The organism is Halalkalibacter oceani (genome assembly GCF_023715705.1).
Taxonomy (GTDB): Bacteria; Bacillota; Bacilli; order Bacillales; family Bacillaceae_D; genus Halalkalibacter; species Halalkalibacter oceani_A.
Genome location: NZ_JAMBOS010000020.1, coordinates 1 through 57,382, shown reverse-complemented (window position 1 = coordinate 57,382; position 57,382 = coordinate 1). Strand labels below are relative to the sequence as shown.

General features: G+C 47.2%; 58 protein-coding genes (1 of these 58 cut by a window edge). 16 read left to right on the top strand and 42 right to left on the bottom strand.

Features of this window, described 5'->3' with window-relative positions:
• From M3212_RS15915 to M3212_RS15875, 9 genes are all read right to left on the bottom strand, one after another.
• Positions 1-972 carry the 5' portion of a Ger(x)C family spore germination protein gene (locus M3212_RS15915; RefSeq protein ID WP_251194964.1) on the bottom strand. It extends 273 nt beyond the left edge of the window, so 972 of the gene's 1,245 nt are visible here — the first part of the coding sequence; it begins with the start codon at positions 970-972; its stop codon lies off the left edge, out of view.
• Entirely contained in the window at positions 969-2,057 is a 1,089-nt protein-coding gene (locus M3212_RS15910) for a GerAB/ArcD/ProY family transporter (RefSeq protein ID WP_251194963.1), read from the bottom strand. The genes M3212_RS15915 and M3212_RS15910 overlap by 4 nt, the downstream gene beginning before the upstream one ends.
• 15 nt (positions 2,058-2,072) lie before the next feature.
• Positions 2,073-3,572 (bottom strand): spore germination protein, encoded by a 1,500-nt coding sequence (locus M3212_RS15905; RefSeq protein ID WP_251194962.1) that lies wholly within the window; start codon positions 3,570-3,572, stop codon positions 2,073-2,075.
• Between the two features lie 235 nt (positions 3,573-3,807).
• Positions 3,808-4,680, bottom strand: coding sequence for an NAD(P)-dependent oxidoreductase (locus tag M3212_RS15900; RefSeq protein ID WP_251194980.1), 873 nt, complete (start codon positions 4,678-4,680; stop codon positions 3,808-3,810).
• 165 nt (positions 4,681-4,845) lie between these two features.
• Entirely contained in the window at positions 4,846-6,315 is a 1,470-nt protein-coding gene (locus M3212_RS15895) for an aldehyde dehydrogenase family protein (protein ID WP_251194961.1), read from the bottom strand.
• A gap of 61 nt (positions 6,316-6,376) precedes the next feature.
• Positions 6,377-7,663, bottom strand: a complete 1,287-nt coding sequence (locus M3212_RS15890) for a TRAP transporter large permease (protein WP_251194960.1) — start codon at positions 7,661-7,663, stop codon at positions 6,377-6,379.
• Positions 7,664-7,666: 3 nt separating this feature from the next.
• Entirely contained in the window at positions 7,667-8,206 is a 540-nt protein-coding gene (locus M3212_RS15885; RefSeq protein WP_251194959.1) for a TRAP transporter small permease, read from the bottom strand.
• A gap of 81 nt (positions 8,207-8,287) precedes the next feature.
• Positions 8,288-9,340 carry a TRAP transporter substrate-binding protein gene (locus M3212_RS15880; protein WP_251194958.1) on the bottom strand — a complete coding sequence of 351 codons (1,053 nt, stop codon included), beginning with the start codon at positions 9,338-9,340 and terminating at the stop codon, positions 8,288-8,290.
• 35 nt (positions 9,341-9,375) lie between these two features.
• Positions 9,376-11,217 carry an NAD(P)-dependent oxidoreductase gene (locus M3212_RS15875; protein WP_251194957.1) on the bottom strand — a complete coding sequence of 614 codons (1,842 nt, stop codon included), beginning with the start codon at positions 11,215-11,217 and terminating at the stop codon, positions 9,376-9,378.
• 507 nt (positions 11,218-11,724) lie between these two features.
• Here M3212_RS15875 and M3212_RS15870 point away from each other — a divergent pair.
• Positions 11,725-12,729 carry a LacI family DNA-binding transcriptional regulator gene (locus M3212_RS15870; protein ID WP_251194956.1) on the top strand — a complete coding sequence of 335 codons (1,005 nt, stop codon included), beginning with the start codon at positions 11,725-11,727 and terminating at the stop codon, positions 12,727-12,729.
• Between the two features lie 161 nt (positions 12,730-12,890).
• On the opposite strand, the gene M3212_RS15865 is transcribed toward M3212_RS15870, so the two are convergent.
• From M3212_RS15865 to M3212_RS15830, 8 genes are all read right to left on the bottom strand, one after another.
• Positions 12,891-13,901: a tripartite tricarboxylate transporter substrate binding protein gene (locus M3212_RS15865; protein WP_251194955.1), complete on the bottom strand. Its 1,011-nt coding sequence runs from the start codon at positions 13,899-13,901 to the stop codon at positions 12,891-12,893.
• A gap of 328 nt (positions 13,902-14,229) precedes the next feature.
• Positions 14,230-14,988 carry a fumarylacetoacetate hydrolase family protein gene (locus M3212_RS15860; protein ID WP_251194954.1) on the bottom strand — a complete coding sequence of 253 codons (759 nt, stop codon included), beginning with the start codon at positions 14,986-14,988 and terminating at the stop codon, positions 14,230-14,232.
• A gap of 15 nt (positions 14,989-15,003) precedes the next feature.
• Positions 15,004-16,203, bottom strand: a complete 1,200-nt coding sequence (locus M3212_RS15855; protein WP_251194953.1) for an NAD(P)-dependent malic enzyme — start codon at positions 16,201-16,203, stop codon at positions 15,004-15,006.
• A 39-nt stretch (positions 16,204-16,242) separates the two neighbouring features.
• On the bottom strand, positions 16,243-18,423 hold the full coding sequence (locus M3212_RS15850; protein ID WP_251194952.1) for a malate synthase G: 2,181 nt from the start codon (positions 18,421-18,423) through the stop codon (positions 16,243-16,245).
• A complete protein-coding gene (locus tag M3212_RS15845; RefSeq protein ID WP_251194951.1) occupies positions 18,410-19,798 on the bottom strand; it encodes a (Fe-S)-binding protein in 1,389 nt (462 codons plus the stop codon). The genes M3212_RS15850 and M3212_RS15845 overlap by 14 nt, the downstream gene beginning before the upstream one ends.
• Positions 19,799-19,820: 22 nt before the next feature.
• Complete coding sequence (locus M3212_RS15840; protein ID WP_251194950.1) at positions 19,821-21,257, bottom strand: FAD-binding oxidoreductase; 1,437 nt, start codon at positions 21,255-21,257, stop codon at positions 19,821-19,823.
• A 13-nt stretch (positions 21,258-21,270) separates the two neighbouring features.
• The gene (locus tag M3212_RS15835) at positions 21,271-23,157 is read right to left on the bottom strand and encodes a sigma 54-interacting transcriptional regulator (protein WP_251194949.1); all 1,887 of its coding nucleotides are present in this window, start codon (positions 23,155-23,157) and stop codon (positions 21,271-21,273) included.
• Positions 23,158-23,233: 76 nt separating this feature from the next.
• On the bottom strand, positions 23,234-24,400 hold the full coding sequence (locus M3212_RS15830; protein ID WP_251194948.1) for a pyridoxal-phosphate-dependent aminotransferase family protein: 1,167 nt from the start codon (positions 24,398-24,400) through the stop codon (positions 23,234-23,236).
• Positions 24,401-24,663: 263 nt separating this feature from the next.
• Between M3212_RS15830 and M3212_RS15825 the strand changes: the two genes are divergently transcribed.
• The gene (locus M3212_RS15825) at positions 24,664-25,626 is read left to right on the top strand and encodes an NADPH:quinone reductase (RefSeq protein ID WP_251194947.1); all 963 of its coding nucleotides are present in this window, start codon (positions 24,664-24,666) and stop codon (positions 25,624-25,626) included.
• Between the two features lie 150 nt (positions 25,627-25,776).
• Entirely contained in the window at positions 25,777-26,112 is a 336-nt protein-coding gene (locus M3212_RS15820; RefSeq protein ID WP_251194946.1) for a hypothetical protein, read from the top strand.
• Between the two features lie 370 nt (positions 26,113-26,482).
• Here M3212_RS15820 and M3212_RS15815 read toward each other — a convergent pair whose 3' ends face one another.
• Genes M3212_RS15815 through M3212_RS15805 form a run of 3 tightly spaced genes read right to left on the bottom strand, consistent with a single transcriptional unit; the run spans position 26,483 to position 28,645 of the window.
• Positions 26,483-27,235 carry an SDR family NAD(P)-dependent oxidoreductase gene (locus M3212_RS15815; protein ID WP_251194945.1) on the bottom strand — a complete coding sequence of 251 codons (753 nt, stop codon included), beginning with the start codon at positions 27,233-27,235 and terminating at the stop codon, positions 26,483-26,485.
• Positions 27,236-27,246: 11 nt separating this feature from the next.
• Positions 27,247-28,323 (bottom strand): A/G-specific adenine glycosylase, encoded by a 1,077-nt coding sequence (mutY, locus tag M3212_RS15810; protein ID WP_251194944.1) that lies wholly within the window; start codon positions 28,321-28,323, stop codon positions 27,247-27,249.
• 13 nt (positions 28,324-28,336) lie between these two features.
• Positions 28,337-28,645 (bottom strand): hypothetical protein, encoded by a 309-nt coding sequence (locus M3212_RS15805; RefSeq protein WP_251194943.1) that lies wholly within the window; start codon positions 28,643-28,645, stop codon positions 28,337-28,339.
• Positions 28,646-28,779: 134 nt separating this feature from the next.
• Between M3212_RS15805 and M3212_RS15800 the strand changes: the two genes are divergently transcribed.
• Positions 28,780-29,760, top strand: a complete 981-nt coding sequence (locus M3212_RS15800; protein ID WP_251194942.1) for a metal-dependent hydrolase — start codon at positions 28,780-28,782, stop codon at positions 29,758-29,760.
• A gap of 87 nt (positions 29,761-29,847) precedes the next feature.
• Here the strand turns inward: M3212_RS15800 and M3212_RS15795 are convergent, their stop codons facing one another.
• Entirely contained in the window at positions 29,848-30,114 is a 267-nt protein-coding gene (locus tag M3212_RS15795) for a YfhJ family protein (protein WP_251194941.1), read from the bottom strand.
• A gap of 93 nt (positions 30,115-30,207) precedes the next feature.
• Here M3212_RS15795 and M3212_RS15790 point away from each other — a divergent pair, with 93 nt between their 5' ends.
• Positions 30,208-30,348, top strand: a complete 141-nt coding sequence (locus M3212_RS15790) for a small, acid-soluble spore protein K (protein ID WP_251194940.1) — start codon at positions 30,208-30,210, stop codon at positions 30,346-30,348.
• Positions 30,349-30,373: 25 nt separating this feature from the next.
• Positions 30,374-30,526, top strand: a complete 153-nt coding sequence (locus M3212_RS15785; RefSeq protein ID WP_251194939.1) for a YpzG family protein — start codon at positions 30,374-30,376, stop codon at positions 30,524-30,526.
• 146 nt (positions 30,527-30,672) lie between these two features.
• On the opposite strand, the gene M3212_RS15780 is transcribed toward M3212_RS15785, so the two are convergent.
• Positions 30,673-30,987 (bottom strand): YfhH family protein, encoded by a 315-nt coding sequence (locus M3212_RS15780; protein ID WP_251194938.1) that lies wholly within the window; start codon positions 30,985-30,987, stop codon positions 30,673-30,675.
• Between the two features lie 59 nt (positions 30,988-31,046).
• Complete coding sequence (recX, locus tag M3212_RS15775) at positions 31,047-31,859, bottom strand: recombination regulator RecX (RefSeq protein ID WP_251194937.1); 813 nt, start codon at positions 31,857-31,859, stop codon at positions 31,047-31,049.
• A 95-nt stretch (positions 31,860-31,954) separates the two neighbouring features.
• Here recX and M3212_RS15770 point away from each other — a divergent pair, with 95 nt between their 5' ends.
• The 6 genes from M3212_RS15770 (at position 31,955) to M3212_RS15745 (ending at position 36,616) form a co-directional block, all read left to right on the top strand.
• A complete protein-coding gene (locus M3212_RS15770) occupies positions 31,955-32,866 on the top strand; it encodes a TIGR01777 family oxidoreductase (RefSeq protein ID WP_251194936.1) in 912 nt (303 codons plus the stop codon).
• 288 nt (positions 32,867-33,154) lie between these two features.
• Positions 33,155-33,718, top strand: a complete 564-nt coding sequence (locus M3212_RS15765; RefSeq protein WP_251194935.1) for a GNAT family N-acetyltransferase — start codon at positions 33,155-33,157, stop codon at positions 33,716-33,718.
• A 109-nt stretch (positions 33,719-33,827) separates the two neighbouring features.
• Positions 33,828-33,962 (top strand): YfhE family protein, encoded by a 135-nt coding sequence (locus M3212_RS15760; RefSeq protein WP_251194934.1) that lies wholly within the window; start codon positions 33,828-33,830, stop codon positions 33,960-33,962.
• A 299-nt stretch (positions 33,963-34,261) separates the two neighbouring features.
• Positions 34,262-34,795: a diaminobutyrate acetyltransferase gene (ectA, locus tag M3212_RS15755; RefSeq protein WP_434084055.1), complete on the top strand. Its 534-nt coding sequence runs from the start codon at positions 34,262-34,264 to the stop codon at positions 34,793-34,795.
• A gap of 89 nt (positions 34,796-34,884) precedes the next feature.
• Positions 34,885-36,168 (top strand): diaminobutyrate--2-oxoglutarate transaminase, encoded by a 1,284-nt coding sequence (ectB, locus tag M3212_RS15750; protein WP_251194933.1) that lies wholly within the window; start codon positions 34,885-34,887, stop codon positions 36,166-36,168.
• 58 nt (positions 36,169-36,226) lie between these two features.
• On the top strand, positions 36,227-36,616 hold the full coding sequence (locus tag M3212_RS15745) for an ectoine synthase (RefSeq protein ID WP_251194932.1): 390 nt from the start codon (positions 36,227-36,229) through the stop codon (positions 36,614-36,616).
• Positions 36,617-36,736: 120 nt separating this feature from the next.
• Here the strand turns inward: M3212_RS15745 and M3212_RS15740 are convergent, their stop codons facing one another.
• On the bottom strand, positions 36,737-37,033 hold the full coding sequence (locus tag M3212_RS15740) for a hypothetical protein (protein ID WP_251194931.1): 297 nt from the start codon (positions 37,031-37,033) through the stop codon (positions 36,737-36,739).
• A 144-nt stretch (positions 37,034-37,177) separates the two neighbouring features.
• Between M3212_RS15740 and M3212_RS15735 the strand changes: the two genes are divergently transcribed.
• On the top strand, positions 37,178-37,939 hold the full coding sequence (locus M3212_RS15735) for a (S)-benzoin forming benzil reductase (protein WP_251194930.1): 762 nt from the start codon (positions 37,178-37,180) through the stop codon (positions 37,937-37,939).
• Positions 37,940-38,595: 656 nt separating this feature from the next.
• Here M3212_RS15735 and M3212_RS15730 read toward each other — a convergent pair.
• Positions 38,596-39,453: a LysR family transcriptional regulator gene (locus M3212_RS15730; protein WP_251194929.1), complete on the bottom strand. Its 858-nt coding sequence runs from the start codon at positions 39,451-39,453 to the stop codon at positions 38,596-38,598.
• A gap of 127 nt (positions 39,454-39,580) precedes the next feature.
• Here M3212_RS15730 and M3212_RS15725 point away from each other — a divergent pair, with 127 nt between their 5' ends.
• Entirely contained in the window at positions 39,581-40,501 is a 921-nt protein-coding gene (locus tag M3212_RS15725) for an alpha/beta fold hydrolase (RefSeq protein WP_251194928.1), read from the top strand.
• 2 nt (positions 40,502-40,503) lie between these two features.
• Entirely contained in the window at positions 40,504-41,565 is a 1,062-nt protein-coding gene (locus M3212_RS15720) for a tartrate dehydrogenase (protein ID WP_251194927.1), read from the top strand.
• A gap of 111 nt (positions 41,566-41,676) precedes the next feature.
• On the opposite strand, the gene M3212_RS15715 is transcribed toward M3212_RS15720, so the two are convergent.
• The 14 genes from M3212_RS15715 to phnG all read right to left on the bottom strand — a co-directional run bounded on the left by M3212_RS15715 (position 41,677) and on the right by phnG (position 53,946).
• Positions 41,677-42,579: an aldo/keto reductase gene (locus M3212_RS15715; RefSeq protein WP_251194926.1), complete on the bottom strand. Its 903-nt coding sequence runs from the start codon at positions 42,577-42,579 to the stop codon at positions 41,677-41,679.
• Between the two features lie 2 nt (positions 42,580-42,581).
• The gene (locus M3212_RS15710) at positions 42,582-43,490 is read right to left on the bottom strand and encodes an alpha/beta hydrolase (protein WP_251194925.1); all 909 of its coding nucleotides are present in this window, start codon (positions 43,488-43,490) and stop codon (positions 42,582-42,584) included.
• 263 nt (positions 43,491-43,753) lie between these two features.
• Entirely contained in the window at positions 43,754-44,380 is a 627-nt protein-coding gene (locus tag M3212_RS15705) for a pyridoxamine 5'-phosphate oxidase family protein (protein WP_251194924.1), read from the bottom strand.
• Between the two features lie 162 nt (positions 44,381-44,542).
• A complete protein-coding gene (locus tag M3212_RS15700) occupies positions 44,543-45,397 on the bottom strand; it encodes a PhnE/PtxC family ABC transporter permease (protein WP_251194923.1) in 855 nt (284 codons plus the stop codon).
• Entirely contained in the window at positions 45,397-46,182 is a 786-nt protein-coding gene (locus tag M3212_RS15695) for a PhnE/PtxC family ABC transporter permease (protein ID WP_251194922.1), read from the bottom strand. The genes M3212_RS15700 and M3212_RS15695 overlap by 1 nt, the downstream gene beginning before the upstream one ends.
• Positions 46,172-46,960, bottom strand: a complete 789-nt coding sequence (phnC, locus tag M3212_RS15690) for a phosphonate ABC transporter ATP-binding protein (RefSeq protein WP_251194921.1) — start codon at positions 46,958-46,960, stop codon at positions 46,172-46,174. The genes M3212_RS15695 and phnC overlap by 11 nt, the downstream gene beginning before the upstream one ends.
• 24 nt (positions 46,961-46,984) lie before the next feature.
• Positions 46,985-48,010, bottom strand: coding sequence for a PhnD/SsuA/transferrin family substrate-binding protein (locus M3212_RS15685; RefSeq protein WP_251194920.1), 1,026 nt, complete (start codon positions 48,008-48,010; stop codon positions 46,985-46,987).
• Between the two features lie 84 nt (positions 48,011-48,094).
• Positions 48,095-48,814 (bottom strand): phosphonate C-P lyase system protein PhnL, encoded by a 720-nt coding sequence (locus M3212_RS15680; protein ID WP_251194919.1) that lies wholly within the window; start codon positions 48,812-48,814, stop codon positions 48,095-48,097.
• Positions 48,815-48,876: 62 nt separating this feature from the next.
• A complete protein-coding gene (phnM, locus tag M3212_RS15675; RefSeq protein ID WP_251194918.1) occupies positions 48,877-50,055 on the bottom strand; it encodes a phosphonate metabolism protein PhnM in 1,179 nt (392 codons plus the stop codon).
• Between the two features lie 37 nt (positions 50,056-50,092).
• Positions 50,093-50,938, bottom strand: coding sequence for an ATP-binding cassette domain-containing protein (locus tag M3212_RS15670; protein ID WP_251194917.1), 846 nt, complete (start codon positions 50,936-50,938; stop codon positions 50,093-50,095).
• Positions 50,939-51,784 carry an alpha-D-ribose 1-methylphosphonate 5-phosphate C-P-lyase PhnJ gene (locus M3212_RS15665; protein ID WP_251194916.1) on the bottom strand — a complete coding sequence of 282 codons (846 nt, stop codon included), beginning with the start codon at positions 51,782-51,784 and terminating at the stop codon, positions 50,939-50,941. It lies immediately after the preceding gene.
• Positions 51,784-52,902, bottom strand: a complete 1,119-nt coding sequence (locus tag M3212_RS15660) for a carbon-phosphorus lyase complex subunit PhnI (protein ID WP_251194915.1) — start codon at positions 52,900-52,902, stop codon at positions 51,784-51,786. Before M3212_RS15660 ends, M3212_RS15665 begins: the two co-directional genes overlap by 1 nt.
• Positions 52,902-53,507 (bottom strand): phosphonate C-P lyase system protein PhnH, encoded by a 606-nt coding sequence (gene phnH, locus M3212_RS15655; protein WP_251194914.1) that lies wholly within the window; start codon positions 53,505-53,507, stop codon positions 52,902-52,904. The genes M3212_RS15660 and phnH overlap by 1 nt, the downstream gene beginning before the upstream one ends.
• Before the next feature lie 13 nt (positions 53,508-53,520).
• The gene (gene phnG / locus M3212_RS15650) at positions 53,521-53,946 is read right to left on the bottom strand and encodes a phosphonate C-P lyase system protein PhnG (RefSeq protein ID WP_251194913.1); all 426 of its coding nucleotides are present in this window, start codon (positions 53,944-53,946) and stop codon (positions 53,521-53,523) included.
• A 278-nt stretch (positions 53,947-54,224) separates the two neighbouring features.
• Between phnG and M3212_RS15645 the strand changes: the two genes are divergently transcribed.
• Entirely contained in the window at positions 54,225-54,785 is a 561-nt protein-coding gene (locus M3212_RS15645; protein WP_251194912.1) for a pyridoxamine 5'-phosphate oxidase family protein, read from the top strand.
• Positions 54,786-54,871: 86 nt separating this feature from the next.
• On the opposite strand, the gene M3212_RS15640 is transcribed toward M3212_RS15645, so the two are convergent.
• The 3 genes from M3212_RS15640 to M3212_RS15630 all read right to left on the bottom strand — a co-directional run bounded on the left by M3212_RS15640 (position 54,872) and on the right by M3212_RS15630 (position 57,148).
• The gene (locus tag M3212_RS15640) at positions 54,872-55,573 is read right to left on the bottom strand and encodes a GntR family transcriptional regulator (RefSeq protein WP_251194911.1); all 702 of its coding nucleotides are present in this window, start codon (positions 55,571-55,573) and stop codon (positions 54,872-54,874) included.
• Positions 55,574-55,656: 83 nt separating this feature from the next.
• On the bottom strand, positions 55,657-56,289 hold the full coding sequence (locus M3212_RS15635) for a DapH/DapD/GlmU-related protein (protein ID WP_251194910.1): 633 nt from the start codon (positions 56,287-56,289) through the stop codon (positions 55,657-55,659).
• Position 56,290: 1 nt separating this feature from the next.
• On the bottom strand, positions 56,291-57,148 hold the full coding sequence (locus M3212_RS15630; RefSeq protein WP_251194909.1) for a PHP domain-containing protein: 858 nt from the start codon (positions 57,146-57,148) through the stop codon (positions 56,291-56,293).
• Between the last annotated feature and the right edge of the window lie 234 nt (positions 57,149-57,382).

The window sequence follows — 57,382 nt, the reverse complement described above, 5'->3', positions numbered from 1 at the left end:
TTTGTTATTGGAATAATCAATCAAACTCGGAACGGCAAGCACCTCTAAATGAAAAGGAATGTAGATGTCAATTTTCGCTTTTCCATCTTGCACATAATTGATTTTCACCGATGTTTTATCCTTCTGAATATACTTTGTTGTTATCCGGTAGTGGTCATCCATAGGATCGGGATACGTTGTCAGCACGTCCTCCATATTAAGAGTATTATCCATAATTAAGGTCAATCTCGTTTCTTCCCCATCCAGCCGGTCGATCATCGTCCCTTCTTTAAAAAAAGCCGAGCCGATAAACTGGGTTTCCTTCTTACCCATTTGAGGAACCTCTCCTGCACTAAATTCATCTTCATTCCCCTTTACATCCTTATCCGTTGCCATACTTGCCGCATAAACGGCTAGAAATAAATCAGCATCCCCCTCCGTTATTTGAAAAAAACGGTGAATATCAGCATCAGGAATCAGACCTGTTTCCCGCCCCCGTTCCAGCATAAATTGATAATATTTGTGAGGGCGCGTTTCCATCGGCGGCGCAGTATTTGTAAGAAATTCACTTGCTTTTTCTTTGGAGACAATCATCTGAACCCCTCTGCGCAACTGACTTTCCTGATTCGCCGCCTGGATAATATTTAACAGTTCCCCCGAGCGGGCCAATTCCTCCGAGATAATCAATACCTTTGTGTGATCAAAGGTCAATTCACGTGTCACAAAGGAATTTGCTGTATTTTGAGCAGAAATAAAATCGGGCGCTACCAAAGTCACTGTTTCTTTCGGCTTTTTGTCAGTCGCGGCGGCCTGGGTCGTCGTCCCCACCTCCGGATTGGCTATTTGGAATGAAACCTCGTACATTCCCTGCTTGTCTGTTTGATCAATGCCAATCGCGACGACATATGCTTTTTGCTCTAATTCAGTAAGGTCATAACACCCGGTAAGAAAGAGGAGCAAACAGAACGAAGCCGACAACAGATACAGCTTCATGCCTTTATCCCTCCTTTCACTTTTTCCACTGTCCATAATAAAAAGGGCGTCGTAAGAAAAAACAAGGAAATGACAAATAAGAGCTCTTTTCTGTAGGTTAGTGTCAATTCAATTGAATTCTCCGGCAGAATGCCGAGCCAAATCGTCAATACAGCAAGTGGTAGTACCAGCCGACGGAAGTTTTGAATGTTAAAGACGGCGGCTAGGATCCACGTCGTAAAATAAAGGTAAATAATAAAGCGGATGATGATGGCGAGCAGCCAAAAAAACATAAAGTAGGTTTCAATATTAGTAAAGTAAATTCCTAAATGGATATACTGTGTGACTTCATGAAAATGATAGGCAACGGTGTCAATTGATTTATAGTCAAACATCGTCGCGTAAAGTAAGAAAGCAATACACAGTTCAAGTGAGACAATCCCCAGCCCCCAATACGCTGCCCGATGATACACTGTCGTTTTTCTTAAAGAGGTGTAAGCCATAGTTAATAAAACTAAATCTGTAAACAAGGAAACATTCTTTACCCCTTCAATCAGGACGACATCAAATCCATCCCCCCATATTGGAAAGATCCTTCTCCATTCATTGTTCGTCAGCGCTAAAATAAACAAAAAGATAACGCTCACTTTCACATAGGGGAGGATCACCCAGGAAGCGGTCATTACATATTGGATTCCGAGTCTCGCCCCCAACCCGCAGATGAGCAGCAGGACGCCCAACAAAACTAGAAGCGGTGTTTTCGGGTAATATAAAATGCTTAATTCTTCAACAAAGCTGCGACTATCGATAACGAGCGTCGCAAAGGTCATTAAAAAAATTAGAAATCCAAGCACAAAACCGGCATAGCGCCCAAGAATATGATTGACAAGCTCAATCAGGTTTTTGTTTTTATGCTTTTTTAATAAATGCAAAAAAAGCAGGAACGGGGGGATGAACGGGGCTAAAGCGACCAAAGGAATCATCCAGAAGGAATTTCTCGCTTCTTGAACTAAAATAGCCGGCGTGTTGTCAGCCAACTTGCTTCCAATCACCAGTAAAATAACCGCGATAAATTCTCTTACTCCCACTTTGTTCGTTACGTCCATTGATCATCACCCGTCTTATGTGTCCTTCTGGTTTTTCTGCATATCTTTTAGTTTTAAAAAGGCCGGCCGCCAAATTTCATTTCTTATGTTTCTTCTGAATATCGTATCTCCTGCTGAGGTGAAATGTGGTGCTAAAGGTGCTAAGAACGGTACACCGAATGACGTAATGGAGCATAAATAAATGGTCCACAAGACGTAACAACCGACAAGTCCGAACATTCCAAAGGCAGCAGCGCAAAAGATAAAGATAAACCGCGACAAACGAATCGTATAATTAAAGCTAATATCGGCAATCGCAAAGGAAGAAAGGCCGGACAAAGCGACAACGATCACAATAACGGGACTGATAATATTTGCTTCCACCGCCGCCTGCCCTAATATAAGCGCACCGACGATTCCGATTGTCGGGCCAAGCGGATTCGGAATACGCAGCCCGGCCTCGCGGATTAATTCAAATGCCACTTCCATGATCAATACTTCTATGATCACTGGAAATGGAACCTTCTCCCGAGTGGCGGCAATAGCCAGAAGCAGGTCAGGAGGGATCATTTCATCATGATAATTGACCAATGAAATATAAAGAGCTGAAATTAACAACGTAATAAAGAAGGCCAGAATTCGAACAGCCCTGGAAAAGTTTCCAAAGAGAAGACGTAAATAGCGATCCTCTGCCGAGTGAAAAAAGGACCAGAAGGTTACCGGCAAAACCAAACAGGATGAGGAGTTTTCCATCAGCAGTACGACATAACCATCCTCCAGATAGGCAGCTGCCCTGTCAGGCCGTTCCGAATAGAGGATCGTCGGGATTAAAGAGTAGGGGCGGTCCTCAATGTATTGTTCTAACAGCTCAACACTTCGTACACTGTCTGATTTAATTTTTCCGATTCTCTGTTTGACTTCCTTAATGATCTCCGGGTTGGCGATATCCTTAATGTAGAGAATGCTGACATCCGCTTTAAGCCGTTTGCCGACAGACACCGTCTCTGTTATAAAGTCTTTATCATGAATTCGCTTTCGCAACATGGAGATATTGACAAGACTGGATTCCGCGAAAGCTTCTTTCGGTCCTTTGATCAGGTTTTCATTTTGTGTTTTTTCGATATTTCGATGCTTAAAGTCGGATACATTAAACAGATACGCTTTGCTTTCGCCGTCGATAAACAGGACAGCATACCCATTATTAATGCTCGTGATCGCATCTTCTGTATCAAATCCTTCGCTGATGTTATCAAGCGTGACAATTGATTCAACCGCTTCACCTTCAAACTGCAACAACGGTTCGATAATTGACTTGGCTAATTTACCCGGGTCGACCGCTGACTGATAATACAATAATGCCGCTTGCCTGCCGGAATGCTTTATCGTGAATTCCCGTACAGCGAAGTCTTGATTGACCTTATAGGAATAAAGCTCCTTCAACGTCTGTATGTTTTTCGAAAGCGAGGTGTCAAAAGGTTCATTTTCATGCTGCTGTTGAACGGGCTTCCGCTTGATACCTTTTCGTAATCTGTACATGACCCCTCCTCCTTGAAAATCCAAATACAGAATTATTGTGCTTCCGGAACCACTTTTTATGTAAGTTGTTTATCCTTGGGAGCCTGCCTTTCAAGGTGGCGGTTTGCTTGAATTGATATAAAAAAAGAGCTGTCCGTAAGGGTTGATTTCCCCTTTTAGGACAGCTCTTCAGTCATGTTTACAGGATTAACTTCCCCTCGCCAAAAGGCAAAGAAGCTCCTTTTGATCCCATTTGTTAGCTCTTGCTTTGGTACCAGCGGTAAAGCGCCTGAGTCCCACTGTTTTCCTCACCCATCGCCGCCAATTCTTCGTACATCTTCTTGGCCTGCGTTAATGCCGGGGTGAGCAGCCCCATCTCCTCTGCTGATTCCAGCGCGATCGTCATATCCTTAATAAAATGCTTAACGTAAAAGCCCGGCGCAAAATCCCCGTCAATCATCTTCGGAGCAAGATTGCTCAACGACCAGCTTCCGGCCGCTCCCGTCGTTATACTCGTCAGCACTTTGTGCTGGTCAAGGCCGGCTTTTTCCGCATAGACCATAGCTTCACACACACCGAGCATATTGCCGGCAATCGCGATCTGATTCGCTAATTTCGTATGCTGCCCGGCGCCAGCCTCTCCCTGGTATCTAATGTTCGTTCCCATCGCTTCAAAAATCGGCTTCACTGCTTGAAAGGCGTCCTCATCTCCACCGACCATGATGGAGAGCTTACCATCGCGCGCTCCAATATCGCCGCCGGACACAGGAGCATCCAGAGCATGAAGCTGCTTTTCCTTTGCTTTTTGATAAATATCAACGGCCAGTCGCGGCGAGGAGGTCGTCATGTCAATGACGTAGCTGCCCGCCTTCGCATGTTCAACGACTCCATTTTCACCAAGAAAAACTTCTTCTACATCGCGCGGATAGCCAACGATCGTGATGATGACATCCGATTCAGCCGCGAGCTCTGCCGGAGTATCCTTCCAGATCGCTCCCTCAGCCAGAAGCTCCTCCGCCTTTGCCTTTGTCCGTGTATAAACGTGTAACGTATAGCCCGCCTTCATCAGGTTTCTAATCATCCCTTTTCCCATTACACCTGTACCGATAAAGCCAACTGTTTGTACCATCAAACGTTCCCCTCCCAAATCGATTATGTAAAATGGAGCAATACGATCCTGCTTGTCCATATTTTAACATCACATTCTGAATTTTAATAGCGCTTGCAATCAGCCGGAAAAACAGGGAGACCAGGCCAAAGGTTTTTCACCTTCAGCCCGGCCCGTTAGCGTTCCTTATTCATCAAAATCAATCATGATGCTTTTTGTCTGAGTAAAGCTTTCGATCATACTTTCCAATGAATATTCGCGGCCGATTCCGCTCTGCTTATAGCCGCCGTACGAATGCCCCGTCATCATTCCGCCGCCGCGGTTAATTTGAACCCAGCCGGCTTCAAGAAGGTTCGCCGTCCGCATGGCGCGCGTCGTATCCTTCGTCCAGATAAACGCTGCTAATCCATAATCACTTCTATTTGCCATCTTAATAACTTCTTCCTCGTCTTCCCACGGAATGACGATTAAAACTGGACCGAAGATTTCTTCCTTCGCCAGGCGCAAATCGTCATGAGGAGCGGCGAAGATCGTTGGCTCAAGGAAATACCCTTCCGAAAGCGGACCTTCCTTAGGCGGTAACCCACCGAGAAGAAGCTCGAGATCCGGGTGATTGATTCCTTCTTCAATATAGGCGCAAACTTTGTTAAACTGCTTTTCATTAATTATCGAGCCCATATCGTTATTCTCATCAAGCGGATCGCCTACTTGAAGAAGCTTCGCCTTCGCAATCAGCTTTTCGACAAAGGAATCGTAGATTGATTTATGCAAATAGAGACGCGAGCCGGCTGAACACGACTGCCCCTGACGAGCAAAACGCATCGCCGACATGACATTGTCAATCACCTTCTCACTGTCGGCATCCGGGTAAACAATTTGCGGGCTTTTCCCGCCAAGCTCTAACGAAATCGGAATGATCCGTTCAGCTGCTTCATGCATGATGATTTTTCCTGTTTGTGTCGAGCCGGTAAATGTCAGCTTTCTCACAAGCGGATGCTTCGCCAGCGGCGAGCCGCACTCCTCGCCAAAACCGGTCAAAATATTAACGACGCCCGGCGGCAAAATGTCTGCACAAATTTTAGCGAGCTTCAGCACGCCTAATGGTGCATCCTCAGCAGCCTTCAGGACGATCGTATTCCCTGCCGCCAACGCCGGGGCGATTTTTAGTGCGGCAAGCTGAACCGGAGCGTTCCACGGAATGATTCCGCCGATCACGCCGTACGGCTCACGCTGAGTGTAGGCGAAGAGCTGATTGTCAACTGGCAGGGTTTCCCCTTTTAGCTCTCCGGCGACTCCACCGAAATAGCGGATCACATCGGCGACACCCTTCGCTTCCCCTTTCGCCTGCGTTTTCAAAGCATTGCCCGTTTCCGTGGCAATCGTTCTGGCCAATTCCTCGAATTGAGCGTCCACTGCGTCGGCAATTTTCCAGAGCAGTCGGCCCCGCTCTCTCGCCGGCACCTTTCTCCAGCTGTCAAACGCCTCGTTCGCTGCCTGGACGGCGTTATTGACATCCTCGGCTGTCGCTCTTGGCACCTCGGCAATGATAGTGCCCCGCTTCGCCGGATTCTCAACCTGGAAAAATTCCTTTCCCGCCGCTTCCGTCCACTTTCCGTTGATTAGCATAAGCTCCCGTGTGATTGTTTCGGTTTTCATACAAACACCATCCTTTTCTTAATTTACATATACACGTTAATCAATTTGCTGAAACTTTCCGTCATCCGTAAAACAGATTCGGTAAATAATTAAATAGATCAGGCAGTACAATCATCAACACAAGGACAAGCATAATACAGACAATAAATGGAATACATGCCCTTGCCACCTGAAACAGTCCGGCATTTCCGATCGACGAGGCGACAAAGAGATTCAGCCCAACAGGCGGCGTCAGAACCCCAATGCTTAAATTGACCGCCAGCATGACGCCAAACAAAACCGGGTCATAGCCGATATTCAGGATAGCCGGTAAGAAAAGCGGCGTGACGACTAAAATAACCGAGCCGGCGTCGAGGAACATCCCGAGAATAATGACGATAAAATTAATTAACAGCAAAATAAGAATTTTGTTTTCAGTAATCGTTAACAAGCTCTCTGTCATCGCCGCCGGGATTTGCTGAATCGTTAAGGTCCACGACAGTAAATTGGCCGAAGCGATGACAATCATAATGACACAAGAAGCGTAAGCCGCCCGCGCAAAGACATTCGGAAGCTCTTTAAGTGAAATCTCCCTGAATACAATCACCGACAGGATAAACGCATACCCCGCGGCGACCGCGGCGGACTCTGTCGGGGTAAATGCCCCGATGACGATTCCTCCCATTATAATAACAGGCAGGAGAAAGGCTGGAATCGTTTTTAACGAAATTTTCAAAAACTGGCGAAAGAAAATTTTTGAACCGATCGGATAATCTTCTTTTTTCGCATGGTAAAACACGACTACCGCAAAGAGAATCGCCATCAGCACCCCCGGCACATAGCCGGCGATAAACAGCTGACCGATCGACACCTCGGCCGTCAGTCCATAAATAATAAGCGGAATACTCGGTGGTATTATCGGACCGATCGAACCGGCCGCCGCAATGACGCCGGAGGCAAAGTTCTTATGATACCCTTCCTTTTTCAGCGCCGGAATCATAATGCCGCCGACCGCAGCCGTCCCTGCTGAAGCAGAACCGCTAATACTGGAAAAAAACATACTCGTGCCAATCCCGACATACGCCAGGCCCCCTCTGACACGTCCGATGATCGCTTTTGTAAACTCGACGAGCTGCCCGGAGATACTTTTCGTATTCATTAATTCCCCGGCAAGTATAAAAAGAGGGATCGCCATCAACGGAAAGCTGTCGACACCGGTAATCATTTTCTGGCCAAGCATCGAAATCGGAATGCCGCCGGTAAGAAACAAAGAAATTGAGATTGTTCCCACACCCAGAGCGATGAAGATCGGGATGCCGATGGCCAGGCAAGCAAAGAGAACGACTAAGAAAAGCAACAAAGCCAACATATGCTACCCTCTTTTCTTTCTGGATCTGACAAACAGTTGAACAAGCACGACGACAACCATTAAGCAAATGGAGACAGGCATGACGATATAGACGAAATTCATTCTGATCCCCAAACCTGGTGAGGTTTGCATCGAGACGATCTCCAGCATCTCCAGGCTTCCAACGAAAATAACCGCGAGAAAAGCCAGGATGATCAGACCGCGTAACACATACAGGACGAGACCAAGCTTTTCCGAGACGTTGTTGTATAAATTGTCGACCTGAATATGCAAATTACGTCGTAACGCAATGGCAGAGCCCAGGAAAATTAACCAAACGGCGAGAAAGCGGGACAGCTCCCCCGCCCAAGTAATCGAATTCCCTGTCACAAAGCGGGCATAGACTTGAGCAATAACGACGATTAAGATGAGAAACAGCATTGTCGCCACGAGGGTGTTTTCTACCTTTTCCAGTGCAATCAGTCGTTTGTTTTTCTCCTTCGACTGCAATCCCTCTTCGTTTTCCATCTGCTCAATTTGTAAGCTCGATTGTTGTTTGGACATATGAATGACCCTTTCTTCTAAATTCCTCACCGCCCTGCCATGAATAGGTCACAGCAGGAGAGCGAGCACGGTATTACAGCCTTATTGTCCAAGCTGACGAATTTCTTCTACCAGCTCTTCAAGCTCCGGATTTTCCTGATAAAAGCTCTGATAGACCACTTCACTGGCTTCTCTAAATTCCGTTAAATCCGGTGTTGTCAAAATCATACCGTTATCGACTAAAAGCTGCTTGTTCTCCTCTTCCTGTCCCCGGTGAAGTTCATTATGGTAGCGCGCCGTCTCTCTAACCGCTTCAGTCACGACCTCCTGCAGCTCAGGAGACAATTCGGTAAACCATTTATCATTGGAAAGAATAATATTTTGCCCGTACATGTGGTTCGTCTCAGCTACGTAATCCTGGACTTCGTAAAACTTCCCTGAAGCTGCCGTTGTATAGGCATTTTCCTGACCGTCAACAACTCCCTGCTGTAGCGCACTGTACAGCTCATTGTAGGCAATCGTCGTCACATTCGCTCCAAGTGCTTCTAGGTTGGCGATAGAAATCGGCGCTTCCGGAACACGGAGGCTGAGTCCCCTTACATCTTCAAGCGAATTGATTTCCCGGCTGCTGTTGGTGATTTGACGAAATCCGTTGTCAATAAACGCCATTCCTCTCAACCCGGTCTCCGCCGCCATACCATCAAGAATTTCCCGACCTAATTCCCCATCAAGCACTTGATCGACATGGTCAAAGTCGCGAAATAAATACGGAAGATCCGTTAAGTTAACAGGTTCATAAATCGTCCCTAATATCGGACTTAAATGCGTGATATGAATTTGCCCTGCCTGCGTCTGTTCCATGACATCACGCTCTCCACCAAGTTGGCCGCCACCGTATATTTCTACTCTCAGCTGACCATTGCTGTTTTCTTCAATCATCGGCTTCAGTTTCTCAGTGAATGAAATATGAACAGGATGCGAATCCGGCTGTTGATGCGCTACCGTAATAACTTGAGCTTCCACATCCGTACCGGATTCCGCCGCACCGTCGCCACCACCTGAATCGGCTGCTTGATTTCCGCACGCCGCTAAGAATAAAAGAAAGACCACCAACAATAAAGCGCTTACATTTCTACTAGTAGCTACCCTCTTCATTTCATCTTCCCCCTTAATTGAATCAATATTTTTTACTAAACCGAGGCGACATTTCCAACGAGCTTCACATCTGCTAAATCTTCTATGACCTGACAAACGGCCGTCTGATCCAGCGCCCCTTTATTATGAATTTTCGCTGTATGGAATAGATTGTAGGTACTCATCCCGACAAATGACGGCACTTCAGCCCTCTGCGTCATCTCCATATAGAGACCGAGATCCTTATGCATATGATTCAGCATGAACTTGACGTTTTCATAAGTGTTATGAATAATATTTGGTCCGAAATATTGCAAAATCTTGCTGTTGCTCATGCTTTTTGCAAATACATCGGCCATTACTTTTACATCAAGACCGTGCTTCACCCCTGTTGCAAACGACTCGCCCAATGCGACAATGCTCGCTGCCCCGACCATGTTATGGCAGAGCTTCAACGCTTGCGCCAATCCGGTTTCCCCGATGTATTCAATGTTTTCTCCAATATATTCGACATAGGCAAGCACTTCTTCAAACCGTTCCTTATCCCCGCCGACCATGATCGTCAATGTGCCATCTTCCGCTCCGGCAGGTCCTCCGCTGACTGGGCAATCAAAGTAATAAGCGCCACGCTGCTGACAGAAGTCATTCATTTCCCGCGTTGTCGCTGGATCAATCGTACTCAGATCAAGAATTCGTGTACCGCCGCGAATCGAATCGGCTATCCCGTCCTCGCCTTGAAACAGATCCTTAATGATCTGCGGGCCAGGAAGGCTTAAAAAGATCACGTCGGCAAATTGAGCAACCTCCCGTGGATGACGGGCAACGAAACCTCCCGCCTGGCGAATTGCTTCCTGCCCTGCTTCCGAAATATCGTAGGCAAGCACTTCACAATTGTTTTTCCGTAAATTCTTCAACACGCCTTTGCCAATCGCGCCAACGCCAATTAAACCGACTTTCTTTTCTCCCTCTAATGATACCGCTTTCAATTCTGCTTTTGGCAGATGATTATTTTCAATTAATGTTACACCGGCTAACAGTTCAATTACCTGACAGACAGCGGTATGATCAAGCGGGCCTTTTCCATTATTTCTCGCAGCATGGTATAAGTTATACGCGCTTCCGCCGATAAAGGAAGGCACTCCAATCTGCTGTGTCATTCTGACGTAGAGACCGAGGTCCTTGTGCATATGATTCAGCATGAATTTAACATTTTCATAGGTGTTGTCAATAATATTCGGTCCGAAATATTCCAACGATCTGCTGCCTGCCAAGCTTTTTCTGATTACATCGGCAATGACTTGAACATTCAGTCCGTGCTTCACCCCTGTCGCGAATGCCTCACCCAACGCGACGATATTGGCCGCGCCGACCATGTTGTGGCAAAGCTTCAGTGCTTGCGCCAATCCGGATTCCCCGATGTACTCAATATTTCCGCCGATGTACTCAACGTACATCCTCACTTCTTCAAACTGTTCCTTATCCCCGCCGACCATGATTGTCAACGTTCCGTCCTCCGCTCCAGCAGGGCCTCCGCTGACCGGGCAGTCAAAGTAGTAAGCGCCACGCTGCTGACAGAGAGTATTCATCTCCCGCGTCGTCGCCGGATCGATCGTACTTAGATCGAGAATTCTAGTTCCGCCGAGAATTGAATCCGCTATTCCGTCCTCTCCGTAAAACAGCTCCTTAATGATCTGCGGTCCAGGAAGGCTTAAAAAGATTACGTCGGCAAATTGAGCAACCTCTCGCGGGTGATGGGCAACGAGACCTCCCGCCTGGCGAATTGCTTCCTGCCCTGCTTCTGAAATATCATAGGCGAGCACTTCACAATTGTTTTTCTGTAAATTCTTCAATACACCCTTACCAATTGCGCCAACACCAATCAAACCTATTTTTTTCATCATTTAGCCTCTCTCTCTTTTTCAAAATTCAGTCAATATTAAATGAGCAGATTCCCAACGCAAAAACGAACTTCCATTCACCTCCTAAATTTAATCGTTTAACAACAGTAAAATACTTACTAAACTAACAATAAATTAAACTAAAATGGTTAATCGTTTAACCTAATTAGACTATAATTTATGTTTTTAATTGTGTCAATCACTTTCTGAAAATTAATTTTTTCGCCTTATTTTTATTTACCTCGACTGAAAACCTTATATAATAAGGAGGTATGGTAGTCCAAAATATTTTCTCATCAGTAAAGTAAAGCATACATTTTCAGACGGTTTTTTAGTATAATGGAAAAAACTTTAATTTCTGCTCTCTAAATAGTTAATCGTTAAACCATAATCTGTTCCCTCTCTAAAGATACATTCATTGAATTCGATAAACGGGATCGTTACACTTAATGCAAAGAGAACTGATTTACGCCATCATATTTAGATAGAGGAGTTAGGAGTTCCATAATGAAAATAACGATGAAAACGATTGCGCAGGAGGCCGGGGTCTCGGTCACCACTGTTTCACATGTCATCAACGGGACCAAAAGAATATCGGCAGAAAAACATAAAATCATCACGGATCTTATCAAAAAATATAACTATGTTCCGAATTCAATGGCTCAAAGCTTACGGAATCATTCAACCAAAACAGCTGGCTTAGTTGTATCCAGCTTTCCCGATTCACATGTGACCAATATCGTCAATGGAATTGGCAGGCGTGCGCAGGAAGCAGGTTATCAGCTGCTTTTTGTGAATACGAACGAAAATGAAGAGTACGAACGGGAAACCATTCATCTCCTTCACTCGAAAATGGTTGACGGGTTGATTTTATCCCCGACATCGAGCAATTTAACCTACTTGCAAAAGCTGATTGACAAACAGTTTCCGATTGTTTTTGTCAATCGCTATGATACGTTGTACGATCAGATACCAAGGGTTGGAGCGAACAACTACCAGGCCGGCTTTGATGCCACTACCCATCTTATTAAACACAGCCACCAAGAAATCGGATTAATCTGCGGACTAAGGAGGAATTACATCACGTCAACAGAAGAGCGGATCAAAGGGTACAAGGACGCCTTATTAAAGCACAGCCTTACTATAAATGAGGATTATCTTATCGCTACAAACGCTACAGTTGAGGGTGGAAAAAGAGCAACAAAAGCGCTGTTGGCGAAGCACAGGCAACTCAGCGCCTTGTTTTGCGTCAATGATCTGACCACGATTGGCGCGATTGAAGCTATTCATGAAATGGGCCTGTCCTGCCCAGAAGACGTCGCCGTCATTGGCTGCGGCGACTTCGAGGGAGCTTCGATTATCGATCCTCCGGTCACGACAGTCAGACTGGCCCCTGAAACGATCGGCATTACAGCATTTGACGCGCTGCTCAGCAAAATCAACAATACCGACTATTGCCAGCATATCGAATTACCTACCTCTTTAATGGTGCGGAAATCGTGCGGATGTTAAAAAGAGGCTTGGATAAAAGGGAAAAAACAACCTTTTATCCAAGCCTCTAAACGATAAGCAGAGTCGTCCCGATCTAAGCAGAAAAGCGGGTTTCTTGCTTTCTTTAGGTTGGTCTGGGACGCCACCTCTTTCTATCATCAGCTTTGCGGAAGACTTACAAGTTATTGCAGTCCTTCCAAAATCGAACCGTATGTCTCGGTCAAGTTCTCCAGCTCTTTCATAAAGTCTTCGGAATTTAACCAGCCATCACGCAAATGTAAATAGTTCGCTTCTTCATACGCTTTATAATCCGGTCGCTCTTTCGCTTCCTGCAGTGCTTCCTCCAACAGCGCGACAAGCTCCGGCGGGGTATCGGCATGAACCATAAATCCACGGTTTTGTCCATCCGTGACGTCAATTCCTATGTCTGTTGAAATCGGGGTATCTTCAAACCCTTCTAACGGGGCATCAGCAAAAGCGACCAGCATATTAAACGTTCCCTCCTGAAGATAGCCCATCGCTGGTCCAGGCTCCTCGGCAATTACATCAATATGTCCGCCTAATAACGCTGCCGTCATTTCGCCGGCACCCTCATAAGAAATGTAATTCAGTTTCGTGCCTGTGGCTTCTTCAAACTGCCTGACGACAAGCTCATCGAACCCGGCCGAGCCCGTACCGCCAATCATAATTTCCCCCGGGCTTTCCTTTGCCTGGGCAATCAGATCATCAATGTCTGCAAACCTGCCGTCGCTCAATGCATGAAAAGCCATCGTATCGTGCTGAACACGTCCAATTGCCTTATATGTGCTTAAATCATGCGGAGTATTTCCAGAAGCCAGGTTGATCGGATAGTTCGAAGTCATCGACCAGATCGTATAGCCATCAGCCGGTGCTCTGGCGACATGATCGGCAGCGTGGATTCCTGCCGCTCCCTCAAGGTTTACGATGTTGATCGTCGCATCGAGGATATCCTCGAGTTCCTTGGCAATCGCTCTTGCAAAGTTATCACTGCCGCCACCTGCCCCGAATCCAACGATAATTTCGATCGGTCTTTCCGGATACCCGGCAGCAGAGCTTTCTCCTTCTCCAGCTTGCCCTTCACCCGCGGCGGCTTCATCCGTCGAGCCTCCTCCACAGGCTTGCATTAGTCCCATCATTACTAGTAATAGAAACGGAATTGCTATTTTTTTCATTTGCACAATGATCTCCCCCATTTCTTTGGTTCAGTTCCAAAAACAGAAAAGAAAGCGCTATCATTTTCTAGCAGCATCTACCTGACCCCCATGTAGGCCACCTCCTCTTGTTGAGTGCATGCTCCCCTAATAGCTGCATGCAAAAAACGTACCAGTAAATAAAGCCTGACATTCAACGTATTTTTCTTCTTCTTTACATAAAAATTGTTTCTTATTGCACCATGTTGTTCACGCTTCGTTTCATTTAGAAACGAAAAAGAGGGTAGGATCAAAGGTTGTTTTTTAACCTTTGATCCTACCCCGTATGCTGACCAGTGATGTCTCGCCCTCACTCTGAGACAAATGTATTTCTCAGGACACCGATTTCCTTTATTTCACATTCAATCTGATCTCCATCCCGCACAAATTCAGCTCCAAGTGGACTGCCTGTCAGGATAACATCCCCTTGCTGGAGCGTCATCACCTGTGAAAGATAAGAAATCATTTTTCTGATCGGAACAATCATCAAGTTCGTCGGACTGTTTTGTTTCTCGACTCCGTTCAACGTCGCGGTAACATTGACTTCAAACGGATCAAGCTCCGTCTCAATGACAGGCCCAAGCGGCGTGAACGTATCAAATGCTTTGCCGATTGTCCAATGGCCATTTTCATGGAAGTATTGCGGTGCCGTGACGTCATTGGCCACTGTATAGCCAAAGACATAATCAAGCACGTTATCTTCGGCGACATTTTTAGCCTCCTTGCCGATGATCACCGCCAGTTCCGATTCGAACTTCACTTCCTCCAACGCCGGCGGAATAATGATATCCTCTCCCGGCCCGATCACGGACGAGGTCGGCTTAAAGAAAAAGACGGGAATCTCCGGCAATGTCTCAGGTAAATCGTCTGTTTTCCCGACGAAGTTCGCGCCGATGCCGATAATATTCCGCGGTTCAAGCGGTGCCACTATTTGCACATCGGAGTTTGCTACCGTTTCCCCGGTCTCCTCCCAGGCTCCGAAGATCGAACCACTAATTTTTTTAATCGTTGTTCCTTCAAGCACCCCGTCATGAACCTTGCCATTTTGCTCGTATCTGATGAATTTCATTGCATTCTTCCTCCCTTATATGACAGCATCACTTTTTGCAGCACTTCTCGCCACACCTGTCTCAATAGCAGTTTGCGCTACCGCCTCGGCCACGGCCGGGACGACGCGCTCGTCGAATACGTTTGGAATCACATAGTCGGCAGTAAGACGTTCCCGTTCAATCAAATTGGCGATTGCATATACTGCCGCTATCTTCATTTCCTCATTAATCTCGGAAGCCCTCACACTCAATGCCCCTTTAAAAATACCCGGGAAAGCAAGCACATTGTTCACTTGATTCGGCAAATCTGATCGTCCAGTGCCGATCACAGCCGCTCCGGCCGCCTTAGCAGCATCCGGCATAATTTCCGGCTGGGGATTTGCCATCGCAAAAATGATCGGGTCCTCTTTCATCGTCGAAATCATTTCTCCCGTCAGTGCTCCAGCAACAGAGACGCCTATAAACACATCCGCTCCCTTGACCGCATCTGCCAGCGAGGTCGAAATTTGCTTTTGATTTGTCTGTCCGGCAATTGCTTGTTTCATTTCGTTTAAACCGCTTCTGCCTTGATGAATCGGGCCTTTTGAATCGCAAAGAATCAGGTCTTTCACCCCGAGGTGCAGCAGCAATTTTGTAATCGCAATCCCCGCTGCCCCCGCTCCATTGACGACTGCTGTGACATCTTCTATTTCCTTGTCGACATATTTTAAAGCATTGAGCAGGCCGGCTGCCGTAACGATCGCCGTCCCGTGCTGATCATCATGAAACACCGGAATGTTCATCTCTTTCTTTAACTGCTCTTCGATGATAAAACAATTCGGAGCTGAAATATCCTCGAGGTTAATGCCGCCAAATGTCGGCTCCATCGCTTTAACTGTTTGAATAATTTCAGCCGGATTCTGCGTGTTTAAACAAATCGGAAACGCGTCAATATTGGCAAATGCTTTAAATAAAGCCGCTTTTCCTTCCATTACCGGCATTGAAGCCTCTCCGCCGATATTACCAAGTCCAAGCACCGACGTGCCGTCGGAGATGATGCCAACGAGGTTGCCCTTTATCGTATAATCATAAACTTTCTCCGGATGTTGGTGAATCTCTGTACACGGCTCTGCGACCCCAGGAGAATAGGCCAAACTTAAGTCTTCCATACTGTTTAAGTCAACTTTCAATTCAACACTTAATTTTCCGTTCGCTTGCTTGTGCAGGGCTAATGCCTTCTCTCTGATGGTCCGCATGTCCTCATCTCCTTATTACGTACTTTTTTTCGTCAGCCGTTACGCTCTTTGCGCTATTTTCGCTTTAAATTCAATCCGGCGCTGATGCAAAATAGGCTCTGTATAGCCATTCGGCTGTTCTCTTCCTTTAAAGACCAAGTCCTTCGCCGCCTGGAAAGCGACGGATTCCTCAAAGTTAGCTGCCATCGGTCGATATTCCGGATCATGGCTGTTTTGCTCATCAACAACCTTCGCCATTCGTTTCAGCGTTTCCAGCACCTGCTCTTCTGTACAAATACCATGACGGAGCCAGTTGGCCATATGCTGGCTGGAAATCCGCAGCGTCGCCCGGTCTTCCATCAAGCCGATATTATTAATGTCAGGGACCTTCGAGCAGCCGACTCCCTGCTCAACCCAGCGGACGACATAGCCAAGAATGCCTTGCGCGTTATTATCAAGCTCCTGCTGAATCTCCTCCGCACTCCAATGAACGTTTTGTGCCACAGGAAGCTCCAGTATTGCATCCTGATAGCGTTCGGAATTCTGCTTCAGCTCATTTTGCACGGCAATGACGTCAATTTCATGATAATGGAGAGCATGCAGGGCCGCCGCTGTCGGTGATGGCACCCAGGCCGTATTCGCCCCGGCTACAAGCTGAGCCGATTTTTGCTCAAGCATTGCCTTCATCAAGTCAGGCATCGCCCACATTCCTTTACCGATCTGCGCCTTTCCTTGCAGTCCGGTACTCAATCCGGTTTGTACATTTGATTTTTCATACGCCCCGAGCCAGGTTGACGATTTCATATCGTTTTTCCGGATCATCGGACCCGCTTCCATCGAAGTGTGAATTTCATCCCCTGTGCGGTCAAGGAAGCCGGTATTTATAAAGACGACTCTGTCCTTCACCTCACGAATGCACGCTTTTAAATTTAACGATGTCCGCCGTTCCTCATCCATGACGCCGATTTTCAGCGTATTCGGCTCCAGGCCGAGAATCTTCTCGACGCGAGCAAATAACGTGTTGGCAAAGGCCACCTCTTTGGAGCCGTGCATTTTCGGCTTTACTATATAAATTGAGCCTTCCGATGAATTTTGGTATGTGCCATTGCCAAGCAGCGTGTGCTTCGCAATTAAACTCGTCACGACAGCGTCAAGAATCCCCTCCGGAATTTCTTCGCCGTTTTGATCGAGCACGGCGTTGATGGTCATCAGGTGACCGACATTGCGGACAAGCATCATTGAGCGTCCGCGCAGAGTAATCTCGTCTCCCGTGGCCGTCGTATACTGACGATCAGGCTGAAGCGTCCGTGTAATTTGCTTGCCTCCTTTGGCGAAGGTCGCTGAAAGATCGCCTTTCATTAACCCAAGCCAGTTGCGGTACACGAGTACTTTATCTTCCGCATCGACTGCCGCCACCGAATCCTCGCAATCCATGATCGTTGTAATCGCCGCTTCGACGACAATATCCTTCACGCCGGCTTTGTCTGTTTTTCCGATAGGATGTGTGCGGTCAATTTGAATCTCAATATGGAGGCCGTTATTTTTCAGCAAAATTGAACGTGGCGCATCCGGCGCTCCCTGATAGCCGACAAACTTCTCTTCGTCCGCCAGAACCGCAGATTGACCCTTCTCAAGGACAACAGTTAATTGGCCATTGATCAGCCGGTAGTCTGTCGCCTCGTGATGGGATCCGTTGTCCAAAGGAAACGTCTTATCAAGAAAGTCTTTCGCAAAGGAAATAACCTTTTCGCCACGGACCGGATTGTAGCCTTTTCCGCGCTCCGCCCCGTCCTCTTCCGAAATCGCATCAGTTCCGTAAAGGGCATCATACAAACTGCCCCAGCGAGCATTGGCGGCATTGATTGCATAGCGGGCGTTATTGACCGGAACAACGAGCTGTGGACCCGCCTGATTAGAGAATTCGACATCAACCTGATCGGTCGTAATTTGGAAATCCTCCGGCTCAGGCTCCAAGTAGCCGATCTCTGTCAAAAAGGATTTATACTGGGCAAAATCAAAGGCTTCGCCATGCTCACGGTACCAGTCGTCAATTTTCTGCTGAAGGGCATCGCGCTCGGCAAGCAACGCTTTGTTTTCCGGCGCCAGCTCCTTGACCAATGCTTCAAAATCGGCCCAGAATTGCTGCTGTTCCACACCGCTGTCCGGCAGTGCTTCGGTGTTAATAAACTGGTACAGCTCTGACGCGACTTGAAAACTTCCAACCTTCTCATAGTTTTGCATGAATATCTCCTCCTTGTATGTCAATGATTTTGCTGCTTTCCTCCTGATCTCCTTCGGCTCTTTCAATCGACTCTACTAAATAATCAACCACATGCTTCGCTTCGATTTGTTCCTCCATGCCCTCTTTATGGATTCCAAGCTTCATTTGCAAATAGCAGCCGGGATTAGCGGTGAGCAGTACCGCGGAATTTGTTTCCTGCACGTTCTTCATCTTTTTATCGAGAATGTCGTTCGCCAGCTTCGGCTGCAACAGGTTGTAAATTCCAGCCGAGCCGCAGCACAGCTTTTTATCAGCCAACTCGACATATTCGGTTTCCGGCACTTTCTTGACAAGCTGTGCCGGCGCATCCTTCACCTTCATCACGTACTGCAAATGACAGGACGGCTGATAGGTGACCCGTTCCCCCCTTCCGACGGTCTCCGGCAGCTCTCCTTTCTCATGAATCAGTTCACTAATGTCTCGAATTTTTGCCGAAAAAGCTTTCGCCCGCGGCAGCCATTCGGGATCATCCCTGAAGAAATCAACATATTCCTTTAATGCAGCGCCGCAGCCTCCTGCATTTGAAATAATATAATCCACTTCCGCCTTTTCAAACGCTTCGATATTCATTTTGGCGAGCTCAATCGTTTTGTCGACTTTGCCACTGTGATGATGAAGAGCTCCGCAGCATTTCTGCAATGTCGGCGTGACGACATCAAAGCCGGTTTTCGCCAGCAGCTTGATCGAATTTTCATTTGTTTTTCTGAACATCACGTCCATAATACAGCCCTGAAAAAAAGCGACACGGGCTTTCGCCGGTGCGTCAATGTTCGTCCGGGCGGTAAATTCCGGATGCGGCTTTCGTTTACCGGGCGCTTCCATAACCGGGGTAATGCGCTCCATCATCCGCAGCTGTTCGGGAAAGAGCTTCATAATGCCAAGCCCGCGGGTGATCGTTTGCAGCCCGCTTTTTTGGTAGAACCATAACAAATGACCAACTTGATGAAGACGCTTCTGGTTTGGCAGAACTTTATCAAAGAAGAAATCTTTAAAGGTCCGCACCGGATAGGACGGCTTCTCCAGATCAGTTGCGACGGCGGCGCCGCTTTCGACAGCCGCAGCGACCTTCTCCTTCGCCAGCATGACAATATCCGGTACCTGCACATCAATCGGACAGGCATCGACGCACGCTGAGCAAAGAAGGCAGCGGTCCAACTGCTGCTTAATCTCCTGATTGACCGGGATCTCACCTTCAATCAAGCTACGCGCCATCAGCACCCGTCCCCTCGGCCCATCCGCTTCCCGCCCCGTAATATCAAGCGTCGGACAAACTCCGCGGCACGCGCCACAGCGCACGCACGTTTGCATTGACTCTTCTGCTGTTAGCGTTTTCATTTTTCTCACCTCCCGCTATTTCTTAATTCGGCAATGCCATTTTTCCCGGATTTAAAATATTGTTCGGATCGAGCGTTTTCTTAATCGCCCGCATCACATCCATCGCCGCGCCATGCTCCAGATCCATATATTTCGCCCGGACTAGCCCGACTCCATGCTCAGCCGTCGTCGTTCCTTCCATCTCAATCGCCAGCTCGTGGATATCATCAATCATTTTTTGCACATTCGTCATTTCCAGCTCATTATTGCGGTTAATGACCGGTCCGGTATGCATATTGCCATCGCCGACATGACCGTAAATCCCGCACACAATTCCGTATTTCTCGGCAATGTTGTGAATCGCCCGCAACGTTTCCGGCAAGCGTGAGATCGGTACGCAAATATCCTCTCCGCCGTATACTCTGAAACCGCCCGGCTTCAGCAAACCGACCGAGGCGCCAACAAGCTTTCTCGCCTGCCAAAGCTGCTCGCATTCATCCGGCTCATCGCTGAATCGCAGGAAATTCGTATAAGGCTCCACTACCTTTTTTAACCGGTTGACTTGAGAGGTGACTTCCTCCTTCGCCCCATCGACCTCGAACACAAGCACGGCCTCGCAATCGAGCGGCAGATCAAGCTCGGGCTTCATCATTTTCACTGCCTTCGTGCAGTTGAAATCCATAATTTCGATCGCTGATGGCTGAAGCCCTGACGAGAAGACGGCGTTGACCGCTTCGCCGGCCTGCTCAAGCTGCTCGAACGAGCATAAGACAATCCCCCGTGTCACCGGAAGGGGTAGAAGCTTAAGCCGTAAACGGGTCATAATCCCAAGTGTTCCTTCAGAGCCAATCAATAAGTGAGCGAGATCATAACCGGAAACCGACTTCAGCGCCTTTGATCTCGCTCCACCTGTTACGATCACTTCACCGGTTGGCAGGACGACTTCCATCCCGAGCACATAATGTCTCGTCACTCCATACTTCACCGCGCGCAGCCCGCTTGAATTGTTGGCGACCATGCCGCCGATCGTGCACATATTGGCGCTTCCTGGATCAGGCGGGAACCGCAGTCCGTAGGGCTTCAGCGCTTCATTCAAATCATTTTGCACCACACCCGGCTCGATAATTGCCTGCATGTTTTTATAGTCAATTTCTATAATGCGGTTCATCTTAGACAGGTCGATCATGATCCCGCCCTTCGTCGAGACGGCTCCTCCTGTTTGCCCGGTGGCAGCCCCGCGTGGATAGACCGGGATCTGATACTCATTTGCCAGTTTGACACATTCACTTACTTCCTCGGTTGAGAGGGCGATCACCGCCACTTCCGGCTCCCTTGGATGAAGCTGCGTTTCAAATGAAGCATCATACGAGTAGGTGATCATATCTGTTTTCCCTGTCATCACACGATCAGCGCCAAAGATTTCCTTCAGGCGGGTGATCACCTTATCGTCCAACAAGGAAGATACCATTGTATCCTTCATAGGCCATTCTCCTTTACTTATTATTGATTTTGCGCCATAACGTCGTCCGGCCGATGCCAAGTATTTTCGCCGCTTCCGTTTTATTTCCATTCACCTGCTTCAGCACCTGGAGAATATAGTCCCGTTCAAAATTTTGCAGCTTCGCCTGTTCCTGAACCTCGCCTTTTTCCGCCGTCGTATATTCGGCAAAGTCTTTGCCGCCGGCGACTTTTACCGTCTCGGCGCTGATGATGTCATCCGGCGAAAGAATCATCGAACGCTCGACGACATTGCGCAGCTGTCTGATGTTGCCAGGCCATTTGTAGCGCTGCAACAGTGTTAACGCTTCCTGATCGAAGCCTTTGATCTCCCGCTGGATGCTTGGCGTAAGCTCGGCAATGAAATATTCGCATAATAATGGAATGTCATCGGCCCGCTCTCGCAGCGCTGGAATGATAATATCGAGAATATTAAGACGGTAGTATAAATCAGCGCGGAATTTGGCTTCTTCCATCATTTTGGCGAAGTCGCGGTTGCTTGCCGCAATCACCCGGATATCAATGGGAATGACACGTTCATCCCCAAGCCGCATGACCTCTCCTTCCTGGAGCACACGCAGCAGCTGGGCCTGTAATGATTCGTCCAGTTCGCCAATTTCATCAAGGAAAATTGTGCCGCGATGGGCAAGCTCGAACAAACCTGTTTTTCCGCCTTTTCTCGCACCTGTAAAAGCCCCGTCAACATAGCCGAACAATTCACTTTCCAGCAAATTGGCCGGAATCGCGGCGCAGTTAACAGCGACGAATGGACCATCCGAGCGCTTGCTGTAGGTGTGGAGCAGATGGGCGAACACTTCCTTTCCCACACCCGTTTCACCGGTTAACAGTACAGTTGAGTCGACCTGGGAATAGCGCTTCACCTTTTCTAGCGCTTCTAAAAAAACAGGGCTCTTGCCGACGATATTTTCGAAGCGGTATTTCGTCACATGACCGCGATGAAGCAGCTTTTTCCGGATTTCCTGCTCCTGACGCTGGAGCACCTGAAGCTCCTGAAAGGTACAAACCGCGCCAAACACGCTATTTTCATGCCTGATCGGAATCTGATTCGTAATAATCTTAACGCCGTTTTCCTCTTGAATCCGGTTCAGCTCTTCTTTTCCGGTGGCGATCACTTTCTTAATACGGGAATTTGTAAACACTTCTTCAATCGGTCTTCCAATCAGGCGATCATACGGAATATTTAGAATTTTGCTGACAGGAGGATTGCAGACGGTAATCATTCCGTTATCATCGACAGCAATGACCCCTTCCGCGATAAAATCAAGGATCGCCTGCAGCTGCTTTGTGCGCGATATTTCCGCCCGCCTTACTTCGATTAAGCTTTTCGCTTCGTTGATTGCCTGAATGACAGATTCAACGCCGGATGAAAGCATGACCGTTTTAACATCAGTTTCTTTCACCTGGTTGACGTAAATATTTTTGCCGATCAATACATCAATCTTACGCTCAAGCAATTCCGCGACGCCCGCTTCGACTTCCTCTAATGAATGAACCTGAACCTTTTCAATTTTTCGTCCAAGAGAGGCTTCGATGCTTTCCACTCCCTGAAGCACTTCAGCTGTATCAGCGATGCCGACCCTTGCGCCGAATTTAAACGCTTTCATGATTGTCCGCAGTAAATCATAGCCTGTAATCGGAATTTGCACGACCGGGATCGTAATACCGGAACTGCTGATCGTCGAGCCTACCGTCCCGCGGCTGATAATGATTTCAGCGCCGGCCTGTTCATATTCCTTCGCGACGCGAACAGCCTCCGCCAGGGAAACTTTTTTGATCGGGATTTGTTCTCCCGTTTTCTCACATGCTTCCTGAGCGACTTCCACCAATTCGTTTATTGGAGCTAAAATAACGATTCCAGACATGTCGTCCACCCCTTACGACTTGATAGTTCTATCATAGCACGCAATTTAAACGAGCACGTTGAAATTTGGAATTTTATTAACAGTTTGGATTTTCAAGCCATTGCTTTTGCGCAGCTGCGACTCCAGCTCCAAGCTCAACATCATGCCCAGACTGTCTCAATCCCAATTCAATCGCGGCGAACATTTTCAGGATGTCGGCTGCGTCTGTATAGCCCATATGACCAAGTCGGACAATTTTATTTTTCACCTTTCCGAGCCCGCCGCCAAGCGCGATATGAAAGGTTTCACGCATCAGTTTCCGAAACTCGTCTGCATCTTCAAGCTTTACTGCGGTCAATGTCGGACTTGCCGCTTCGTCAGCGACCAATAATTCAACACCCAAGGCGCGCACTCCCGCCCGTGTCATATCGCGCAGTGCGGCATGTCGCTTAAATTCCTGCTCGATTCCTCCTCCTCTTTCAATCATATTGCATGCCTCAAGCAAGCCGCATACAAGAGCGATGTTAGGAGTATATGGAGTTCCCACTCCGGCTTCGAGGCTTTTACGGTAAGCTGATAAATCAAAATAGAAGGACGGGCAGTCGTACTGATCAATCACCTTCCAGGCTTTGTCACTGACTGTAATCAAAGCCAGACCAGGCGGCTGCATTAACGCTTTTTGCCCTCCTGTCGCGACGATATCGATCCCCCAGTCATCCATATATAGCGGCGCACCGACAATCGAGCTGACCGCATCGACTAAAAATAATGCCTCTGTTTCTTTCACGATCGCCGCAATTTCTTTGATCGGATTAAGCGCAGAGGTAGAGGTTTCACAATGAGTGGCGAAAACCGCCTTTGTTTCCGGATGCTCCTTCAGTGCCTTGCGGACGTCTTCAGGGTCAATGACCTCGCCCCATTCGGCCTCAATCCGGACGACGTTACAGCCGATATGATTCGTGATCCTCTGTAAATACTCTCCAAAATAACCAATCACACAAAGGATGATCGTGTCATCCTTCCCGACTGTGTTGACAATCGCCGCTTCAAGCGCCGACGCTCCGCTTGATGTTAACGGAATCACCAGATTTTCCGTTTGAAAAATCATTTTCGCTTTCTTAATCGTCTGTTGCAATACTTCCTGAAACTGCGGATTGCGATAGTCCATCATTGGACTGTCGAAGCTTTGCAGCATGGCGCGCTGAATTTCTTTAGGGACTTGAACCGGACCAGGCAGACGCAAATCCATTTTCTCTGAAAACATTTGAGCTCTCTCCTTCAATTGCAGAATCATTTCATTAATCATTATGCAATGACCGTGCCAACTCCAAATCCCTGTTAAAACAATGGATAGCAGAACAGAAAAACGTTTCTCGTTTCAATTTGAAACAGAATTTCGTTTCGTATTGAAACACAGCTGATTGAAAAGGAATTATCGTTTTTTTGATGCAAGATTATATTTTTTTTCGAAACATTCGTATAAAATGAAAATGAAAGCGTTTAGTTTATTGAAAAGGAGCGATCGTCATGAAAGCAGTAGTCTATGAACAATATGGAGAGCCTTCTGTCTTAAAGGTTGCAGAAGTCGCGAAGCCGGTTATTCAGGCAAATGAAGTTCTTATTGCCGTAAAAGCAAGTGGAGTAAACCCAGTTGATACATATTTCCGGAAGGGGATTCGCACTGTCGACAGCTTCCCACACATTCCTCATTTCGACCTAGCGGGAGAAGTCGTGGAAATAGGTTCATCCGTCACCGGCGTCGCTGTTGGCGACCGCGTCTGGGCGACAGGAGCCAAGGGGGCCTCGGCGGAGTTTGCCGCCGTTTCGCATGAGCTCGTCTTCCCACTTCCTGAAACGATTCCCTTCACCGATGGAGCAGCTTTGGCGATGCCGTTTATGACCGCCCATCTTTCACTTTATTACCGTGGGGCCCTGCAGGCGAACCAGTCCGTTCTGATCTTCGGCGCGGCGGGTGCCGTCGGCCATGCGGCTGTCCAACTCGCAAAGCAGACAGGTGCCCATGTCATTGCCACAGCCGGCGATGATGAAAAAGCGAAGCTCGCCAAGGAAGCGGGTGCTGATGATGTGATAATGTACAAGCAGGAAGACCTTGTGGAACGTGCGAAAGAGCTTACTGCGCAAAAGGGCGTGGATTTGATTCTTGATATGTCATTAAGTGAAAATATCGAAAAAGATTTAGAAATGATTGCGATCGGTGGGCGAATTGTGACAGTCGGTTCTCCAGTAAACAATACGCCGACATTGCCATGGAGATTACTCAACGCAAAAAATGCTTCCTTGCAGGGGATCCTTTTATTAACTGCCCCAACAGAAGAAATGAAACAGGCCGGGCAGGAGATCGCTGAAAAGTTCGCGGCGGGAAGCTTACAGGCGCATGTCGGCAAAGTGCTCCCATTTTCGGAACCGGCGACCGCCCACGAGCTTGTCGAACAAAAACAGATTAACGGACGGATCATCCTCTCTCACTAACGGAAGGCTTTACTCAAACGAAAAAGGCTGCCCCGGCTTTGCTCAAAACAAAGCCGGGGCAGCCTCTTCTTTCACCGCAAAACAGCTCCCCGGAGGTCGGGTATCTTTGTCAAAACTGGACATGCTAAGGCTAGAAAGGGGAGTAGGCTCATGGAAAAACAATTATATTATGTGAATTTAAATCCGATTAGTATGGATACAATCAGCTCGACCCGTGTCGATGACGGACAACTGATTGAATATGAAATTGAAGCGACACCTGCTGAAAAGAAAGCGTTGGAAGATCTGCTCCACCAGGTCCAAGCCCATGATGTTGAACTTGGTAACCTCTTTTCCTTCCGGCATTTTGATGATGAGACAGGCGACGCAGATAAAAACGAATTCCAGCGCGGACTAAACGATGTCTTTGAAGAGCTGTACCGCCTTGGCACCGCAGAAACCAAACAGAAAATAAGCGAAATCCACCTGATTAATGATGATCAATAAAGAAGTGTCCCAAAAGCTCTTTGGGACACTCTTTTAAGCAATGAGCGTAACCGCCACGAGCTTTTAAAGCCCATTGTGAGTGGGTTTCTTACAACGGGGTTGTGGCGTGTGAAGCCATTGCCCTCTTCATGCTGCCTCTTTCAACATCTCATCGATGCGTGATTGATGGGCAGCGGCTCCGTTCTCCGCTCTGTCTGCAGTTGCTTCGAGCTTGAGAAAAAATGTGAAAACCGAGGCTGCTGAAAAACTTCCTTTTTCGTAACTCGAAGAAGAGTCATGGCTCCGCACGTTGCACGCCTTGCTACGAGAAACCCACTCGTAGCAAGGCTTTCAAAATCAGGCAACGGCTACGCTCATGACGAAAAAGCTGCTAAAAAGCTTTTGATTGGCCGCCGTCGACGTTAAGCGTCGCCCCGACAATCCAGCTAGCTCTTTCCGATGCTAAAAACGTCACGACATCGGCAATTTCTTCCGGCGTGCCGAACCGGCCGGCCGGAATTTGATCATTAATGAAACGGTTGATTTTCTCGGGGTTTTCTTCGAGTCTTCTTTGCCAATTTCCACTTGGATGGAGAATGGAGCCCGGCGCTACGCCGTTAACCCGCACGCCATCGGCAATTGCTTCGTCAGCTAAAGCCTTTGTGAAGCTGATCAAGGCCGCTTTCGCATTATTGTAGGTCGCCTTACCTCCCGCTTCTCTGCCGAATATCGAGGTAATATTAATAATGCTGCCGGAGCGCCGTTCCTTCATATAAGGCAGAACGAGCTTGCTTAAGGCAACCGCCGAAAAATAATTCAGCTCCATCGCTTCATAGAACAAGGCGACATCCGTTTCGGTGATCGCCGTCCCGTTGCTTCCGCCGGCATTATTAATCAGGATATCAATTCGCCCCCATTGGTTGACGACTTCGTCAATTATCCGCTTGCGGTCATCCTCTTTCGTCACATCAGCCTCTACGGTGAAAACATCAAGCTCCTCACGCACTCGTTCGAGCGCTTCTTTTTCACGTCCGACGATCGCCACTTCCGCGCCTTCCGATTTAAACGCAGCCGCGATCGCTCGTCCGATTCCTTTTGAACCGCCTGTTACAAGAACGACTTTATCAGCTAGATGAAGCTCCATTTCATTTCCTCCTAAATTGAATGCTGAATGATTTTCTGATGGGAAACCGGGAAGGCGAATTGCTCAATTTCCTGTTTCGTTACCCATCTCCGGCTGTCACTGTCTCCGGCCGGACGCCCCTTCACCCGTGCTTCATATACCGTAATTTGCCAGATTAAATGAGAAAACACATGCTCGACTGTCTGCACCGGCTTGCTGAGAGCCTCCACCTGGAATTGCTCCTGCGCCCATGCGGCAAGCTCCTCCTTCTGATTAGCAACGCCGGCTGTTTCGATATTCGGCAACTGCCACAGCCGGGCCAGCAGTCCTTCGGCGGGTCGCTTTTCAATCAGTACTTCGCCTTCCTCGTTTCGCACAATCAGCGCCGCCATCTGCTTCGGTAACGGCTTTTTCTTTTTTGACTTAATCGGCAAGCCTTCCTGGACACCTGCTTCGTAAGCCCGGCAGTGCGAACGAACGGGACATAACAGACAGCCGGGCGAACGCGGAGTACAAATCAAAGCGCCCAATTCCATCAAGCCTTGATTAAAGGCTGACGGGTCCTCCTTCGAAATCAATACATACAAGACCTGTTCAAACCGTTTTCTCGTTGCCGGCTTCGCGATGTCTTCCTCAATCAGCAAAATCCGCGATAACACCCTCATCACATTTCCATCAACGGCCGGTTCCGGTTTGCCGTAAGCAATGCTTAAAATCGCTCCCGCTGTATAAGGACCTACTCCTTTTAACGAGGAAATTTCTTCTTTTGTATCGGGCACTCTTCCACCGTATTGTTCGACTACTTCCTTCACCGCGCTTTGCAAATTGCGTACACGGGAATAATAGCCTAGCCCTTCCCACGCTTTCAAAATATCCTCTTCATCCGCCGCCGCTAAATCCTCTGCAGTTGGGAAGCGCCGCATAAATGCTTCATAATACGGAATAACCGTCTCAACTCTCGTTTGCTGGAGCATAATCTCCGACACCCACACTCTGTAGGCGTCCTTTGACTCCCGCCACGGCAATATCCGTTGGTTTTCATAAAACCAGTTGACCAAACTCTCTCTAAATGACTCAGTTGCAAAATCTTGCAGCAGTTCGTTCTCCACCCTTTTCCTCCTCTTATTCTTTCCGTTGAAACGCCCAGCAATGAATGTTTTCCGCCCCGCCTTCAATATAAGGGACGATCGTCCGGAAGAGCGAATGCTCCTCTGATCTCCGCAACTTTTTTAACACATGATAATGCGATTGTGTAGGCACTTCAAACATTTCTACATAAAGATGAGGCTGATCTTCGGCTACAAACCACTCGATCCGGCTCGCCCCATATTCCGGCAGAGCCTGAATAACTTCCTTCATCGCTGCTTCATATGACTCAATTTCCGCCTCTTTCACCTTATATTCCATAAAAATTTGTAAAGGTTTTGTCATATTTTTATAACTCCTCTTTTAGCCGTTGCTTAACCGGGTATAAATACATTATAGTATAAGAAAACTAATTTTCACTTGATATTTACTGGTGTTACATTGATTTTGCTTTCATGTTAACAAGGAGGTCTGCAAACTTGGATACTGGAACACATGTTGTCATGGGCCTCTCTCTTGGCGGCTTAGCGACTCTCGACCCTACAATCGCAAATGATCCATTGCTGCCAACTTCGATTATGATTGCGACGATCATCGGTTCACAGGCTCCTGATTTCGACACGGTTTTAAAGCTGCGCAACAACGCTGTCTACATTCGGAATCACCGTGGAATTACACATTCCCTGCCGGCGCTCTTTATCTGGCCCCTCCTTATTACTGGAGGCATTGTCGCATTCACCCCTGAAACAAACTGGCCGCTCGTTCTGCTTTGGTCCTTTATTGCCGTTGTGCTCCATGTCTTTGTGGATATTTTCAACTCTTACGGTACGCAGGCGCTCAGACCTATTTCAAATAAATGGATCGCACTCGGTGTGATTAATATCTTTGACCCGTTTATCTTTTTCAGCCACTTGGCTGCTTTTGCACTTTGGGCTTTCGGAGCTGCAGCCGGGCCGACCTTTTTCGTGCTTTATCTGCTCCTTGTGCTTTATTACAGCTGGCGAGTCGCTGAAAAGAAGAAAGTCGATAAACATGCGAAAAGGCTGCATCCCGATGCAACCCATGTTTTTGTCTCTCCGTCAATTCGCTGGAACCAGTGGCATCTTGTCATTCGTACACCGGAGCTGTTATATGTCGCTGAATCGCGCGATAACAAAATTGAGTATTTTGAGCAATACTCGTTTGATCCAATTCCTGATATTCCGGTGATTTCTGCAGCGAGACGGGACCCGAATTTAGCCGCTTTTCTCTCCTTCTCGCCAACTTACCGCTGGGAAGTTGAGGAAAAAGGAGAATTGACCGAGGTTCGCTTTGTCGACCTGCGCTACCGCAGCAAAGGTCACTACCCGTTTGTCGCAATTGTCCAGCTGACAAAGGAGCTGGAAATCGTCAGCTCGTATACAGGCTGGGTATTCAGCGAGGAAACATTGCAAAAAAAGTTAAATGTCGTAACCGAATAGCGGCTGCGACATAATCATATGACGAGGAACTCACATCGCTTCGGGTGTGTGCCAAAGGAGAGAGATCCTTTTGGCACGCACCCTTTTTTAATGGGTTACATCGTCTTCTTTGTTAAGATGGGCGAATTTTTTATCGTGAGGCTGATAGCGATGCAGATGCGGGCCATACTGATTAATCCATTTGCCGACAATTTGCGCGGTCACTTCAGGTCCCTGATAGCTCCAGCCTCCTTTTGCCCGCGTCACTTCAAAATCTTCCCATAAGCTCTCGACCCAGGTACGCGCCTGTCCTGCCGAAAGCTCTTGATTGACTGATAATAACTGTTCTGTTAACTTGCGGAATTGATCTTCCACCGGGCCTTCCTCCTTTGACAATCTTTATGCAACATAGTGGTCAGCCTGTTTACTTATACTACATTTGAGCACTTCACAAGGGGGCTGATAAAAATGCGAAACAAAGCGAAGGGCTTTCCGAATCATAAATCATTTGCAGGACAATCACCAAATCGTAATGAACATCAGTCGCTGCGCGCAGACGGAACGATCAACACCCACCCGCGTGATCGGATGCGCAAAGGCGGGGAATAGCTTTCTGATGATGGAGGTGCCAGCTATGGGTAAGGAGAAACAATTCGTTCGCTATAAAGATCCCTTCGACTCCCCTCGTGCCAATCCAAAACATGCTGCAGATCAGGTTAATGGGGAAACGCAAATGACTCAGCATGAAATCGTGCTCAAAAACAACGTAAGAAAACGCCAAAGATAACAAATGAGCTTCAGGGTCAAAAGGAAAACACAGCCTTTTGACCCTGACTCCTCCAACGATGTGGGCGACATTTGCGCTCGATTTTTAAAATCTTTCCTCTCACCTTTGACTTCAGGGCTGCTAAACGGAACCGTTGCCTCCCGCTATTATTTCCCGTTCACTAACAGGGAAATCGGAACAGCTTCCAGCTCTGTCCCGTTATTGCGGTAGCCCCAGGCAAAGTGACCATTTAAATAGGATATTTGAAAGCTTGATTCTCCATCGGTAAGGGGATATGTTTCCCCCGGCTGAAAATCATTCGGGTCAAGCAAATAGGCTTTTGCCATCAGCATTCTTCGCTCATGAACAGCAAATTCATTCATCATTCCTAATTGCTCGGCTTTTTTTGCTTTTTCATTTAAAGCGGCGATTTCCTGCTTTAATTCAAATTCTGTCATTTCACTGAAGCGTTTCGTACCCATTTCGTCATTCCTCTCTGTACGATCATTATAAGACAATCAGGAACCAGTGACAAAGCAAGCTACTTCAGCTCATGTTCCGTTAAAAACCGCTCGATGATTTCAAGTGAAAATCCTTTGCGGTACAAGGCCTGCTTGATTCTTTGCTGCCGTTCCCATCCTTCGTATTTCGTATATTTCCTAAAGAGCTTTTCCCCCTGATGGACGACCGCTTCCCATTCTTCATCCGCACTGTTTGTTAGCTCGACCTGTTGGAGGGCCGCGGTGATCACCTCACGGGTAAAGCCTTTGCTCATCAATTGATTTGCCAATTTAGTCCGCCACGCCTGTTCAGACAGCTTCGGACTGCGCGATTGCTGCTTTTGTAGCCAGGCCGCAATCCGCTCCTCCTGTTCGCCAGCCGGAAATTCCATCAACGCCTGGTCAACAACATCGGCCTTCACACCCTTTTGCAGCAGCTCCTGCTTTAGTTTAAACGGCCCTCTCAGCAGACTGTTTTTTTTCGAACGAATGTAAGCGCGGGCAAACTCCCCATCATTCAGTAGCCGCTGTTCCAGCAGCTTCGCAATGACGGCTTCAATATCACTCGGTTTTTTTTCCTTCTTCTGCAAATAACTGCGTACCTCGTCAATCGAGCGCATCCGGTACGATAAATAATGAAGAGCAAGATGATACGCCTTTTTCATTTCATCTTCTTCAAGCAACCGGCTAAGTTCCTCGTCCTGAAGCTTTAAGCCTTTTCGTAAATGGTACTTAATAAGTACATCCTCGTCCACACTGCAGGCATACTCTTCTCCCGATCCACGATCAAGATAGAGGTTATAACGTGATTTATTTCGTTTTTGTGCCGTAATTTTTGTGATGATCGCCGCCATGGGAGCACCTCCCTATTCTATAATAAGTATAACACTGTCTACTCTTAGCGTTGAAAGGGTAGGGATTACAAAAGACTACTCAGGAGGGATATACGATGCAAATTGCGATAGCCGGGGGATCGGGCTTTATTGGCACGAAGCTGTCCGAGTATTTCGTCAAGCAAGGTCATACTGTTTACATTTTAACAAGAAATGCGGGCAATAAGCCATCGAAAAACGGAATAACCTATGTGGAATGGCTCAACGGTCAGGCTAAGCCTGAACAAGTATTGGAAGGAATTGATGCCTTTGTTAATTTAGCCGGTGAATCAATAGGCTCCGGACGCTGGACCGCCAAAAGAAAGCAGCGCATAGTGCAGAGCCGGATCGAGACTACCCGGGCGGTCATTGCTCTATTTAACGCCTTGGATAAGAAACCTGAAGTGCTGATTAATGCTTCTGCGGTCGGGTATTACGGGAATTCGGAGAGAGCCGTTTTCACCGAAGAATCAAGCCCAATTGAATCGGATTTTCTGTCAGATGTCGTCCAGCGCTGGGAGCATGAAGCCGCCCGTGCGCGCGATTTTGGTATCCGGGTCGTCTATTGCCGCTTAGGTATCGTCCTCGACAAGGATGAAGGCGCGCTGCAAAGAATGCTGCTTCCTTATCAGTTATTTGCCGGGGGCACTCTCGGATCAGGTAAACAATGGGTGAGCTGGATTCACATTCGCGATGTCATCGGCATGATTGACTTCGCCCTTACAAATCCGGAGATTGACGGTCCGTTCAACCTGACCACTCCCACACCGCTGCAAATGAAGGAATTCGGCAAAACGATCGCCGCTGTTCTCCACCGTCCCCACTGGATTCCAGCCCCGTCCTTTGCTTTGAAGGCCCTGCTTGGAGAAATGAGCACGCTTGTTTTGGACGGTCAGCAGGTCCTGCCGGAGAAGGCGGAAAAGCACGGCTACGCCTATCACTTTCCTAACGCAAAGCAGGCTTTAGAAGATTTGTTAAAAAGTCACTAAAACAGAGAAAATTTTTCACAAAAAATTAATAAAAAAGTGTATCTTTTTTTTAAAAAAACCATTAATATATAGAAGTATTCAAGAGCATACAAGCGAATATCAGCCTTATTTAACGGTTCAACATCAATAAAGACGTTTAATCTTAATATTTAAACATATATAGAGTTATTTGAACATTTGTAAGGTTTTTTGGTCACCGCCAGTCTGCAAGTTGAATTTGATTCGTTTCATCATTAAATTCGGGGGTGTGCCAATGTTCTGCCCCCATGTCCAAAGGGGGTTTTTTTGATGATTTTAAAAAAGCGGGACGTTGCTGATTGTCATGTTTTGTACGACCTGTTAATTGATCCGGCTGTATTTCCTTTCGTTCGGCAGAAGGCTTATTCCTATGATGAATTCGTCTTCCTGACAAAGCAGACAATCGAAGCAGAAGAACGCGGCGAACTCATCTCCCGGACAATTGTTGACGAATGGGGCACACCTATCGGAGCGATAACGTTATACGATATTGAAGACGGTAGCGGCTTCCTCGGTACCTGGATCGGAAAGCCTTATTTCGGAAAAGGCTATAACAAATTAGCGAAGGAAGCTTTTTTTAGTGAATTATTTTTCAGCAGTGAGATTCAAACCGTTTTTATGCGGATCAGAAAAGAAAATATCCGTTCAACAATGGCGGCGCAAAAGCTGCCCTATTGTTCCCTGGCGAATGAGCTGCGCCCGGACCTTTACCGAATGATTAATCAATCAGGCGACCATTATCATCTTTTTCAAATTGAAAAGGATCAGTACCATCTTCATATGATGAGAACGGCTCCGCCTACACTTGACGAGCTCGGGGCAAAAGAGGCGTAGTGAAAATAAAACGGTGGCAAAAAGCCTGAGCTTCGTCTCAAGCCTGAAGTATAACCCATTTAAGATTGCATATCCTATAGACAGTTTATAAGGAAATGTGGTGATACAAATGGAAAGCAAGAAAAAACAGGTCAAAGAAGAGTATTCCACCTTGAAAAAGGCTCAGGAAGTGAATTACGCTTCAGAATTTCACGCTGCTGATGAGGCAATGAAGCAGGAAAAAGCGAGAAAGCAAGAAAGATGAATAAGCTTGTCGAAAGCGCACGAGTAAAAGATTCGTGTGCTTTTTTTCTGTCCGCTTTTTTTGTAAAGCCGGTGAACCCCTTATCAATATTGACTTTTAGCCCGAAATCAATTTTCGCTCTTTTTCAATTTGTTAGAAATGTTAACCATTTAGCAGTATTTACAGCGATGACTGCCCTTAGTCTCTCTAATCCGACCTAAGGGTGTCTTAAGCCGATTAATCCGTAATAAGCTAAGTTGCGATCTTTTCTCCATCCCCGTATGATAAAAATGTGAAAAAAATTGGACGTAAGGAGGGCAATCACTATTAAAAATCAACTAACATCTGCCACAGCGACAGTCGAAAAAATTCATTTCGATAAACCGACTGTTGAAGATGGCGCTGCAATGTGGGAATTGGTCAATCGATCAACGTTAGATCAGAATTCTGCTTATAAATACATTATGATGTGTGAGTTTTTCGCCGAAACATGCGTAGTTGCAAAAGAGGGCGATACGCTCGTCGGCTTTATCACAGCTTTTATTCCTCCAGAACGACAGGATGCTGTTTTCGTTTGGCAAATTGGAGTAGATGCTTCCCAACGCGGCAAAGGTCTTGCTTCTAAAATGCTGCAAGAACTTGTCGAGCGCCAAAATAAGGCGATTTCCTATGTAGAAGCGACGATCACTCCTTCAAATGAAGCATCCCAGGCTCTCTTCCGCCGCTTAGCGCGAACCTATCAAACAAGATGCGAAGTAACTGAATGTTTCTCTGAAGATCTGTTTCCTGGTGACCATCACGAAAAAGAATTATCTTTTCGAATAGGTCCAATTGAAAAAAATCTCCAAAAATAGGTTTACTTCATTGATAAGCGGGGAATAAAGTAGTTGTTCAAATACGTTACCCAGTATAGGTATGTATGAATAAGGAGGATAACATAAACATGAAGAAAACAGATATGAAGGTTTTTGAAGAGCTTGAATCCGAGGTACGTAGTTATTGCCGCAGCTTTCCAACCGTTTTTACGAAAGCAAAGGGCTATAAGATGTGGGATGAAGCCGGGAAGGAATATATCGATTTCTTCTCAGGCGCCGGTGCGCTGAACTACGGTCACAATGATCCATATATGAAAGAGAAATTAGTCGAATATATTCTCAGCGACGGTGTTACCCATTCACTTGATATGGCCACAGCACCGAAGGCTGAATTTCTTGAAACCTTCAATAATGTAATCTTAAAGCCGCGAAACATGGAGTATAAAATTATGTTTCCCGGCCCGACCGGAACGAACACGGTAGAGAGCGCCTTAAAGCTTGCCCGCAAAGCAACCGGACGCACGGATATTATCAGCTTCACGAACGGCTTTCACGGGATGACAATCGGTTCTCTCTCTGTTACGGGAAATTCATTTAAACGAAAAGGAGCCGGCGTACCGTTACAGCATGTCGTGACAATGCCATATGATAACTTCGTCTCCGACAGCCTCGACGATTTGGAATACCTCGAGCGCTTCCTTGAGGACCGAGGCAGCGGTGTGGCGATTCCAGCCGCAATGATTCTTGAGACCGTTCAGGGCGAAGGTGGTATAAATGCGGCCCGCTTCGAGTGGCTGCAACGGATTGAAGCGATTTGCAAACGCTGGGACATTCTGCTTATCGTTGATGATGTTCAGGCCGGTGTCGGTCGTACTGGAACATTCTTCAGCTTCGAGCAGGCCGGAATTAAACCGGATATTATTTGTCTGTCAAAATCAATCGGTGGTTACGGAACGCCGCTTGCGCTCACCTTGATCCGTCCTGATCTGGATATTTGGGATCCAGGCGAGCATAACGGAACATTCCGTGGTAACAACCACGCCTTTGTCACCGCCACCGCGGCATTATCGTACTGGAAAGATGACACCCTCGAAAGAAACGTTCAGGAAAAAGCCAAAGTCATCAAAGCGACCTTGCAAAAGCTCGTCGATATGTACCCGGAAATGAAAGGCGAGGTTCGCGGCAGAGGCTTCATGGCCGGCGTCGCTTCGGAAATTGAAGGATTCGCTTCTAAAGTCTCAGCCGAAGCATTCCAGCGCGGCTTAATTATGGAAACATCGGGACCTGAAGATGAAGTCTTTAAGCTCTTCCCGCCGATTAACATTGATGACGAAGGGCTGGAAAAAGGCTTGCAAATTCTTGAGGAAAGCGTCAAATCCGTAGTCGGAGCCAAGGAGCTTGTCGGCTCATAAACGGACTGCTACACGCCACACTAAAATACGAAACAGACATTGATGGAGGTTATCATAGATGAAAGTAGTTGCCCTAAAAGACATTATCGGAACAGAGCAGGAAGTAAAAGCAGACAACTGGACGAGTCGCCGCCTGCTTTTAAAGAAAGACGGCATGGGTTATTCAGTCCACGATACCATTATTAAAGCCGGAACGGAAACTCATATTTGGTACCAGAATCACCTTGAATCCGTATACTGCATTGAAGGCGAGGGAGAAGTCGTCACCTTAAAGGACAATAAAGTATGGCCGATCAAGAAAGATGAAATTTACGCCCTTGATCAGCACGATGAGCATCTTCTCCGCGCAAAAACCGACATGCGCATGGTATGCGTCTTTAACCCGCCAATTACCGGGGCGGAAACGCACGATGAAAACGGCGTGTATCCTGTCGTTGAGGATGAGTAAGAAAAGAGCGCAATTTAAGAGGAGCCTGAGATAAGAAAAGGGATACCACCTTTGTCTCAGGCTTTTTTTTTAAAAAAAAGCCCGCACCGACTAAAGAAAGCCGACGGGACTGGACAGTCATTAATGGACATAAAGCTGCTGAAAGGTCAGGTCTTCTTTATCGACCCCTATTCCTTCTAAAAAGTCAAATACGTCCTGAAAAGAAGCGACCGGATACTGGGTTTTACACAGATGACTCGTACGATGAAGATCACGTACAAACTTACGGTCCTTGCCGATCTTCTTCTCCATTTTTATTAAAATGTCGAGCACTTCCTGATCTTTCTCAAAGGTCACATGTCCATCACTTTCATTAAAGTACACAATTAATGGAACCTGCGTATATGGATGAACAAAATGCGCTTTAAAAAGATTCATTTTCCCCCTCCTCATTTTCTTTCTCTTTTCACTATACAAAAAGCGGCAAAAGAATCAAGACATTTGTTCATTTTATCCACTCCTCTCCCTTAATCTGTTAAACTAAAAAGAAAACAAGCAGCTATGTAAGAGTAGGAGGAAAAGATGAAGTACACAATTATTACAGGCTCATCCAGAGGACTTGGACAAGCAATTGCCACACAATTACTGACAAAAGAAGCCCAAACTTTAATTTGTATCTCCCGCAACGAAAACGAGGAGCTTAAGCAGGCTGCCGGACAGCACAACATCGGCTACCATTTCTATGCTACCGATTTAAGCAATGTTGCGGCCCTTCCGGCGTTAATGGACGAAATTTTTACCACCATTCAACTGGAGGAAGCAAAGCAAATTCATCTTATCAACAACGCCGGCCTGCTCGCTCCCGCCCGCCCATTAGAGCGAGTCGAGAGCGATGAACTTCAAAAAAACGTAAACGTCAACCTCGCGGCCCCAATGCTTTTGACCGCTGAATTTCTCAAGCACACCGCAAACAGTCCGGCAGACAAACGCATTATCAACGTTTCCTCCGGCGCCGGCCAACGTCCGATTTACGGCTGGAGCTGCTATGGCGCAGCGAAGGCTGGACTTGATTTATTCAGCCGCAACGTCGCCGTCGAACAAGCCGAAGCCGCTCACCCGGCAAAGATTTGCTCCTTCGGCCCGGGTATTATGGACACGGCGATGCAAGGAGAAATCCGCTCAATCGATAAAAATGATTTCATTCATGTCGATACGTTCCGCCGCTATAAGGAAGAAGGAAAGCTGCTTGCTCCAGATCAGGTCGCCAAAGTGATTGTCGATCTGCTCGAATCAACGGATTTCCCGGACGGCAAAGTGACCGACGTCAGCAAATATCTCTCTTAGCTTTTCATAGCGTCTAACCGGTGCGAACCCCAAGCACACATCAAAACCCCGGATCACTCGCACCAAAAAAAGACTAAAATATGAAAAAATATGTAACGCTAAACGAGATTATGCTATTCTATTTCCAAGAAAAGTTAATAAAAAGGACTCATCAGCACTGTTTTCCTTTATTTAGGGGGAAATGGGCTATTGCACTCTTTGTGGAGTGCGTGGATTGAAATAGGCGGGAGCGGGACAAGTGGTTCGCCGTCATCAGCATCGCACTCTTTGTGGAGTGCGTGGATTGAAATAATGAAGTAACTTTGATGCAATGGGAGCAGGGAATCGCACTCTTTGTGGAGTGCGTGGATTGAAATTGCTCCGATTCGCGCGTCATTTGTGAGAGCAGCAATCGCACTCTTTATGGGTGCGTGGATTGAAATGTTAGATTGCGAGGCTACGGCTTTGATTGGTCCCAATCGCACTCTTTGTGGAGTGCGTGGATTAAAATACGGAGAGGGCATCGACTTACTCGCTAAGCCATCGATCGCACACTTTATAAGGTCGTCATTGATATATCGATAGATAGCTGGATCTCATGCTTTTTCCCCGCTCACTTCCCCTCACTCAACCAAATAAAAGCAACCCGCCGCTTAGAAAAATGCGGCGGGTTGTATTTAGTGGCTATGTTCTTCCTCTTTTAACAAACGTAAAAAAGCGCGATAGGCCTGGTCAAGATAAATGTCTTTTCGATGAATGAAAAAGAGATCGACTGTCTGCTCGTCAGGAGAGAGCGTATGAATGGTGAGCGCCCCTTCATTGATCTGCTGACTGGCAAGAGCCTTTGGAAGTATCGCCATACCGAGTCCGGCCTCGACGCAATGCAAAATCGCCTCCAGCGTACTGAGTTCCAAGCGGTTGCCTGGAGACATTTGATTTGACTCGAGCCAGCGGTCGAGTCTTGTTTTATACGGACAGTTGGGGCGTGTCAAAATATTCTTCGCACTTAGCTTAATGTCTTGCTTGGGATTGGTAATGATTACGAGCTCTTCTTGGTAGATTGGAATGGCTTCCAGCTGACTGTCTTCAATCGGCCCAATGACGAAGGCTCCGTCAAGCTTATGCTCCAGCACATCCTGAACGAGCTGTGTCGTTAGCGCAACGCGCAAGGATAGCTCGACATTCGGGAATTTTCCATTATAATTGACCAATAGCTGCGGCAGCCGGGCTGCTGCGGCTGTTTCATTTGTTCCTAGGGAAAGCGAGCCATGAGGCTCGTCTGAATCCTGGATCGCTTTTTTGGTTTCGTTAACAAGCAGCAAAATTTCCTCCGCTTGCTTTACTAATAATTTCCCCTTTCCCGTCAGACTGATGCCGCGGGGATGACGGTAAAACAGCTGTGTGTTGAGCTCCGCCTCCAGCTTTTTCATTCTTGCCGTCACATTCGATTGCACATAGTTCAGCCGCTCGGCTGTTTTCGTAATGTTCTTTTCGGCGGCGAGCGTTTTGAAAATAAGTAAATCCTTAATATCCATTTTCGCCTCCCTTCCCTTTTTCCATCAAAAAAAGTGATTGAATTTTTCAAAATAAATCATTTTTAATTATATAGTACACGCGATAGACTGTACGTAGCAAGCTATTACGATATGAGGTGATCAGTAAATGAATGATTGGCAGAACCTTCAGCAGGCAGGACTTACTAAGCAATATGCAGCTGTAAACGATGTGCGGCTTCACTATGTGGAAGCAGGGAAGCAACATCATCAAACCGTCGTGCTTCTACATGGCTTCCCGCAAAACTGGCTGATGTGGCGTTACCTTTTTCCTGAATTAATAAAGCGCTATCATGTAATCGCCGTCGACTTAAGAGGCTATGGCGATTCGGAGAAACCGAAGGGAATCAACGGCTATGATAAAGGGACGATGGCGCGGGATATTTACGAATTGCTCACTTCGATGCAGCTAAAAAAAATCGCGCTTATCGGCCATGACCGCGGCGCAAGGGTGGCAAGACGCTTTGCGCTGGATTATCCCGATACTGTCGCCGCGCTTAGCCTTATCGATATTCTTCCGTTAGAGTTAATTTACGATCAGCTTTCCGTTTCGGAAGCCGCGAGAAAATATTGGCATTGGACGTTCCAATTAGTGCCTGACTTACCTGAGGCATTAATTGAAGGCCGTGAAGAAGTTTATTTACAGTTTTTATTTAACCGTAGCCCTGCACTGGTCGCGCAATTGAAGAAAGAGGGTGTGTGGCAGGAATACCTCCGGGCTTGGAAGGAGCCGGGCGGTTATCAGGCCGCGCTAAATGACTATCGCGCCACCTATGAAGTCGATTTGCCAAAGTACCGGGCTGATCGTCAGGCACAGCGAAAGCTGACACAGCCTTGCCTGTTATTATGGGGCGATCATGGAAATTTAGCTGGTCATCCCGTACTCGATTACTGGAAAGAGGTCGCAACGACCGTTAGCGGGAAAGCGATTGCCGACTGCGGTCATTATGTACCTGAGGAGCAGCCCGAAGCCGTTCTCCAGGAGCTATTACCGTTTTTACAAAACTTTTTTCATGAAGGAGAGTCATAGAAATGAAGAAGATTAAGGTAGCAAGTATCCCCGGTGATGGAATCGGGCAAGAGGTTGTGCCAGCGGCCGAGGAAGTATTAACGGCAATTGCTGAGCTCCATGGCGGACTCTCGTTCGAATTCACCCGTTTTCCATGGAGCTGCGATTACTATACAGAGACCGGGAAAATGATGCCCGATGACGGTCTTGAACAGTTGACCGATTTTGACAGCATCTTTTTAGGTGCTGTCGGCGACCCCAGCGTCGTGCCCGATCACATTTCGTTATGGGGGCTGCTGCTGACGATTCGCCGGGAATTCGAACAGGTGATCAATGTCCGGCCGGCCAAGCTGTTAAACGGAGTGCGCTCTCCTTTAGTAAATCCAAACGATTTTGACTTGATCGTTGTACGGGAAAATAGTGAAGGAGAATACAGTTCAGTAGGCGGCGAAATCTATCAAGGTGGGGACCAAATCGCCATTCAAAATGCGATCTTCTCCCGCAAAGGGACGGAGCGGGCGATGCGCTACGCCTTTGAATTGGCGAAAAAGCGCAGCAAAAAGCTGACAAGCGCGACAAAATCAAATGGTATTTTTCATACAATGCCGTTTTGGGACCGGATTTTCAGCGAGATATCTCGTGATTATCCTGACATTGAAACGGATTCACAGCATATCGATGCGCTGGCCGCCTTTTTTGTCACTACGCCGCACCGGTTTGACGTCATCGTGGCAAGTAATTTATTCGGCGATATTTTGACCGATCTTGGCGCAGCAATCATGGGCAGCGTCGGGATCGCTCCTTCAGCAAATATTAATGTCAATGGCAAATACCCATCCATGTTCGAACCAGTACACGGCTCAGCTCCAGATATTGCCGGTAAAGGTCTGGCCAACCCGATCGGGCAAATATGGACGGCGAAGATGATGCTCGACCATTTTGGCGAGGAAGAGCTAGGCTCAACATTGCTCAGTACCATTGAGTCGCTTCTCGCCGATCAAATCACCACCCCTGATCTCGGCGGCACCTTCTCGACAATTGAAGTGACGAATGAACTGATTGCCCGATTAAGGAAGCTCGGGTAAGACATCCTTCCTTCTCCTGATGCCAGCAGTGGTGCCGGGTTCACACAAAGCGGCTAGGTCAAAAGGTTGTTTTTCCCTTTTGCCCAGCCGCTACTAGCTTTGTCTACCCTCTTACGGCACTTCATGGCCGAGCGAGCTGTGGAGAATCGCAAACCATTGGTCAAGGGTGAGCTCATATTGCAGCGCTTGGATTGCTGCTTGAATCCGCTCCTTCTTCTGCGTGCCGATAATCGGCATTGTTTTAGCCGGATGGCGTAAAGTCCAGGCATAGGCGACCTCGTCAATTGAGCCGGCGCCAATCTCCTTCTGCACTTCTGTTAATGTTTCACGGACGCGGACTCCTTTTTCGCTCATATCTGAAAAAAGCTTGCCGCCGGCGAGCGGTGACCAGATCATCGGAGCGAGTCTGTTCTCCAAACAAGCATTCAATGTGCCGTCCTCGATGTTTTCCAAAACAAGCGGAGAAAGCTCGACCTGATTGGTCACCAGCTTTTCTGACACATACGATTGCAGCATCGTCAGCTGATCGCTTTTGAAATTGGAAACACCAAAGTATCGCACCTTCCCGTCCTTTTTTAACGTCTCAAATGCTTCCGCCACTTCCACCGGATTCATCAGCGGATCAGGACGGTGAATGAGCAGAACATCAATATAATCCGTTTGCAAATTTTTAAGCGACTGCTCCACTGAGGCTATAATATGGGACTTGGATGTATTATAATGATGCGTTTTATGTGCCGGCCGCTGTGGCGAAGGCAATACTATCCCGCATTTCGTGACAATTTCAATTTTTTGCCGCAAGGATGGCTCCTTGGCAAGAGCAGCTCCAAACAGCTCTTCACATGTATAGCTTCCATAAATATCGGCGTGATCAAATGTTGTAATGCCCTGCTCATAAACGTACTTCAGCAGATCAAGTGTCTGTCCGCTTGATTGCTTCCAATTGGCCAGCCTCCACAGCCCGTACACGAGCCGTGAAAAAGACAATTCTTCGGCCAGCTTTATTCGTTCCATGCTTATTCCCCCTGTTTGCTTCGTAAATAGTGTTCAATCAATCTGAAAGTCTGGGTACGGATTACAGCTTCTTCATTCAAAAGCTGGTGCCTGCCACCGTCCATCAACACATAGGTGCTCTTCGGATAATGGGTGATTGCCCAGCTTCTTCCGTACCGGCCATCGACTGTGCGATCCCTATCACCTTGTATCAGTAAAAAAGCGAGCGCCTCTTTAACCGGTTGCCCTTCGTTTTCTCCGTCAATCATTTGCTTCAACGCCATTAGCCAATCAAGGGGAAGCTCCCTTTCCTGTAACGGATCGCTTTTCGTAAAGCTCAAGTAGGCCTGATCTTCGGAGTTTTTTGTGAAGACCCGCTTCAGCTTCTTTATATAGCGTTTGCCAAGCGCCAGCCCGATCGTTGAGAGCCGCCACATAAACGGCCGCAAAAGCGGCGCAATCAGAATAACCTTTTCAAATGCCGCTCTCCGCCGCTGCCAATAATGCAGCCCGACCGTTGCCCCTGTACTGTGGCCAAGCAGATGGACAGGCTGCCTGCCGGCGAGAACCTGTTCGTATACGCAATGAAGATCATCCTCATACTCCCGAAACTGCTTAACCGTTGCCCTGTCTCCTGTCGAAAGACCGTGTCCGCGCAGATCAAAGCCGACGACCGTATAGCCCTGCTCCATTAAAAAGTGAATCGTCTTCGACAGGGAACCGAGATGGTCGAGATAGCCGTGAAGCAGTAGCACTGTTTCCTGCTTCCTCTTCCCCTCAGGGATGAAGCGCTGGACGAAGATACGTTGCTCTCCTGCTCTAATATAGCCGCATTGATAGGTGCATTGATTTGCCGACAAATGATAGAAAGCCCGATATTCGGCAATCGCCTCAGCCAGCTCCGGCTGTTCCTCAGCAAATGCCGGAGACATTGATCTTATCCTGTTGAGTGACTGTTTCAGCATATCCATGTCCATAAAGAAGCTGTTTGCCTCCGCTCTTATGTATTTTCGATCCTGAAGCCGAAGGAGGTTTCCATCATCTGCTGCCATAATCCTTCCTTACAATCGTACTAAAACAGCAATAAAAAGAAAAGGCGCTGTCCGCCAAAGCGTGCTTGCCCGTCACCTCAGGCCCAAAACAAAAAAGATTTACAGACAAGTCGTCCAACCTGTCTGTAAATCCTTAGTCTCCATTAATAAAGCCGCTTCGTGTAGCTTTCTTCAAGCAAATCGGCAACATCTTCATTTGGAATTTTTGCGTGGGCGGATAAAATGTTGGCGGCCGATGGCAATGCTTCTTTCTCAAGCCAGGAGTCGGCATCCCACAAGCCTGAACGCTTAAATGCTTTGGCGCAATGAATAAAGCATTCTTCCACTTCCACACCAATTGCTAAAAGCGGCTTGCGCTCGTTCACTTTCATTTTATCAAGGAGGTCTTCATCCTTCACCAAGGTCGCCTTCCCGTTGACTCTCAGTGTTTCTTCCATCCCGGGTATAATAAAAATCAGCCCTGTTCTGGCATTTGATAAAATATTGCGCATTGAGTCGATCCTTCTGTTCCCCGGTCTTTCCGGGATAATGAGATGCTTATCATCGAGAATATAAACAAATCCCGGCTGATCTCCCCGCGGGGACACGTCACAGAAGCCTTCCTCATCAGCTGTCGACATCAGCAAAAATGGCGATTTGGAGATAAACTCCTTGCAGTGGCTGTCCAAATGAGAGATCACCTTGTTCTTGACCAGCTTACTGGGAATCCCGACAATTTCGCGAAGCTCTTCCTCGGAATCAATCGTCTGACGAAATCGTTGCAAAGCCATCCAATTCCTCCCCTTCATTCTGCTTTTTGCTAGTTCATCATGATTATTACACTGTCTACTCCCTTTATTATAAAGGAAAAATTTCGTTTTTTTCATTTAAAAATAAAAAAGACGGAATGTGTCAAAAGGAAGCCTTCCTTTTTCACACACCCCGTCTCAATTTTAGCCGTTCACTTTCAGCTTTTTCTTAAACTGAGTAGCGACGATTTCGAGCAAAATCGCGATGATGAGAATAAAGTAAGTAATCGTGCCGATTTCGCGAATGTCGAGATAGAAGGTACTTGCCATGAACATGTCAAAGCCGATTCCTCCGGCTCCGGCGGCCGCTCCCATCGCCACCGCGACGGCGAAGTTGATTTCAAAGCGCAGGAACGTCCAGGAAATCATATAGGTGAGGGAGGACGGAATGACAGCCTGGAAGATAATTTGCCAGAAGCTGGCCCCGCTCGCCTTCAGTGCTTCAACGACTCCTTTATCAAGCTCCTCAAAGGATTCGGAATAGGCTTTCACCAGGTAACCGACTGAATGAAATGTCATGCCGATTACGGCGGCGACACTGCCGAGCCCTGCGGCGATCGCAAAAATGAGCACCCATAGCACGGTCGGTACCGCCCTGATAAAAGCAACCATCCCTTTAATGACAGCCGAGACCCGTTTGGACGTTAAATTTTCAGCGGCCAACAGGCCGAGAAAGACCGCGATAATCGCCCCAAATAACGTCGTTAAAAAGGCGAGACCCAGTGTAATAAACACCTGGTAAAAGGCATGACCGAACGTAAAATGCTGAAAATGCGGTTCCAAAAACATCGCCTTCAAGTTTGCCAATGTGATCAGCATCGCTTCGATAAAATTAATTTCCTTGTAATCAAAGCTGAAAAAAGCATAGACTGTCAGGAATGCCAACGTCAACAGTGTCAGCCGGATTACAATCGTTGATTTCGTCATCAGCTTCACTTTCAGACGTTTACCGGAAGGCAGCAGCGGCTTTTCTCCAATCGTTTGCTCCTTTACATCCATTATAAAATCACTCTCCTTACATAATTAGATACGGTTTCAATAAGGAGAATGGCGACGACAATCGCAATGACGACAAGAGCGGCAATATCATAATTCAAATTTTTGTAATATAAGTTAAAGGTAAATCCGATACCGGAGCCGGTTAATAGACCAATCAGCGTCGCGCTGCGGACATTCGTTTCAATTATAAAGAGAACCCAGCTGATCATTTGCGGAAGACTGGACGGAATGACCGATTGTGCAACGATCGAAAAATAGCTTGCCCCAGTCGCTCTTAATGCCTCAACCGAACCCCCGCTAACTTCATCAATCGTTTCGACGAAAGATCTTGTTAAAAAGCCGAACGAAGCGAAAAACAGGGCGAAGTAACCGGTTAATGAGCTTTGTCCAAAGGAAAAAAGCAAAATCATCGCCCAGGCCGCCACATCAATATTCCGAAAGACCGTCGCAATTCCGCGGCAAATACTTCCGAAAAACGCATTAACTCTGGTCGTATTGGAGCCCAGTACTGCAAACAGGATCGCAAATACCGCGCCAAGCGTTGTCGCCGCGATTGATACGAGCAACGTTTCAATTAAGCTGTTTAAAATACTTGGCAGACGGACTAAAGATTCCTGAGTCGGATGGAAATTCCCCAGCATCCATATAATCGCTCTTGGAAACGATTCAAAGCCACTGATAACATTGTACTCGGTAATGATGATTGCTCCGAACGTGATCAACCCTAAAATCAGCATAAATCCGAGAGTATTTTTTCTTTTACGGGCAAAGAAATCAGCTTGCATGGATGCCTCCTATATCAAAGATTAAATCTTCAGCCTCCGAGCCGTAAATTCTTTGAAAGTCTTCTTTCGTCATCTCTTTCGGCGTTCCATTAAAGACAACTTGGCCTTTGTTAATGCCGATAATGGTGTCCGAATATTTGAGCGCCACATCCACCTGATGGAGGTTCACCAGCACAGTGATCCCCATCGTTGTCGAGATTGTCCTCAGATGATCCATAATCGTTTTCGCGGAGTTCGGATCAAGCGAGGCAATCGGCTCATCACACAAAAGCATCCGCGGATCCTGGACGAGCGCCCGGGCAATGCCAACGCGCTGCTTCTGCCCGCCACTTAGCTGATCAGCCCGCTTATAAATGAAATCCTCCAGCCCAAGTATTGATAATATTTTGACCGCCTGCTCTTTCTCCGCCTGACTGTAGAGTCCGAGAACACCTGCTAAGGTCGACTTTTTCCCGAGGGTGCCATGCAGTGTATTTTCAATCACGCTCAGGCGATTGACCAAATTATAATGCTGAAAAATCATCCCGATTTTCGTCCGAACCTTCTTTAAGTCTTTCTTTTTGACATTCATGACGTCGATATTGTCAAAGGTAATCTCTCCGTGCGAGGCATCAATCATTCGATTGATACAACGGAGGAGAGTCGATTTCCCCGCACCGGATGGACCGATGATGGAAACAAACTCCCCTTCATTGACGGAGAAGCTAACATCAGATAATGCCTTTGTATCATTTCCAAACTGTTTGGACAGATGATTGATTTCCAGTAAGGCTGTCATAGTTAACTCTCCTCTTATTTCAAATTAGTTAGAAAGCTCGCGAATCGGATCGAACCATGCATCCTCGACTTCAATTAAACGCTCGTCCGCTGTTTTTGAAAACAATCCGGAGATGTCTGAATCAGCAGGAGCGAAGATTCTTTCATTGTTCGCGACTTCATCAGACGTCATCACTTCAAGCAGCTTGGCCTGCATCTCTTCATCAATATTGTCTCCATTAATAACAAATGGCGCATTTAAAACCGGAGTGACGGAAATCAAAATGAACTCTTTACCAGACACCGTATTGAACGGCTCAACAGCGTCCTCTCTTACTCTGTAAATCGAACCTGGGCGGTTTTCCTCGCCTTCAACCAACTCGACGTAGTTATTTACACATGTATCACAAAATGCCGCAACATCGACATTGCCCGAAAGCAAATTGACCGCTGAACCCTGGTGGGAACCGCCATACAGTACATCGCTAAAGAAATGATTGTCGCCACCTTCAAGCAGATCATCTGGCGTCAGATCTTCAAACCCAGGCTGCTCGGAAAAGTAATCAACAATTCCAGTCGAAGGAACCCGGAAACCGGAAGTTGAACTGTTTGAAACAAATGAGAATCTCTTTCCCTCGATGTTGTCAATCGCGAACTCATCACCATTTTTATACTCGTCAGCATTTTCGACTTCAACAGCAAGCCAGCTATAGTAAATAGCGTCATCCAGCGTCCCGGACTCACCAGATGGTACGACGAGCGGGTGAACCTGGTCATTTCTATTTTTCGCTTCAATGTACCCTACCGCTCCAAGGTAAGCCATATCGGCGTTTCCGTTAGCAATCGCCTCGATCGCGATGATATAATCAGTGGTCGTTTGATGTGTAACTTCCGCGCCCGTCTGCTCTTCGATAATTCTGCCAATCTCATCACGTGTTTCAGTTAGATCGGTACCCGATTCGTTCGGAAGCCATGCAATTGTAATGCTGTCCTGACCTGAAGTGCCTGAAGAAGAACAACCAGCAATGAATAACAAAACAAGCGTCAGTACGTATAACAATGATTTTTTCATCATAAATCTCCTCACTTTTTTAGTTTCCCATTTCTACTATAGCTAGCTATTGTCAATCTACTATTAAGCCGATATTAGTAATTATTAAAGATTAGTAAATTTGGTAGAATAAGAGAAAACACCATTTTGCATGTTATACTCGCGGTCACATAAATGGTTCATAAACTCAAGATCATGGAAAATTCCGAGAATTGTCGTTCCTTCATTCATCAGCTGTTCAATCAGCAGCTTGACCTTCATTTTCGAGTCCTGATCGAGACTCGCCGTCGGCTCATCCAGAAGGAGCAGCCGCGGCTTTTTCACCATTGCCCTTGCAATATTAAGTCTGAGCTTCTCACCTCCCGAAAACGTAGTTGGATAGCTGTCCCATAAGGGCGGATCTAATTCAAAATGAGCGAGAATCTTTTCTGTTTCCTTTTCGGCAAACTGCTGCTGTTCACCCATTTCCAAAATCGCCTGCTTCACCAGCTGCCGGGCCGTCGTTCTTGGCATCACATTTAAAAACTGTGAGACATACCCAATTTCATGCTTTCGCAAATAAAGCATTTGCCGCTCGCTCGCTTCGGCGAGATTAATCGGTCCGAAAGCTTTGGACTCATACAAAATACTTCCCTGGCCGATTCTGTATGTGCCATAAATGCACTTTAAAATCGTTGATTTACCGCTTCCACTTTTGCCGGTAATTCCGACAAATTCGCCTTCATTTACTTGAATATCAATATCGCTGACCGCCCGGATATGCTTGCCGAGATTATGAAGGTCAAATGATTTCGATAACTCTTTAATTTCCAGAAGAGCTTGCACTTGCTCACCTACTTTCCTATTCTTTTCCAGCCTCGATAAATGATGAGAGACTCGAGCAGGTTCTACATCCGATAATTTGTTTTTTGAATCAGCTTTCCATCGACGAAAACACTCGTTATAACCGGAAACTGATCGCTGATTCTTTCGATGATGAGCAGATCGGCTTTTTTTCCTTCGACGATTGAGCCGATGTCATGATCCATTTTCACCGCCTTGGCCGGGTTAATCGTGACGAGCTTCATCATGTCCGCCAAATCCAGGCCATATTTGTCGACCAAAGCAAAGATCGAGTGAAGCATCGCCGCCGGATAGTAATCGCTGCACAGAATATCAATCGACTCTTTCTGAATCGCTTCCGCCGCGCAAAGATTTCCACTATGCGAACCGCCGAGTAACACATTCGGGGCCCCGGCAATCGTATACATCCCGAGTTCCCGCGCTCTTTCTGCCACCTCCAGCGTGATTGGAAATTCACTAATCGTCGCCCCGAAGCTGTGAACAAGCTCCAGTTTTTCAAGCGTATCATCATCATGTGAAGCTACCGCAATCCGGTGTTCGTGAGCAAGCTCGGCGATTTCCTTCATGCTCTCCATCGAAAGCTTTTCCTTCGTCTGGTGATTATGAATCATCACGTCAATCGAGGCGTCGCTCACATTGTTATAGCTTTTTACCGTTTGGCGATATATTTCCAAGTGACGGTATTGCCCTTGTCCCGGAGTATGGTCCATAAAGGAAACTAAATGTACTTTCTTTTCAGCGATGTAGCGCTTTAGATTATCAACCTCCCCGATGTTATCAATCTCAAATCTGGCATGAAACCGATGGCGGACGAGGTGCTTCGTCTTATGGCTCTGTGCAATTAAATCGATAAATTTCCGGACATTTTCCGGTTCACGAATCGGCTTGTATTCATACTCCGTTCCTTTAAAAAGCGACAGAGAGTGAAACATTGTCGTAATCCCATGCCCAATTAATTCCTTCTCTGTTTCTCTTAAACTCAAATCAAAATCGATCAGCGATGTCGGGCGCGGGGCGGCCATATGCTCAATATAGTCAGAATGAATATCGATAAAGCCCGGGGAAACAAAACCGCCTCCAGCATCAATGATCTCCATTCCCTCGCTGAATTTGATCTCCCCAATTGGAGCAATTCTCGAAATTCGATCATCCTCAATTAAGAGATCATAGCCGTGCAACACCGTATCCTCGGTGATCAATCTTCCATTTGTGATTACGTACACATGCATTTCCTCCTCACCATCAGAATGTTGGCCGACATTAAAGCAGAGAGTGGACCAGTTGCTGGGTATAGCCGTGCTGCGGGTCCTCCAAAATCTGGTCGGTCAAGCCTTGCTCAATCACCATTCCATCCAGCATGACGAGCGTCCGGTCCGCGAGCATCCGGATCACGCCTAAATCGTGGGAAACGAGGACCATACTAATGTTCAGCTCGCGCTGGAGACTTTTAATTAAGTCGAGAACACTTGCCTGGACGGACAGGTCGAGCCCTGTTGTCACTTCGTCCAGCAAGAGCAAAGGCGGATTGTTGGAAAGCGCCTTGGCAATTTGCACGCGCTGCTGCATCCCTCCCGAAAAATTCTTCGGTGCTTCTTTCCGGCGATGAACGGGAATGTTCACCTTATTAAGCAGCTCCGCTCCCCTGTCTTCCATCATGCCGACGTCACGGCTGCCTGCCGCGATCAGCTTCTCGGCAATATTGCCGATTGAAGAGAAATTCATTCTTAAGCCCAAGAGCGGATTTTGATAGACCTTTCCCATGATGTGATTGCGAATATAGCGCTGCTGCTGGGAGGACTGCTCAAACAAATTTGTCTCGCCATTTTCAAACGTGCTGACAAACGCTTCGCCGCTCGTGACTTCCTGATCAAAGTATAGACATTGCATCAGCGTTGATTTCCCACTGCCACTTTCCCCGACAATCCCGAGTACCTCACCGGGAAAGACGTCAAATGAAACATTTCGGCAGGCGTAGACCGTTCCGCAAACCTGGCAGTGATTTTTCACTAAGACAGCCGAATGTTCGTCGCGGCAATGCTCGCAGCCAGGTCCATACTGCTTATGTAAATTCCTCACCGATAACACCGGAACTTCAAATTCAGTCATTCATTTCACCTCAGCCGCATTTAATTTTTCAAGACAGTAGCTCGTGTCATTGCATTGGTAGACTGCCTCATCAGTCGCCTCGTCAAACAACTCATCCAAGAAGACTCCCGTCGAGCCGCACAGGCGGCATTGCTTGTCCTCAAAGGTTTCCGGAGCAAATGGATAATCGTCAAAATCGAGTGAAACAACCTTTGTATAAGGCGGGACAGCGTACACTTTCTTTTCACGCCCGGCCCCAAGCAAAATAAGTGCGTCACTTTCGTTCATTTTCGGGTTATCAAAGCGTGGAATCGGGCTCGGCGCCATGACATAGCGTTCATGGACGAGAACAGGATGGTCGGCCCCGGTCGTCATGCTGCCATATTTCATAATCTGTTCAAAGAGCATCAGCCACGCTCCACTGTATTCATGTTCGGCATGGAGCTTTTTCGTGACGCTTTCGCTCGGCTCATAATAGCGCAACGGCTCGGGCAGCGGTACTTGAAGGACGAGAATCTGCTCACTCGTCAGCGGCACTTCAGGAATTCTGTGCCTCGACTGGATTAGCGTCGCCTCCGCTGTATGTTCGGTCGTCTCCACGCCTGTTGTATCGACGACGAGCTTTTTAATATTGACGGCATTAACCGATTCATCGGAGCCCTGGTCAATCACCTTTAAAATATCCTTCCTGCCAATTAGCGAAAGCGTTAACTGGAGGCCGCCGGTGCCCCAGCCTCTGCCAATCGGCATTTCACGCGACGCAAATGGAACCTGATAGCCCGGAATCGCGATCGCCTTAAGCGTTGCGCGGCGAATCTCACGCTTTGAACCTTCATCAAAAAAAGCAAAATTATAGGCCGGATTCATCAGCTTCTCACCTCTGGCTTTTCGTCTTTTTTTGTCCTCCGCACACTGTCGAGCTTTGATTGGAACGTCACATAATGCGGCATTTTAAGGTGCGAAATGAAGCCGGTCGACTCTACTGAATCAATATGATAGAGGACAAATTCTTCATTATGACTTGGAAACTCATCATTCGGGTGTTCGAGACAATAATCTAAAATACCGATTGAAATCGCCTTTGTCTCATTTTGACCGAAGCAAAGGCCGTAGCCGATTTCAAACTCCATTTCCTTTTTTCCATATTCCTTCTCAACTGTGACCGGCATCAGCATTTCGACTTCTGTCGCCTTTACTTCGCCGATATAGTAAGCATCCTCTTCGTCCTCACTGTCCGCTGTCGGATGGTTGATCGTAACCGGCAGGTACCCGATGCGAAGCTCGCCGACGGTTGGATGCAAATCCCCATAGCCGCGGATGACCGAGTAGGCAAAGGACGTGACTGCCCCCGTTTGTCCCCTTGTTAATATTTGCAGCCTTTGGCTTCTCGTCGATGGAAACTCGAGACTGTCACGGGTAACATCATCCGGCTCCTGATCGTTATTGTCACATGGAGGGAGCAAGCCTTCCTTGCGCAAATAATCAAGCACTTTCGGCAAGGTTTGAACAGTGGTCGTCTCTACCCCGAGGATGCTCTCACTGCTGTATTGCCGCAGCCATTCCCGCACGCTCTCATCGCTTTCCTCCAATAAATGAAAATCGAGTAGCCGGTGGGTATAATCGGTTGTCGCTCCGAGAATTTGACCACCCGGAATATCTTTGAAGCTGGCTGAAATCCGGCGCTCAACCCTCATGTCGTTCGATTCGATTACTCGTGAATAATGCTTGCGTGGGACCGTCGAGCGGTACGCCCTTAATAGAAAAACCGCTTCCTCCGGACTGCCTTCCGCCTGCTTGAGCGCAATCGCTGCCAATGTCTCGTCGTACAGACTGCTTTCCGACATTACCTGATCAATCAGTCCGCGCATCCCGGCTTTTATTCTATCGATCTCAATTGTTTTTCCCTGCTGCACCCGTTCAAATTTCAAGCGCTTAATCGACTCTTCAATCGCCTGTGTTCCGCCTTTAACTGCTACATAGCCCATTAGACGACCACCCTGTTTTCCGTAATTTGTGTTGTGCGCGGCAATGACAAAAGCTGATGTTGCTGATCAATAAAGATGAAGTCAATCCCGAGCGGATATTCCCTGTTTTTCGTTTTGCGGAGTTCGAACCATTCTTCGTTTGCTTTGACATCAATAAATGCTGTTGATCGAATGCCGGGACCTTTTAATTGCCAGGTTTGATTATTCGTTACCTCTTCGACCTCCACAAGGAGGGTTGCTGACGTATGCGGATCTTTTAACGTACCCGACTTCGCCTGCATGATGGCTTCCTGCAAAGCGCCCTCTTCCGCATCCTGAAGAATTAAGATGTAATCCGCCTGCGCGATGTCAACCGGCTTGGCATATGTGAATTGATTAATGATTCTCGAAATAACTTCCGCTTTTTGAGACATGACGGTGAATGTCACTTCCTGATCGAATAACGTTAATGCCAGCAGTAAGAATGACACCGGGCAATCATTTTTGCCATCTTCCTCAAGCAAAGCAACTTCCTCCGCCAAATCAGCCAGCTGTCCCGGCCGTGAAGTAGCATTCACCACTTTTCGATAAACAGTCTGGATATCATGAATATAATCAAATGTCACTCACTATCCCTCCTTACGAAATATCCATCGTTTCAAAATTCACCTTTGTTTTCAAAATCGATTTCCTCTCTGTTGCTTTAACGTCAGCAATGGCTTGTTCCTCATTAGCAAGCAGAGCGTCCCATTTCATTGTTTCAGGAACATTTGCTTGATACGCAGCATCAATGATCGCCAGATGCCGCGCCAGCTCCGGCTTGTCCCCGGTCACAATGCCGATGCCAACCTTTCCTTCCACTTGTACCTTGCATTCGGTTACTAGCACTTCCCCGGGATAAAACAGGCTTTTTTGCGACGTTTCCCGGACTTTCATCATCACCAGGCCATGTTCCGACTCCTGAATGACTTTCACTTCATAGTTTTCAAGAATGGTTGCAGCCATTACTTCTGCCAGAGTCGGCGAGCCTTTTATTAAAATTTCAGTTCTGCGTCTTCTTTTCATATAAAGACCTCCGTCGAACGTTTTGCTTGACAACTTTACTGTATCTTGTTGCCAAGTGCGCGCACGTTAAAGAACAGTGAAGTTTGTATCGTTTTTGTAAAACGTGTTAAGACGAGGGAATTTATCAACGAATCACACTTATTCCGAAAGGATCCCGTTGACTTAAGTAAAGAAAACACCATACTATTAAGAAAATTAAAACAGCAAAAGGTATGGTTACCCCACAGGGTAATAAGACGACAGGCTTTAACAGCATAGTAGAAAAAGGGGACGATATAATGGCAAAAGTTTATTCATCCATTCTCGCGAGTCACGAAGAATTTATCCGCAAGCAACGAATGTTTTTTGTCGGTTCAGCTCCATTATCCGGGGACGGACATGTCAACATCTCACCAAAAGGATATAATGTCCTGAGAATTCTTTCGCCGAATGATATCGCGTATTTAGATTTGACAGGGAGCGGAAATGAAACGAGCGCTCATCTAAAAGAGAATCACAGAATCACCTTTATGTTTGCAGCGTTTGAAGGTCCTCCACTTATCTTACGCCTTTACGGCAGAGGGGAGGTTATATTGCCAGGTACTGCAGAATGGGATGAGCTGGCACCGCATTTCAACATCCTTCCCGGCGCCCGGCAAATTGTGCGAGCCCGAATTGAAACAGTAAAAACATCTTGTGGATTTAGCGTTCCTTTTTATTCATACGATGGCGAGCGGGATACCCTTCATCAATGGGCCGAAAATAAAAGCAAGCAGCAATTAGAGGACTACCGCCAAAAGAAGAATTCAGTCAGTATGGACGGAATGATCACGCCACTCGGTGAACGTAGCGGGGAGTGATAACCAGGCATTGAAAAGCTTGCTGCATAAAAAGAAGGCTGGTCAAAAGGTGATTTTTCTTCACCTTTTGACCAGCCTCACTCTCTTTAAATAAGATACGTAAAGCAGTCGCTGCGGTACATGATCTTTGAATATTCGAGGACTGTACCGGATTTTCGGTCTGTACAGCCTGATTCCAGCTGCAGAAGTGGCACGAGGCTTGGCCATTGTAAGAGGTCTCTTTCCTTTTTTGTTGGAAATGAAACGCTGAGCTGACTTTTCATCGGCTCAAACTCCGTATAGCCCTGCTGCCGGTAATACTGAAAAACCGACGTAATCTTTGTTCCTTCCCGGTCAATATTGGAAAAAGTAGATTGCGATAAATAGGACGTATGAACGGCTATCGGATAGCCCTCGACGATCCGCAGCCGGCTGATTTTATAAACCGTCTCTTCTTTCTTCGCCCTGAGGACATGATAGATGAAAGAATCATAGGGGATCATGTCGCAGGCCAGATTCCTCGTTTCAAAATCGTAATGCATCTCCCGCATCTTTTCACTAAAGCTCGTATCCCCGGTCAAAATGAGGGGGATTTGCAGCTTTTTATTTTGCACATAGCTGCCTTTCCCCTGGACAGAAAAAATATAGCCGAGCTCCTGCAAGCGTTCATACGCTTTACGCACCACGATTCTTGGCACGTTACAATCATCTGCCAGCTCATTTTCCGACGGCAGTTTGTCGTTAGGTTTATAGTTGCCTGCCTGAATTTCCGCAATCAGCCGATCGACCAGCATCGCTTTTTCGGACATTTTGACATTGCTCCCTTCGAACCTGCTTTTACCCGACAATCTTCAATTACGAAGCAACTCATTTCTGATCATGTCTGCCGTCATCAACCATGCCTTTTCAAAAAAGCTTCAAGATCATTAAGCTCTTCAAAATGTTCCTCAAGCTTTTCTCTCGTCCAATCCCACCAGGCTATTTCAAGCAATTTCCCGGCGACCTCCTCTGAAAACCTTCTTTTAATCGGTCTGGCGGGAGAGCCGACAACGATTGTATAAGGCTCGACGTTTTTCGTGACAATCGCGCCGGAGCCAACGACCGCACCCGTGCCGATTTCAACACCCTTCATAATAATCGCCCCGTGTCCGATCCAGACATCATGACCGATTTTCACCTTGTGAGTGCGGCGCCAGTCAAACAGTGCCTCATCGTCGCTTTCAGCAAAACGATAATCAATCTTCCGGTATGTCATATGATGCTGAGTGACACGGTCCATCGGATGCTGAACAGGATTTATGCACACATGGGAAGCGATGGAACTGAACTTGCCAATCTCGGTATAATTAACAGTCACATCCTCCATCGTATAGGTGTAGTCGCCAAAAGAAGATTCGATTATCCGGTTATTGGGACCAATGGAAGTCCATTCTCCGATCTCACTCCTGATAATTCGGCTCGACTCTTCAATACTGGGCAATGCGGAAAGCTCTTTTTCTTTTTCCGTTTGATTAATAAGCACCATATTACACACCCAATCTTTCTTTTCTTAATTTAAGTGACTCAATTGCTTCGATCCCCGGGCTTTTGCTTCCTAACAGCACCGGCGCTTCCCCATATGAGCCATGAAAATCCGATCCGCCCGTCATAACAAGGTCGTACTCGCCGGCGAGCTTCGCCGCCTGTTGCTCATGCTCTTCTGTATGCAACGGATGCCATACCTCGATCCCTTCTAAGCCCGCTTCCACCAATTCCAGAACCATCTCAAAATTGCGATATTGGCCAGGGTGAGCAAGCACTGGAACACCCCCCGCCAGCCGAATCACCTTAACCGCCGTCTTCGCCTCAATATAGTTCATTGGAATATAGGCAATCCCTGGCTCTTCTCCGTTCTGTCCGCGGCTGAACAGCTTTTTATAGAGCGGACCATATATAGAATCGGTATATCCCGCTTCAATCAGCGCCTGCATAATATGCTGCTTGTACACGCCGGTTCCTCCTTCGGCCAGTTCCAGACAGCGCTCCCAACTAATCTCATAGCCGGCTGCCAGCAGGCGCTCCACCATTTTCCGCGAAGCCCGGTGTCTTTGCTCCAGCAGCGGCTGACAGAGCGCATCGATTTTCCAATGGCCAGGTTGAATGAAGTACCCTAAAATGTGAACGCGTCTTTCTCTGCTAAAGTCATAACCGGAAACCTCAATTCCTGGAATCACTTCGATTCCCAGCGCTTTACCCGTTTCTATCGCTTCTTCAAGTCCTTTCGTTGTGTCATGATTCGTCACCGCCAGATGGGTAACTCCCTGTTCAAGCGCCAGCTCCAAGACAGCTTCGATTGAAAGCGGACAATCCGAAATATTCGTATGGCAATGGAGTTCTACTTTCATGGCAACCTCCTTGTGGCAAGTCTTTCTTCTAAAATACCTTGGCACCAAGTATGAAAGGTTAATAAACCGTTAAATTCTTTTTAAGGAATTGTTAACGCGAAAAAAAACTTAGACGGAATAAACAACACCAATCGCAAAAGTGCGTTATAATAGACGTATAAACTATATTGGTTGGTGTTTATTTATGCGTACAAAGAATAGATTAAATCCGGATGAGTCTCAGTATTATAGTCC

Excerpts from the sequence above, each read along its gene's own strand:
- M3212_RS15720 (WP_251194927.1), top strand. The coding sequence starts at position 40,504 with ATGAAGAAGATTAAGGTAGCAAGTATCCCCGGTGATGGAATCGGGCAA.
- M3212_RS15645 (WP_251194912.1), top strand. The coding sequence starts at position 54,225 with ATGGCAAAAGTTTATTCATCCATTCTCGCGAGTCACGAAGAATTTATC.
- M3212_RS15905 (WP_251194962.1), bottom strand. The coding sequence starts at position 3,572 with ATGTACAGATTACGAAAAGGTATCAAGCGGAAGCCCGTTCAACAGCAG.
- M3212_RS15870 (WP_251194956.1), top strand. The coding sequence starts at position 11,725 with ATGAAAATAACGATGAAAACGATTGCGCAGGAGGCCGGGGTCTCGGTC.
- M3212_RS15705 (WP_251194924.1), bottom strand. The coding sequence starts at position 44,380 with ATGGCTTTGCAACGATTTCGTCAGACGATTGATTCCGAGGAAGAGCTT.
- M3212_RS15725 (WP_251194928.1), top strand. The coding sequence starts at position 39,581 with ATGAATGATTGGCAGAACCTTCAGCAGGCAGGACTTACTAAGCAATAT.
- M3212_RS15880 (WP_251194958.1), bottom strand. The coding sequence starts at position 9,340 with ATGAAGAGGGTAGCTACTAGTAGAAATGTAAGCGCTTTATTGTTGGTG.
- M3212_RS15700 (WP_251194923.1), bottom strand. The coding sequence starts at position 45,397 with ATGGATGTAAAGGAGCAAACGATTGGAGAAAAGCCGCTGCTGCCTTCC.
- M3212_RS15760 (WP_251194934.1), top strand. The coding sequence starts at position 33,828 with ATGGAAAGCAAGAAAAAACAGGTCAAAGAAGAGTATTCCACCTTGAAA.
- M3212_RS15830 (WP_251194948.1), bottom strand. The coding sequence starts at position 24,400 with ATGTTTTCAGAGAAAATGGATTTGCGTCTGCCTGGTCCGGTTCAAGTC.
- M3212_RS15890 (WP_251194960.1), bottom strand. The coding sequence starts at position 7,663 with ATGTTGGCTTTGTTGCTTTTCTTAGTCGTTCTCTTTGCTTGCCTGGCC.
- M3212_RS15815 (WP_251194945.1), bottom strand. The coding sequence starts at position 27,235 with ATGGAGCTTCATCTAGCTGATAAAGTCGTTCTTGTAACAGGCGGTTCA.
- M3212_RS15640 (WP_251194911.1), bottom strand. The coding sequence starts at position 55,573 with ATGTCCGAAAAAGCGATGCTGGTCGATCGGCTGATTGCGGAAATTCAG.
- M3212_RS15875 (WP_251194957.1), bottom strand. The coding sequence starts at position 11,217 with ATGAAAAAAATAGGTTTGATTGGTGTTGGCGCAATTGGTAAGGGTGTA.
- M3212_RS15785 (WP_251194939.1), top strand. The coding sequence starts at position 30,374 with ATGGGTAAGGAGAAACAATTCGTTCGCTATAAAGATCCCTTCGACTCC.
- phnG (WP_251194913.1), bottom strand. The coding sequence starts at position 53,946 with ATGAAAAGAAGACGCAGAACTGAAATTTTAATAAAAGGCTCGCCGACT.
- ectB (WP_251194933.1), top strand. The coding sequence starts at position 34,885 with ATGAAGAAAACAGATATGAAGGTTTTTGAAGAGCTTGAATCCGAGGTA.
- M3212_RS15715 (WP_251194926.1), bottom strand. The coding sequence starts at position 42,579 with ATGGAACGAATAAAGCTGGCCGAAGAATTGTCTTTTTCACGGCTCGTG.
- M3212_RS15855 (WP_251194953.1), bottom strand. The coding sequence starts at position 16,203 with ATGCGGACCATCAGAGAGAAGGCATTAGCCCTGCACAAGCAAGCGAAC.
- phnC (WP_251194921.1), bottom strand. The coding sequence starts at position 46,960 with ATGACAGCCTTACTGGAAATCAATCATCTGTCCAAACAGTTTGGAAAT.
- M3212_RS15660 (WP_251194915.1), bottom strand. The coding sequence starts at position 52,902 with ATGGGCTATGTAGCAGTTAAAGGCGGAACACAGGCGATTGAAGAGTCG.
- M3212_RS15885 (WP_251194959.1), bottom strand. The coding sequence starts at position 8,206 with ATGTCCAAACAACAATCGAGCTTACAAATTGAGCAGATGGAAAACGAA.
- M3212_RS15670 (WP_251194917.1), bottom strand. The coding sequence starts at position 50,938 with ATGACTGAATTTGAAGTTCCGGTGTTATCGGTGAGGAATTTACATAAG.
- M3212_RS15900 (WP_251194980.1), bottom strand. The coding sequence starts at position 4,680 with ATGGTACAAACAGTTGGCTTTATCGGTACAGGTGTAATGGGAAAAGGG.
- M3212_RS15695 (WP_251194922.1), bottom strand. The coding sequence starts at position 46,182 with ATGCAAGCTGATTTCTTTGCCCGTAAAAGAAAAAATACTCTCGGATTT.
- M3212_RS15835 (WP_251194949.1), bottom strand. The coding sequence starts at position 23,157 with ATGTCTGGAATCGTTATTTTAGCTCCAATAAACGAATTGGTGGAAGTC.
- M3212_RS15825 (WP_251194947.1), top strand. The coding sequence starts at position 24,664 with ATGAAAGCAGTAGTCTATGAACAATATGGAGAGCCTTCTGTCTTAAAG.
- M3212_RS15685 (WP_251194920.1), bottom strand. The coding sequence starts at position 48,010 with ATGAAAAAATCATTGTTATACGTACTGACGCTTGTTTTGTTATTCATT.
- M3212_RS15765 (WP_251194935.1), top strand. The coding sequence starts at position 33,155 with ATGATTTTAAAAAAGCGGGACGTTGCTGATTGTCATGTTTTGTACGAC.
- M3212_RS15840 (WP_251194950.1), bottom strand. The coding sequence starts at position 21,257 with ATGAAGGATACAATGGTATCTTCCTTGTTGGACGATAAGGTGATCACC.
- M3212_RS15780 (WP_251194938.1), bottom strand. The coding sequence starts at position 30,987 with ATGGGTACGAAACGCTTCAGTGAAATGACAGAATTTGAATTAAAGCAG.
- M3212_RS15665 (WP_251194916.1), bottom strand. The coding sequence starts at position 51,784 with ATGAATCCGGCCTATAATTTTGCTTTTTTTGATGAAGGTTCAAAGCGT.
- recX (WP_251194937.1), bottom strand. The coding sequence starts at position 31,859 with ATGGCGGCGATCATCACAAAAATTACGGCACAAAAACGAAATAAATCA.
- M3212_RS15730 (WP_251194929.1), bottom strand. The coding sequence starts at position 39,453 with ATGGATATTAAGGATTTACTTATTTTCAAAACGCTCGCCGCCGAAAAG.
- M3212_RS15635 (WP_251194910.1), bottom strand. The coding sequence starts at position 56,289 with ATGGTGCTTATTAATCAAACGGAAAAAGAAAAAGAGCTTTCCGCATTG.
- M3212_RS15740 (WP_251194931.1), bottom strand. The coding sequence starts at position 37,033 with ATGAATCTTTTTAAAGCGCATTTTGTTCATCCATATACGCAGGTTCCA.
- M3212_RS15850 (WP_251194952.1), bottom strand. The coding sequence starts at position 18,423 with ATGCAAAACTATGAGAAGGTTGGAAGTTTTCAAGTCGCGTCAGAGCTG.
- M3212_RS15630 (WP_251194909.1), bottom strand. The coding sequence starts at position 57,148 with ATGAAAGTAGAACTCCATTGCCATACGAATATTTCGGATTGTCCGCTT.
- M3212_RS15820 (WP_251194946.1), top strand. The coding sequence starts at position 25,777 with ATGGAAAAACAATTATATTATGTGAATTTAAATCCGATTAGTATGGAT.
- M3212_RS15805 (WP_251194943.1), bottom strand. The coding sequence starts at position 28,645 with ATGACAAAACCTTTACAAATTTTTATGGAATATAAGGTGAAAGAGGCG.
- M3212_RS15710 (WP_251194925.1), bottom strand. The coding sequence starts at position 43,490 with ATGTCTCCGGCATTTGCTGAGGAACAGCCGGAGCTGGCTGAGGCGATT.
- M3212_RS15845 (WP_251194951.1), bottom strand. The coding sequence starts at position 19,798 with ATGAAAACGCTAACAGCAGAAGAGTCAATGCAAACGTGCGTGCGCTGT.
- M3212_RS15895 (WP_251194961.1), bottom strand. The coding sequence starts at position 6,315 with ATGAAAACCGAAACAATCACACGGGAGCTTATGCTAATCAACGGAAAG.
- M3212_RS15735 (WP_251194930.1), top strand. The coding sequence starts at position 37,178 with ATGAAGTACACAATTATTACAGGCTCATCCAGAGGACTTGGACAAGCA.
- M3212_RS15790 (WP_251194940.1), top strand. The coding sequence starts at position 30,208 with ATGCGAAACAAAGCGAAGGGCTTTCCGAATCATAAATCATTTGCAGGA.
- M3212_RS15910 (WP_251194963.1), bottom strand. The coding sequence starts at position 2,057 with ATGGACGTAACGAACAAAGTGGGAGTAAGAGAATTTATCGCGGTTATT.
- M3212_RS15745 (WP_251194932.1), top strand. The coding sequence starts at position 36,227 with ATGAAAGTAGTTGCCCTAAAAGACATTATCGGAACAGAGCAGGAAGTA.
- M3212_RS15770 (WP_251194936.1), top strand. The coding sequence starts at position 31,955 with ATGCAAATTGCGATAGCCGGGGGATCGGGCTTTATTGGCACGAAGCTG.
- M3212_RS15860 (WP_251194954.1), bottom strand. The coding sequence starts at position 14,988 with ATGAAATTCATCAGATACGAGCAAAATGGCAAGGTTCATGACGGGGTG.
- M3212_RS15865 (WP_251194955.1), bottom strand. The coding sequence starts at position 13,901 with ATGAAAAAAATAGCAATTCCGTTTCTATTACTAGTAATGATGGGACTA.